We start from the raw sequence: 57,671 nt of genomic DNA on the forward strand, positions 1-57,671 counted from the left end.
ATCAACAAGCGCGTTATATTTCGATCGGAGTCCATCGACCAGTGTTGCATCCGGCATTTAACCATTATGCAAATCCGTATGCCGCAGGTCGATGCCAATCAGGTAAGTTATTTCCGAACGACGCCTAAGCACTTCCCACTGGTGTTAGTCTATCGATAATCGTCCGTGCTGTCGCAGGCACATCCGTCCGAGATGTGTCCTCGCAAATGTCGTGACCTTACGCGGGGTCAGGCGAGTTCGACTCCATGAATTCTCCAATTGGCCGTATTGGCAGCGGGTGCGTTTGAGGTTAATCGGTATTGCATGTCTTTAGGTGGATGTCACTTCCGCATTCTGAATCGATTGAATGGTGCAAATTCGCGAGCGACCGCTCCAGTCGACTTTGATCTCCTCGTAAATGTTCGCGTTTGCCAGTTGCTGTCCAAGTGTGCTGGTGAACGAAACCAATCCGTCGACCAGTTCTGACTCGCCCTCAATCATCGTCAGTTGGTACACGCGGTTTGGTTCATCGTCAAACAAGATGGTGACGGCATCACCAACTCCGACCGGATCTGACTCCATCGTCGCGGACTCGTCCTGGTTTTCACCGTCCTGATCTGACTCACGCTGTTTGGGTTCTGAACTGCCCAATAGATCCGTCGCGTCTAAAACTCGATGTTCAGTGAACGGACTTAGTCCCGTCGATTGTCCGATGGGTTGAATCCCTCGTTCCTGTAGCGTGTCGACGAGGTCTGCCATGCAACCTTCGGGATCGAGCGCGAAGCTTGAACCCCAACATCGCCAGAACTGCCAGTTCATTCGCTCAAGCGTCTTTTGACGAGCGTAGTCTTCAAACCATCGATCAGGACCATGGTACCGGTCACCATCCAGTTCGATCGCCAAGCGACGATCATCGCCGCCATCGACAACAAGGTCGATCCGATATTCGCCAACAGCAACTTGCGGTGTCACTCGGTAGTTGAGTTCCGCCAGCCGACGAAAAACATCCTTCTCGAAGTCCGAATCGCAAAGATCAATGAGTTCTTTCATGTGTTCCAACGCAGCAGGCATCGGTTCTTTGAAGTGGCTGATAACTTTTCCTTTTAGGTCACGCTCATTCGGCAAATCTGTTTCGGCAACCGACCGGTACAAATACATTCGATCTCGGGCGCGTGACAGCGCGACGTTGTAGCGCTGCTCGAACTGCCGTGCTGTTTGCGCGGTTGCATTTCCAGGAACGGCGACCATGGACAGGAAGATGATATCACGTTCTTTCCCCTGGAACGTTGGCGGATCTCCGCATTGAATATTGTGCTTGAGAAATTTCTCTTCGCCGATCCGCTGAAGCAATCGCTTTTGAATCACGCTGGCTTGCTTGTTTCCAACCAAGCAGACCACGCCAATTGATCGCGTGTCATAGTCAGGATTTTCAACGAGTCGCTCGATTTCATCCACAATCGCGGATACCTCGGCTTCATTGACCATTCCGTTACGAGTAGCGTTCTTGATGTAAACATCAATCAACGGCGGATCGAGACGCTCGGACGGTTTTGGAATCCGAAGCGGTGTGAACTTCTCCGGGTAGAACTGCAAACTGAATCGAATGATCGGCTCGACACAGCGGAAGTGTTCATTCAACAGCGTCCGTCCCGACGGGAAGATAGCCTGCGCCAGTTCGTAGAACGACGTCCCCGGCATCAATAAGTCTTGGAATGGCTGCCCCTTCAAGTAACCATGACGCAACTGAAGCAGTTTGCGTTCTTCAAGTCCAACTGTTGACGGACTCACTTGACGATCGTCCCCTACCACCAATACCTTCCTACCTCGCAGTAGTGCGGGCAGGGCCATGATATCTGACTGAGATGCCTCATCAATGATGACCAAATCGAATGACCCCAGCGTCGCCGGTAGAGATTCCGACACCCGCCAGGTCGGCATGATCCAGCAGGGGACCGCCTCCATGGACTTTTGCATCGCTTTTTGGGCATCACCACGATGCCGATTTGCACTTACTCCGGTGCCCTGTCCAATTTTGCGAATCGCGGACACAAATTGCTGTAGCGACGACATCCGCCCGCCAACACTCATCCGCTGATGTAGCCCCAAGTAGGTTCGGGTTTTCACCAATTCTCGAGTCGCTCGCTCAAGAGCCTGTTGCGTGTTGATCCGTTTCGACGACATCGCCTTCAGCTCATCACGCGCATCTATCTTCTTGAGGAACGCTTCCAGTCGTCGGGACCGCCAAGCATTAGCCCAGTCCTTTGGCGAGAGCGGGTCGGAATCTGCTTCAGCGGGCACGGATAGCAAGCGAGACGCCCAACGCGGCGCCCCCGAACTGGCGATCTTCTCTGCAACTCGGTTGACCGCCGAGAATTGATTCCTCAATGCACCCAAGCGATCGAACTCGGTGAGTAACACTGCCCACCGTTCTTCGATCCATTGCGGATCGCGATTGCCATTGCCAACTTCGATTTTCAAAATTGCTCGGCAAGCGTCAAAGACTTCGCCTGTTCGTCCGTGCAAGTCACGTTGTGCCTTCTCCAGCAAGAATCGGCTCTCACTCAGCTCCTGGCGGTGCAAGAACGCATCGACCGCTTCAATCATTTCCGCAATCTTTTCAGAATCAAACGGGAGTGACTTGCGATCAACTCCCGAAACAAACAGATTCTGGACATCCGCAGCTACCGTTTCGTGGTAGCTGATCGCAGCTGTTAGTACGATTGAAAGTGGCTTCTGCTGACGTCCAATCCAAAGTTCCAATTCGATCGCATCAACGGGGATCTCGGGAACATCAAAATCGTCCGCAAGTGCATTCCAACGATACGCAAACTGTACCATCTTTTCTCGGAACTGAACGTAGTCGAATACGTACGACCAATCTGCGGCTCCATCAGGAAGTTGCCCCGCAATGGTCAACTCTTGAAGGTAGTGCTTGATGTCCTTCGCACCCAGCGACACGAATCCGAATGCCTTTCCAGTTTCTGATCCACGCTGAAGAGCTAGTTTCAGCTTCTTGGTCGAAACGTTTTGAAGCGGTAATGCAATCGGTCTCTTGCGAAAGGTTTTGCGTGTTTCGCCAAGCTTTTCCAATTCGGTGATCGCTGCCTCAACGCTCGATTCGTCATCGATCGAAACACCATCGGCGATCCAGCGGCAATAGAGTTTTTCGACCCATGCTTCTTCGGCTGTGTGTAGGAGAGATTGCTGCATCCTCTTCAGTTCCCCGACCAATCGTTTTCCACTCGCACGGGTCGGCTCGTCTTGTCCCAAGATTGGCGGCAACGATCCCGACGTTGATGCTGTTCGCAGGGAGGCGGCTTGAACAAGACTCGCGTGAGCGCTGGCGACGTCGCGCGACGACGGCAAGTCCTGTCGATTCGGAATCGTCGTTCCGGCATAAGTCAGGTCTTTGCCAAGCATCCGCCGTGCTTCGCTCAGGGATGCAATGTCGGACTGATCGAATTGAGGCTCGGATCTGTCCGAAAATCCAATTGCGTCATCTAGCCACGCGTGTTTAACACGATCCGTTGCCAGCGACTGCGCTGCGTCGAACGGCCAATTCTTATCGTCGCCCCGCAGGGAAGCAGGAATCTGGGTCAGTTGGGCTTCTGCTAATTCACGCATCCGCTTGTCGATAGAACGCAGATCTCGCTTGAGTTGTTCGGCACGCTCTTTGTTGTCCCGGATCTCTCTATTGAGGAAGTCAGGCGATTTGCTAAGAACGTCGTTCATCATAAACATGACGGAACCCTCGAGCTGCTTCAAACCCTCTCGCTCGCTAGTCAATAGACTGATGGTTAGGTCGCGTATGCCCTCGGGAATCTGATCGCGCAGAACAGCGAGCGCCGGTTCTCCCTTGGACACCACCAGAACGCTGCGTCCAGTGGCTAGGTAATGACAAATGATGTTGGCGATCGTGTGTGTCTTGCCCGTTCCCGGCGGACCTTGCACTACGATTCCATCTTCACGTTGCAATCCCTTAACGATTTTAAGCTGTGCATCGTTGGAGGGCTTTGGAAATAGAATTTCCGCATCATCGTCCAGCGGGTTTGCATTACTTCGGCTATTGTTGGGAGCACCATCAGTTCCGCCGCTTTTCCGAACGCGTTTTTCATCGTGTGGGTCTTGGACAATCGCGTTCCCGACAGGCGGAAGCTCGACTTCTTCTTTTTGTTCGACCTCTTTGCGTAAGCGGTTGATGTCTTCAACCAAGATGTTGCTGCCACGCCGTCGTGCATAGATCGCCCAGGTATCCGTGACGGTCAGCGTTTCCGTGACCTTCGGGTGCTGACGGTTTTCCGGTTCGCGATTGACATTGGGCCAGTAGCGTCCGTCGCCGGTCAGCGAACCAGCCGCAGTTTCCAGAACGGATTCAAAGCTGGCGCGATTAAATGGCGAAAATTCATCCACTTTCGCTATTCCAGTCTTCTCATCCACGGCAAGAATCGCGTCAAGGCGGACTCGCATTTGTTCCTGGGTAACACGAACCGTTTCGATTCCCAGTTCGGTGAACGGACTGAGATAGAACTGAGGCTCGCGATCGCGCGGCGTGATCAGGATCGCCTGACTCTGCCGATCTATGCGTACTTCGACCAACGCCTCAATCAATGGATGCTGAAGCGTCTTCCTCCCTTTCTTCCATAACGCAAAACCAAGCCCCCAAACAGCCTCTAGCGGATTCTCTGCGCCGCTGTTCTCCATGGTCTGGCACAGATTGAAAAACTTTTCGTAAACGTGGATCGTCTGAATTTTTGGAAGTTCCTCCGTCTTCCACTCCGCCCATGGTCCGGCAAGGTAAATTTCGATATTCTCTCCAACATCTGGCTGGTTTTTCAGCAACACGCGAACGTCGACAGTCTCTGGATCGCCATTGGAAGAGTCCATTAGGTCCACTTGAGCAATTTCGCCCGAGTCGACCAACTGCTCTGCATCTGCCCGAGGCATTGTTCGGAGAATGGACTCATTGACGTTCGGCTTCTTCGTCGGATCACGATGTAGCTCAATCCAATCAGCGATCTCGCTTGCGGGCGTCGGAGGGTCCCGACGTTGCAGGCGTTCGATTTTTAGCCAAGCAAGACCATCGTCGTCGGTGACATCGTGATGGATTCCGACGCGATTGCGTAACTGTTGCTCGGTATACAGCAGCAGTGAGTACGCCTTTGTCGTGAAGTTCGCTTTTTGCGTCAGCTTCGCTAGCTGGTCCGTGTACGCCAGCAAACCGACGAGTCTATCTTTAATGCTCATGTTAGCGATGTGCTTCTAATTGAAATGGTTGTCGAGTCATTCAGGCGCTTCGTGATGTTTTCCATGGTTTCTATCGCATTGCATTGCCGACTTGGTCAGTGACTTGCTCACTGCTCGGTTCCCCAAGCGGAAACTCAAGCCCAACATCCCTGATTGCTTTCCAGTCACTCGCCAGCATCTTCTTTCTTTGCAAGCCATCGCGTCCCTAAATCGGTTACGCGGTATTTTTGAGATCGGCTTCTCGGCTTGTCAGGAAGCGTCATTGCGAGCAGTTTCGCAGCGAGCAATTTGTCCATGGATCGCTTGAAATTGCCTGTTCGTGTTGCATATCCTGCCGCGTCCAGCAGATCAGCTCGCGTCGCAGGTTGCACCGAACTGGCCCGGATCATCGCGATTTCACGGTTGGTCAGTTCGACATGGGCCTCGACATGGGCCTCGACATGGGCCTCGACATGGTGCCGACCCGATCCCTGCTTAGCCCCCTTTCGCTCCCTGAAACCAAATGTCAGCATCATTCCGATGGTTTCAGGGGCGAATTGGGGAGCAGGGCTGCCGTGCTTCTGACACGCCAACATCATTCGCTCGATGCCGCTGCCCCAGGCCTCAATGTCATCCGCGATCACGCCGAGCAAGTCGCGCATCTTGTTGGGCAAGTCTTCCAGCAGCTTCTTGGCATCAGCGACACCGACCGCCACGCCATCGTCGCGTCGACCGACCTCGAGCACTCCGCCCTGGGCATTGGCGAAGGCGCACACCCACTTCAGGTATTCGTCGCGCCAGGATTCTTTCCACTCGACCGTTTGGCTTTCAACCATGCTGCCTGCCTCCGATGTTCAATTGTGTTCTGGCGCGAATGGGCATGGCGATTCTCGGGGGGCGGGCGCGACGCAGAGTAGGCATCCATCATCCTCCACCGCATCGGCGTTGCTTCTTGAGTCCAGCAACGGTTTCGCTCAATGCTACCTGTTTTGCTCCCCCGTGTGCTTGTCACACGCCGAAGCAACGTTTTGAAATTAGAAAACCGCGTCATCGACACGCGTTCCCCTGTCAGCTTGTCTGGCAGGAAACCAAGCCGACAAACTTTGCTCTCATGCGGGGCAAGCCCGCATGGGAGCGGGGTGAACGCTCCCTCTTTATCTAAGCAGAGAACGGGGCTTCCTGTCAGTCAAGCTGACAGGGGATCTGGCGTTGTGGGAAAGCAGCAGCCAGCTCGAAGCTCGTGCAGATCGTGAGCCTCGGAAAGCACGGCCGCCTTAGCTACCGTGACGACACGAAAAAACCCGCGAAAACCTAGTTTTCCGCGGGGTAGATGATGGGCTGCGTGGGCGCATGAAAATACACCCCAGAGGATTCGAACCTCTAACCTTCGGTTCCGTAGACCGATGCTCTATCCAATTGAGCTAGGGGTGCATGGGCTGGGTGGGCGGTGCGATTTCTCGCTTGGGCCGACCGTGTGCCACGGGACGGGGAGAGTAGAGATTTCCTGTTCTCCTTGCAAGGGGGATGGAGGCTTTTGCGGAGGATATTTTTTGTTGCCGATGGCAAAAAATTTCCCTGCCAGGGGGACCGCTTGACGACTTTACCGCAGTTTCGATAATCTACGCCCTTCGCAATCGCCAGCGTAGCTTCAATTGGCAGAGCATCGCATTCGTAATGCGAGGGTTGCCGGTTCAAATCCGGCCGCTGGCTTTTATGCAAGCGAATCCGATTCCCAGGTGGAAGACAACGGATTCGCCCGCAAAATCGTGTCGGAATTGCGAACACCTCCTTTCCTTTCGGGAATCTCACTTATGAGTGAAGTCGATCTTGATGTGCTCGACTTGAAGCAAATGGTCCTCACGAGCAACGCATTCGGCCCGAATGAGGTTGGTGAGATTCGCAAGGCAATCACGGAGAATTACGGCCATTTCGGCGAACTCCGCGAAGCTGTCCAAGAATTGGAGCAGGATGAGGCGTTGACCCCGGCCTCTCGTACCAAGATGGGCGTTTGCCAGTTTTTGCTGGGTCGGTTCCAGGATGCACTGGATACTCTGACGTCGGCAGACGGCAGTGCGATGGCGCTGTTCTACACCGCTCGCTGCCGTTTCGAGCTGGGCCAGTACGACGAGGCCATCCAGGCTTACGAGAACGCCAAGGTTTCGGGTTACAACGAAGACCAGTGCAAAATTGGTGTCGCTGAAGCGAAACGCTATTCGGGCGAGATCGAAGAAGCGATGGGCATCCTCGATGACATCTTCGGCCCCGCCGAGCAGACGGCTGACTACATGTATCAGCGGGCGGCTACTGCGGCTCTGATCGGTGGTCGGATGGACGAGGCGGTCAATCTCTATCAGCGAGCCGTCGCCACGGACGAAAACCACGCTGGCGCACTCTTCGGTTTGGCGCTGGAAAACGATCGCTTAGGCAATGACGAGGAAGCCCTGCAGCTCTACGAGCGTGCGGCCAAGGCATTCCCCACCGGTCTCGGTGCCCTGACGAACTTGGGCGTGATGTACGAGGATCGCAACGACTACGAAAAAGCACAGCAGTGCTACAAGCGGATCCTGGATTGCTTCCCCGGTCACCCCCGCACCGCACTCTACATGAAAGACGCGTCGGCCACGGGCAATATGCTCTACGACGAAGAGGCGCAGCGTCGCAACGATCGCTTGACCCAAATCCTCAGCATGCCGGTCACGAACTTCGAACTGAGTGTTCGCAGTCGCAATTGCCTGCAGAAGATGGGCATTGAAACGATCGGTGAGCTGACCCGGCACAGCGAGCAGGAACTGCTCGGTAGCAAGAATTTCGGTGAAACCAGCCTCGTCGAAATTCGCGAGATGCTGCAGCAGAAGGGCTTGTCGCTCGGCCAGTTCGCGGGCGAGAAGAAAGCCAACGATCCGCCGATCGATACTTCGCACATGTCGGCTGACGAACAGGCTCTGCTCGAGCGGCCCATCGCCGACTTGAACCTCTCGGTGCGTGCCCGCAAGTGCATGACTCGGTTGCAGATCAACTCGATTGGTGAACTGATCCGCAAAACGGGTGACGACATGCTCGAGTGCAAGAACTTCGGCGTGACGAGCCTCAACGAGGTCCGCGAGAAGCTTGCTGATCTCGGCTTGAAAATGCGTGGCGATTGATCGGAGTGTTTCACTTCGACTTGCTGCAACAGAGCGACGGTGCCCGCCGGGGCGTTTTTCACACGCCCCGCGGCGACGTGCAGACACCGACGTTCATGCCCGTTGGAACCGTCGGCACCGTCAAGGGGCTGACGATTGACCAAGTCGCTGCGACGGGTGCCGAGATCATCCTCGGCAATACCTATCACCTGCGATTGCGGCCTGGTCATGAGACTGTTGCCAAGCTCGGTGGTTTGCACGCCATGTGCGGCTGGGAAGGCCCGATCCTGACCGATTCAGGAGGCTTTCAAGTCTTCTCGCTCGGCGCACTGAACAAGGTGACCGAGCAAGCAGCGACGTTCCGGTCGCACCTCGATGGTGCCAAAATCGTGCTCACGCCGGAGCATTCGATCGAGATCCAGCAGGCACTCGGTAGCGACATAGCGATGGTGCTCGATCATGTGATCGCGCTACCAGCATCCGCTGCTGAGGTCGAAGACGCTTTGGCCCGTTCAATCCGCTGGGCAAAACGTTGCCGCGAAGCTGCGGATCGGCCGGAGCAGGCCCTGTTCGCGATCGTTCAGGGCGGGCTCGACCCAGTGCTTCGGCAGCAGTGTGCCACCGAGCTCGCATCGATGCCCTTTGAAGGCTATGCCGTGGGTGGGCTGAGTGTGGGTGAGACGCCGGAGGAGATGTACGCCACCGCCGGTGTGACGACGCGGCATCTGCCGGCGGAGAAGCCGCGATACCTGATGGGAGTCGGGACGCCCCGTGACCTGATCGAGAATATTGCTCGCGGGATCGACATGTTCGATTGTGTGATGCCGACGCGTAACGGGCGCAACGCCCTGGCGTTTACCGACGAGGGGCCGCTGAAGCTGCGTAATGCCGTCCATCGCGAAGACCTGCGGCCGATCATGGATGATTGTCCCTGTTTGGCATGCCGGCATAGCCGCGGATACTTGCGGCATCTCTTCAACGCTGGCGAGATGTTGGGGCCGATTTTGTTGTCACATCACAATTTGATGTATTACTCTCGGCTGATGCAGCAGGCTCGTGCAGCGATCGAGCAGGATCGGTTTGCCGAGTTCGCCAATAGCAAGCTGCGGGGCTGGGGTTACGAGCCGGTGCCGTGCGGCTGAGCGGGCTGAGGTTCTATTGAGCCGAGGCGCGTAAGCGGCCGGGTTGGCGGCGCTACCTGGTGCCTTACGGCCAATGCCATCTAGTTTCGACCGCGAAGCGGTTTTGGTAACCCGACGCGTCAGCGAGGATCACTTGTTCGCCACGCAAAACACTGCATTTTCCTCGCTGACGCGTCGGGTTACCATCGTGATGACGCCCCGAACGGGGGCAAAGTAGATGGCATTGGCCTTACGGCATTCGGCTCATTATTGTGGCGTCAGCCTGGATCAAGTCGACCGCCCGCTGGTGGTCAGGGGCTTGTCCGCTCCTGCTGATTACCCACAAAACCAGATCCCCTGTCAGCTTGACTGACAGGAATCCCCGTTTTGTGATTAGAAAAATTGAGCATTCACCCCGCTCCCATGTGGGCTTGCCCCACATGAAAGCAAAGTTTGTCGGCTTGGTTTCCTGTCAGACAAGCTGACAGGGGAACGCGCATCAATGTTGCGGTTTTCTAATTTGAAAACGTCGCTTCCCGTGTGACAAGCACACGGGGGAGCAAACTGGTGGGTAATGACCAGCTCGTCGCCTCACCCGCAGCATCCGTTACTGATCGCCTGATGCTTCGGGGGTTGGTTCAGGTGCCGGTTCGGCTGGGGGGGCGTCCTCGGATTTTTCTTCTGCAGGGACGCGGACGACAGCGATGAGTTCGTCGTCTTTGTCGACGCTCATGATTCGCACGCCTTGGGTGTTTCGTCCGATCACGTTGATGTCCGACGCAGCGATGCGTTGCAGCTTGCCTTTGGCGGTCATCATGAACAGTTCGTCATCGTCGGTCACCCGAGCGATACCGATCACTTTCCCGTTACGCTCGCTAGTCTTGATGTCGCGGAGGCCCTTGCCGCCCCGTTTCTGGGTCCGGTATCGAGCCGATCCGCTGGTGGCCGAGTTCTCGTCATCGGCGCCGGCGTCGGAGCCATTGGTATCGCCGTTCTCGTCGTCGCCATCGGCTGTGTCAGCGATATCGAGGGCGTTGGGTCCGAACGGGGTGCGTTTGCCGTAGCCGTTCTTGCAAACGGTGAGCAGGGTGGCATCGGGTTTGGTCACGACCATGCCCACGAGCCGGTCATCGCCGATCAGGGAGATGCCTTTGACGCCGGAGGTGTTGCGGCCCATCGGGCGAGAATCGGATTCGCGGAAGCGGATCGCCATGCCGCCGGCGGTGACCAGGATGATCTCGTCACCGGGGCCGACGACGACGGCATCGACGAGTTCATCGTCTTCGCGCAGTTTGATGGCGATGATCCCACCACGTTTCGGCCGGCTGTATTGTTCGAGCGGCGTTTTCTTTACCAATCCACTGCGTGTCACCATGGCGACGTAGTGACCGGGCTGGTTGAAATCGCGGACAGCGAGGCATTGGGCAATCTGTTCGTCGGGTTCCATCTGCAACAGATTAACGATCGCGCGGCCTTTCGCATCCCGGGCCAATTGTGGGATGTCGTAGACCTTTTGCCAGCGGACTTTGCCGGTCGTGGTCAGGAACAGCAGGTAGGCGTGGGTGCTGGCGACGAACAGGTGTTCGATCGGATCCTCATCATCGCTCTTGGCGCCTTTGAGTCCTTTGCCGCCACGACGTTGGGTGTTGTAGACGCTCGTCGGTGTGCGCTTGATGTAGCCACGGTGGCTGATCGACACGACCATCGGTTCCTCGGTGATGAGGTCTTCGAGGTCAATGTTGCCGAGTTCCTCGTGGCTGATCTCAGTCCGCCGCTTGTCGCCGAAGCGGCGTTTCATCTCCTCGAGGTCTTCCTTGATAATGTCGCTGACACGTTGCGGTGTGGCGAGGATATCGAGGTAGTCGATGATTTCTTTGAGCAGCTCGGCGTGTTCGCCGGACAGTTTTTCTTGCTCGAGATTGACCAATTGACCGAGCCGCATCCGCAGGATCTCGTCCGTTTGGACGCTCGTCAGCGTGTAGCTGTCGGACTTGCCTCGTTCGGTCGTGAATTGTTGGAAGCCATCATCGCCGAGCGCCCGCTGCAGCATCGATGCAGGGCACTGGATCCCCATCAATCGCTCTTTCGCTTCGGGCTGGGTGCGGGAGGTGCGGATCGTTTGGATGATCTCGTCGATATTGGCCAGGGCCAGCAGCAGGCCTTCGACGGTGTGTTTGCGGCGGCGGGCGCGGGCGAGCAGGAACTGCGTCCGGCGGCGGATCACGTTGCCGCGGTGCCGCAGGAACTCGGTCAGCATCTCTTTGAGTGTCAGCTCGCGTGGTTTCCCGTCGACCAGGGCCAGGAAGATGAGCGAGAACGTGTCCTGCAGAGGCGAGAACTGGTAGAGCTGGTTCAGGATGACGTCGGGGTCTTCGCCGCGTTTGAGCTCGACGACCAACCGGACCGGTTCCTTCAAATCGCTCTCGTCGCGAATCCCGGAGATACCTTTGATGCGGTCGCCGTTGACCAGCGCCGCGATCTTTTCGATGATGCGGTCGCGGTATTGTTGGTAAGGGATCTCGGTGATGACGATGCGGCTGCGGTTGCCCCGCATCTCTTCGATTGCGCATTTCGCGCGCACGACCATGGTGCTGCGCCCCGTCTTGTAGGCGCGGCGGATGCCGGCGCGGCCGCAGATGATGCCGCCGGTGGGGAAGTCCGGACCGGGGATGATCTCGCACAATTCATCGATGGTCGTATCGGGATCATCGACGAGTTTGATCAGCGCGTCGCAGACTTCGGTGGGGTTGTGAGGGGGGATGCTGGTCGCCATCCCGACAGCGATCCCGCCCGAGCCATTGACGAGCAGGTTGGGGAACCGGCTCGGCAGCACGGTGGGCTCGTTGCGAGCCTCATCGTAGGTGGGCACGAAGTCGACGGTATCGAGTTTAAGATCGTCGAGCAGCTGTGCGGCGACCGCTGACATCCGGGCTTCGGTATACCGCATAGCGGCCGGTGGCAGGCCGGCAACGCTACCGAAGTTTCCTTGTTTGTCGATCAGCAACGCCCGCATGTTCCATTCCTGGGCCATCCGGACGAGCGTCGGGTAGATCACACTTTCACCGTGGGGGTGATAGTTCCCCGAGGTGTCACCGGAGATTTTCGCGCATTTGACGCGTTTGCTACCGGGGCCGAGGTTGAGATCGTTCATCGCCACTAGGATCCGGCGCTGCGACGGTTTGAGTCCATCGCGAACATCGGGCAGTGCGCGGCTGACGATGACGCTCATCGCGTAGGTCAGATAGCTGTCACGCAGTTCGTCCTCGATCGGCAGGTCGACCATCCGCATGGCCCCGAAGCCTCCCGACTCGTCACGTCCACCGTCGGGGGTACCGTCACCGGGGAAGCCAGTCCGTGGCGGGTCATCGCCCCCGCCATTGCCGCCACCGGATGCTGCTCCACCCGATGCCGAGGGTTCGTTGCCGTCGCCGCTCACGCCTGAGTCGTCGTTTGGGGTGTCGCTATTGTCGAGGTCGTCTGTGTTTTCGCCGTCGTCAGCCAAGTGTCTGCTCGGTAAAAATGCGTGAGAAACGTAGAGCCAATCCGAAAAGGGGTCTGACCCTCTCCGGTGAGGCCGCTAAGAACGATGTCAAGTGACTCGCCTCCAAAAGGGTCAGACCCCTTTTCGGATAGGCTCTTAGTGTCAAATCGCCGCGAAAACGGGTCGCGGAGTAGCCACACAGTGTACTCGACCGGCGCTTTCCTCACAACGGGCCAGACGCTCTGTGTGATTGACGCAAGGCCTTGATTTTCAAATACTTAGGCCTCCTTTTTTGCGAACCACTCCCGCTCGATTTCGGAAGTCCATGTTCATGTCTGGTCCTGACGACGAAACCATCCTGCGTTCGATCCGCTTGTTCCGCGAAGCCTTGGAGCAGACGCAGCAGCTCTACGTTGAGGCGGGCAAGCTCGCCGAGGGCAGTTACGGATGGTTGGCGGGTGACGACGCGGTCGAAGGGGCCGACATGTCGGCGCAGATGGACGCGTTGCATCAAGGATTCGTGATGAAGGTGTTCGCCGAGACGCTGCCCGACCCGAGTGCCCGGACGATGGAACAGCGGCAGCTCGGCCGTGTGCTCTTGGAGCATCTTTGGGGGCAACCCGTCATGGGCGCGCACCTGCATGATTCAATTGACTGGCTGCTCGATACGGCCCAGGACCTCAGTTGGTACGACGTCGTGCGGCCGTTTCTTGAAGTCCCGTCGCTACGCGATTCGTGGAGCGAGGTCGAGACGATGGCTGCCCGCTTGGCGACGATGATCGCGGTGGTCGACGGCAGCGAAGACGGTTCGGATCGTGATCGCTTGCGAAAGATTCAAGCGGAACTGTTGGCGGCGGAGCAGCAGGCCAAGTCGGCGCCAGCGTCTGCGCCGAGTGCGGGCTCACCCCGCCGGATCGACGCAGCTCCGACGCCGACTCACGGTGACCATCAAACTGACATCGACCACGCTCGCGACGCGATCGCGTGGCTGCGTGGGGAAGCCAAACGCCTGCGAGCGGGTACGGCGGATCCAACCGCTTCCGCAGACCTCGCCGATCCCGGTACCGAACGGGCCGATCCCAGTACCGAGCGGGCCCCCGAGCCCACGCCGACGGTTACCGGCGGGAGGGCGGCGGCAGCACCGACGGCCGCCGCGACGCCAGCCAAATCGGCGGAGGAAGAGGTCGACAACCGCACGCCCGAAGAGCGGCTGGCCGCGGCCCGCGAGAAACTCGACCGGCTCGTGGGGCTCGATGCGATCAAGAATCAGATTCAGACGCTGGCGAACTTTCTCAGAATGGAACGCAAGCGGGAGGAGCTGGGGTTGCCGACGATGCGGCCGAGCTTACACATGTCCTTTGTCGGCAATCCAGGGACGGGCAAGACCACGGTCGCGAGGATTATTGCCGAAATCTATGGTGCTCTCGGTGTGCTTGAGAAAGGACACCTCGTCGAGACCGATCGCAGCGGACTCGTCGCGGAGTACGCTGGCCAGACCGGGCCGAAGACCAACGCGAAAGTCGACGAGGCACTCGACGGCGTGTTATTCATCGACGAGGCCTACACGTTGGTCGATGAAGATGGGCAGGATCAATACGGCCGGGAAGCGGTCCAGACGCTGTTGAAACGCATGGAGGACCAGCGAGACCGGCTCGTCGTGATCTTGGCGGGATATCCCCGTGAGATGACCCGGATGATCCGCAGCAATCCAGGGCTCAGTTCGCGGGTAGGCACGACCATGCATTTCGATGACTACGATCCCGAGGCGTTGTGCCGGATCTTTGAGTTGATGGCCGCCAAGGCCAAGTATGAGCTGCCGAGTGAAACACGGCGATACGTTCTGCGTGGCTTCACTCATCTGTATATCAATCGCGACCGGCATTTCGGCAACGGCCGCATGTCTCGCAATTCGTTTGAACGCAGCGTCCGCCGGCTCGCCAATCGCATCGCGTCTGCACCGGAGATCACCCGGGAGTTGCTGATGACGATGCAGGCCGCCGATATCGAGGTGCCAGGGATCACCGATGAACAGCTTGCCGCGCTCGTTGAGCCCGATGGGTTGATTCGCGTGCTCTGCAAGCATTGTGAAGCGCCGCAGGTCGTTGATGACAAGGCTCTCGGCACCGAGGTTGCCTGCACCGCTTGCAAGGAAACATTTCAGTGCGATTGGGGCAGCCCCGTCATCGATCGACACCTCCCCGAGATCGGAGTCGCGAAGTCCGAAACCGCGAAGTCCGAAGAAGCCGATGAGTCGCTCGAGGCGGCGACATCAGATGAAACGGCGCCGTGAGGTCACGGATCGACCGGCGTTTCACCGCGGCATGATGCCAACTGGGTTGTTAGAAAGCTGAAGTTGACACCGAAGTTTGGCGAGGAGCGGACCGAGCGAAGCAAGGTTCGGAGAGGGGGGGCACGCTGGTTTGGGACTTTCCGTTGCGCTGTCTGCCCTCCCCGGAAGACTCGCGAAAGCCTCGTCTTCCGACCCTCCCTGCTTCGCCGGGCGGGTGAAGTAAATCGTTGACTCACCCTCACTTAAAACTGCACGCCCTCTGCGGTGCCATGGGCGTGCCGAGTTGTGGCATAATGCGCACCTTTCTCCAACGCACCCTCGCTCCAGGCCGTTGTCACTGCGACATGGCCGGACAAAAAACTCTTCTAGGAAACGACAGGTTATGGCACTTCACTCTCGCAGTAATGTTCGCGGCAGTTTGCTCGATGACACCTACGGATCGGCTGACATCTCGCAGACGCTACCGAAATACAGAATGCCTAAGGCTGAGCACGACGCTGATCTCGCGTTCTCGGTCGTGCGAGATGAGTTGATGCTGGACGGGAATGCCCGCCAGAACCTGGCGACGTTCTGTCAGACGTGGCTCGATGAAGAGATCCACAAGATCATGGACTTGTGCATCGACAAAAACATGATCGACAAGGATGAGTACCCCCAGACGGCTGAGATCGAAGCCCGCTGCGTCCATATGTTGGCCGATCTTTGGAACGCACCCGATGAAACCGATATCATCGGCACGTCGACCACGGGGTCGTCTGACGCGGCGATGCTCGGCGGGATGGCGGCCAAGTGGCGTTGGCGTGAGAAGCGGAAGGCTGCGGGCAAGCCAATTGACAAGCCGAATATGATCTGTGGGCCAGTCCAGGTTTGCTGGCACAAGTTCGCCAAGTATTGGGACATCGAACTGCGCGAAGTTCCTTTGGAAGGCGACCGTTTGATCATGGACCCCGAAGAGGTGCTCAAGCGAGTCGATGAGAACACAATTTTCGTGGTTCCGACGTTTGGTGTGACCTTCACGTGCAACTATGAACCAGTCAAAGAGATCGCCGACGCGTTGGACAAATTGCAGGAGGAGACGGGGTTGGATGTCCCCATGCATGTCGATGCGGCATCGGGTGGTTTTTTGGCACCGTTTTGTGCACCGGAGATCGAGTGGGATTTCCGGATCCCGCGGGTCAAGTCGATCAATGCTTCAGGGCACAAGTTTGGGTTGGCGCCACTGGGAACGGGCTGGTGTATTTTCCGTGACAGCGCCGACCTGCCCGAGGACCTGGTTTTTTGGGTCAATTATCTCGGCGGGAATATGCCAACGTTCGCATTGAGCTTCTCACGGCCCGGCGGTCAGATCGTTGCGCAGTACTACAACTTCCTGCGGCTTGGCATGGAAGGTTATCGCAAAATTCACATGAATTGCTACGAGATTGCCCAGTACCTCGCTGACGAGATCGGGAAAATCGGCCCCTTCGAAGTGCTCTACAATGGCGACCCTCAACAGGGGATCCCGGCGCTCTCCTGGACGCTGAAAGAAGGTTTCGATACCAAGGGATATACCCTGTTCGACCTCAGTGACCGGTTGCGAATGCGGGGTTGGCAGGTGGCTGCCTATACGATGCCGCCCAAACGTGAGGACTTGGTCGTTCAGAGGATCTTGGTGCGCCACGGATTCAGCATGGACCTCGGGGCGCTGTTCATTGAAGATCTCAAGCGTTGCTTGAAACACTTTGCTGCGCATCCCGTAAGCACACCCATGGACGAAACGGAAGCCGGCGGGTTCCACCACTGAGAGCGTTTGGAAAACGGGGCCGCTTCGAGCGAGAACGATAGAGCTCGTTTTCGGATAGTCCTGAGGCAAGACGGGGCAACACTTCCGCCGCGGTCGTCTGTTAGACTGACTCGCTCGACGCGTTCTGCAGCGCTGGATGGTCAGCGCGGAACCGTTCCCGCCTAGTGAGTTTTTCGATGCTGAAGTTTCCGGTTTTTCTTGTGGTTCTCGTCGGCTTCTGCGCCGCCAGTGTTCTCGGTGCCGAGCCGATCCATCCGGCAGTGCCTTTGAACCAACAACTCGAGGCCGCGGCGCCCGCGTACCTCGCCGAACAAGCGAAGCTGCGTGGCGATGCACATCGCGGTGCACTTGTGTTTTACCGCTCGCCTGCGAATTGTGTGGGTTGTCACACCAGCGGAGATGAGCCGTCGCCGCTCGGGCCGAACCTGGCCAGCCTTGGCAAGCAGACCACCTACGTGGAGCTCATCGACGGGTTGCTGCGCCCGTCCAAGCACATTCAGCCGGGATTCGAGACCTACACCGTGGTCACCACGAGCGGGCAGGTCCATGTCGGGTTGCTGTCTCAGCAAAGCGAAGAATCGGTGACGATGCGGTTGGCGCAATCGCTCGACCAAGATTTCGTGCTGGAGACAGACGAAATCGAAGTGATGCAGAAGAATTCCCAGTCGATGATGCCCGCAGGATTGATGGCGGCCCTGAAGTCGCAGGCGGACTTTCTCGATTTGGTGGCCTACCTGAACGCCGTCGCCCAAGGCGGCGGTGAAGCGGCCAGGCGTTTGCAACCGTCGGCCGAGCAGCTCGCCGTCGAAGATGACACTGCCAACCTCGACCATGCTGGTATTCTCGCAAGTCTGAGAACACGTGATTTCGAGGCAGGTGAAAAGCTATTCCAAGGCGACTGCGCTAGCTGTCATGGCGCCGACGGGGATACTCCGTCACTGGCGACTGCCCGCGCGTTTGGAACGCAAAAACTGAAGTTCGGTTCGGATCCCTACCGGATGTTCATGACATTGACCGAGGGCAACGGCCTGATGGCGCCGATGACCTATCTCACGCCGTTTGAACGCTACCAGGTCGTGCACTACATCCGGGAAGCGTTTATGAAGGACCGCAATCCCGACTACGTCGAAATCGACGCGGAGTACCTTGCCTCGTTGCCTCAGGGTACCGAGGACGGCCAGCAAATCGAGGTGGTCCAGCGAGACTTTGGCTTGGCATTGGGATCGCAGTTGCGAACTGACTTCCCCAGCGTGCTGAATATTCCTCAGGGCGAACTGACCGTCGCGTTTGACTTGCACACGATGGATTTGGCGGACGTTTGGACTGGCGGTTTCCTCGATCTGAGTGAGACGCAGCACATTCGGCCGCGGGGTGAGGGGACAGCCAACCCGGTCGGCGAGTCCCTGCCCTCGCTCGCTGCTTGGCGCTGGGGCCATGACGGGGCGCTGGACTATTCCCGTGAAGGGCTACTGCCGCGAGGTCCTCTGCCACCGAAATGGATGGATTACCACGGCTACTATCTGCACGACGAAGACGTTGTGCTCAGCTACCGCATCGATGGGCGTGAGATACTGCACCGGGTTGAAACGCGAGGTTCCCACACGCTGATTCACCATCTAGAGATTGGGGCGGGACAACGCTTGGTGCTCAGCCCATGCCAGGCCCCCGAGGGGGCGAGCGTTGACATTGCAAGTGCATCTGCCATCGCCAAGACGAATTCCTCGACGAATTTCTCGACGAATTCGCTCGCGAGTTCGTTCACGGCTGCGAACTTCGCTGGCGATGTCGACGGGGTGACGTGGCAGGCGTTGGTGGACACCGCCTTTACGATGACGATCCCTGCTGACGAGGAGTCGCGAACGATCCAGGTTTCGATCGGCATTGGAGCGGAGGAAGGCGATCTCGAAGTTTGGCGGCGCAGTTCCACCTCGCTAGCCAAACTCGATACGGCTTCTTCGCTGCCGGAACTTGTCCGCGGTGGCGAGCTGCGTTGGCCCGAACGGATGCGAACGACTGGATACCTGGGGCTGAACCGGAGCGGTTACGCACTCGACACGCTGACCCGTCCGGCATCGACGCCTTGGAATACATGGTTCCGCACCTCGGCACTGGACTTTTTCCCCGACGGGCGAATGGTCGTGTCGACGTACGGCGGCGACATTTGGATTGTTTCGGGAGTGGACGAAGAGTTGCTCGATTTGTCCTGGAAACGGTTCGCGAGCGGGCTCTACGAACCCTTTGGTTTGAAAGTCGTCGATGGCGACGTCTACGTGACGTGCAAGGACCGGCTCGTTCGGTTGCATGATTTTAATCAAGACGGCGAAGCCGATTTCTATGAGAGCTTCAGTGCCGACAGCGACGTGTCCACCAATTTCCATGCTTTCAATTTCGATTTGCAGACCGATGACGAAGGCAATTTCTACTACGCCAAGAGTGGCCATGGTGCCAACTTTTCGCTGCCGGGAGCGGTGTGGAAAATATCGCCCGATGGCAAAGAACGCGAGGTCGTCTGCACCGGTTTTCGCTCGCCCAATGGCATGGGCAGTATGCCGGGTGGCCGCATGACGGTGAGCGACAATCAGGGGCAATGGATTCCGGCTTCCAAGATTTGTTTGATCAAGCCTGGTGCGTTCTATGGTTGGGTGCCTACCTATGCGGCGCCGCCGAGATGGGCTCCCGACGGGGGCAAGATTGATATCACCAAGGTCGTGCCGCCGGAGACCTCGGACCAGCCGCTCGTGTGGATGCCCCAATCGTTGGATAATTCGTCAGGCGGGCAGCTATGGGCCGGAGATGCGAGGTTTGGTCCGCTTGCGAACCATTTACTGCACATGAGTTTCGGCAAGGGATGGATGGCGTACTTGGCGATTCAGGATGTGGGGGAGACTTCGCAAGCCGCGATCATCAAACTGCCGTTTGATTTTTCCACAGGGGTGATGCGCGGTCGCGTCAATCCGGCCGATGGCCAGGTCTACGCGACCGGTCTGCACGGTTGGAACGGAGGCGGGCGCGTGGGGCTGGCCGATGGCGGCGTGCAGCGTTTGCGCTACACAGGGACCCCGCCGCGGATGATCACCGATGCACGGGTTGTTGCAGGCGGCTTGGAACTCGATGTCAATTTCACTGTCGATCCGGAGTCAGCCACTCACGCGTCGTCTTTCGTCACCGAACAGTGGGATTATCTCTGGTCACGTAATTACGGATCGGACCAGTACCTTCCGGGAACGAGCGAGAAGGGGACCGAGGTGCTCGAGGTCGCGGCGGTTCGACTGCAGCCACTTGGCTCGGGCGGCGAGGAGGGCACCCGAATCCATTTAAGCACCCCCGCGATTCAGCCGGTCGACCAACTTCGGATCGAGGTGCGTCTGCGCGACCGGGGCGGCAGTGCCTTCGAGGAAGAAGTCTACTGGACCATCCACGCGATCCCGCCGCAGGAGTAGAGAGGTACCCGGTACGCGGCGCTGAGCTACGCCCCACGGATGGTAAAACGGGCGGTCGATTGACTGAGCCGAGGCGCGTCAGGAACGGGGGAGTAATCAATGTCGTATTGGACGAAGCAACGAGCTGTTTAATCCCCAGAGGTATCCCGTTAGGGATGATAGAGAATAGCCGGTGGTTTGAGGGCAAGCGAACATCACTGGATACGTCTTCGGGGTCGACGTTCCACGGCCAACGAACCACCGTCGGTGGCGCTGTGCTGACCTACGGCTATTCTCTTCAACTCCGTCGGCGTAGGAAGACTTGCGGGGTGCAACAGCACGTCGCCTCGTCCACCACAAAAAGGCTCTCGCGGAATTCGCCACTTACCACCGGACCAAGCGAAACTTCATGTTGTCGCAGGTTTTATGCCAGGTCGTAGACCATCGCATAGCGCCGCCGCAGGCTGGCGATGAGCGGTTGGGCCGAGAGAGGTTTGCCGGTTGTGTTTTGAACCAGTTCGTCGGCGGTGAACTTGCGACCGTGGGTGTGGACATTTTCTCGCAGCCAGCCGAGCAGGGGAGCGAAATCGCCTTGCTCGATTTGGGCATCGAGCCCACCGAGGGCCTCGTCGGCAGATTCGTAGAGCTGCGCGGCGATGAGGTTTCCGAGCGTGTAGGTGGGGAAGTACCCGAACAAACCTGCGCTCCAGTGGACGTCTTGTAGCACCCCGTTTGCGGCGGAGGGTGGGCTGACGCCGATCACGCTGGTGTAACGTTCGTTCCAGGCGAATGGTAGGTCGTTGGTGGAGAGTTCGCCCGAGATCAACGCTTGCTCGAGTTCGAATCGCACGATGATATGCAGGTTGTAGGTGGCTTCATCGGCTTCGACGCGGATCAGCGAGGGCTGTACGCGATTGAAACAGGCGTGCCACTGTTCGGGTGTCGCGGTTTGCGAGAACGTTTCGTTGATCTGTGGCGTGAAGTGCTTCCAGAAGGCGAGTGACCGGCCGACGAGGTTTTCCCACAATCGTGATTGGGACTCATGTATCCCCAAAGAGACGAACGTTCCTGGGGGCAATCCGTACCAATCCGGTCTCAGGCCTTGCTCGTACATCCCGTGGCCGGCTTCGTGGAGCGTTCCAAACAGGCTGCCGGGCAGCCAATCCTCGTCGTAGCGAGTCAGGATGCGGCAGTCCGAAGGTCCCAGGCTCGTGCAGAATGGATGCGAGGTTTCATCGAGTCTGCCCCGTTGGAAATCGAAGCCGACGGCCTTGGCGAGCTCAGTAGATAGCTGGCGTTGGCCATCGACGCTGTACTTTTGTTTCAGGAGGCGATCGTCGACTTGGCGAGCCGAGACCGTGATCTCGCTGAGCAGTTGGACGAGTTCGTCGCGAAGTCCAGCGAACACGCTGGCGAGATCCTGCACTCGGGCGCCGGGTTCGTATTGGTCGAGCAAACCTTCGTAGGCGGATTGACCTGGGTCGGCGAGCAGCTCGCCCGCTCTCCGCTGGAGCGAAATCATCTCATCGAGTGCGGGTTGGAACTGTGCGTAGTCGTCATTGCGGCGGGCGGTATCCCAACATCCCTGACCGCGGACGGTCGCCGCAGCAATGGATTCGACGAGCTCGCCTGGCAGGCGACGTTGTTTCTCATAGTCTTTCCGCGCCAGTGCGACGGTGGCACCGATATCACTGTGCGGATCTGCGGCCGCCTCCCAGCCTTCGAGTTCGTCGAGCCAACGTGCCAGTTGGCTGTCGGTTCGCATGGCGTGCGCCCGGCCGCTGAGGTAGGCAACTTGTTCGGCGCGAAACTCGCTGGCCTGCGTCGGCATCATCGTCCGTTCGTCCCATTGCAGCAGTTCTGCCGCTGAGGCAATCAGGGCACACTGATGAAGATGGTCACGCAGAGACGCGAACGTCTGGGTGGGAGCAGTCATGAAGAGCACGCGTTGGGTTGGAAAGAAAGCGAAGACAAGGGGGGCGAAGACCAAGTGTCCCGCCCGCGAAGTGACTTCCTCTCGGCGCACGAGCGGGGACGGGAGACGGCCGAATTACTGGTCTGGCGCGAGGGTCTCAGGCCGGAGCGTTTGTTCCGCGGCGACGCCAGCCGACGAGTACTGCCAGCACCAAGGAGACGGCGGCGAGGGCGGCAAAGGTGAGCGTCTTTTGTTGCCACGCTTGTTTCTCGAGTTCCATGGTTCGGTAGTTGAGCGGAGCTTCCACTGCGACCCCGTACTCGGTGATGTCCTCGAACTCGCGGATCATTTGGGCGGAATCTGCCGCCGCATAATCTTCTTTGAGCAGTTCGAGGTGTCCCTCGGTGGTGATGGGAACCTCGCTAGTGGCCCAGTTTACCCCGCAAAACCCGGCCCCGAGGAGGGCGAGCAGACCTACCAAACCGAGCGTGGCGAAGGCCAGCGACCGACCCCCGGAGAGGCCCACTGCGGCATTGGCGGCGACCCGGGCGTCGGCTGTTTCGCCGGCGGCCGGCAGTTGCCGGAGTTCTCCGAGTTTGGGCACATCGATGGTGTGCTGACAGGCATCGCAGACGATTTCGTCCCCCGCCTTCGCGGTCGATACCACATGGATTGCCTCGCAGTGCGGACAGGTAAGTTTGTACATCGTCGAACCTAAGCCAATTGAAAGTGCTACGTCTTGAGGAAAAATCCCCTCCAACGTCCATAAATTACATGCCGCCTGGGTAGACCCGCCGCACAGACAGACTACCATTGCTGTGTGCTGAGGTTAACACACGACCAGTCGCTCCCGCCGGGTGAACGCATCCGACCGGACATTTTCACATGATTCGCGACATCCAACACAACGAACTGTCGTTCGTCTTCGCAACCCAAAGGGATTGGGTTCGCGCCCCCCACCGGTTCGTGGTACCTCTGATTCGCCAGGATGGCCCGCCGGAATAATCTGCACCGACATTGCAGGTTACGATGTGAGTATGTTTTTCGAGGATTGTTTCCTGTGAAAAGTGGACTTGCACCGAAAAGTTTTCCGAGACAGCAAGTTCCCCTTAAACGGGAAGTCCAGCCAATCGGAATGTTTTTCCATTTCGCGAGGTACTTGGGATGGGTAGGCGAGTGGGTGGTAGATTGAAATTACAAGAAGATGCTGTCCTCGGCAATTGGATCGGAAACTTTCATGTGCACCAACTCGTAGAATTGACCGACGGGACAAGGCCGACACAGGGGTGAGCGTAAGGGGCGATTATTTGACGTTGAAGGGATTCGCTCCTGACTCACGAAGATTCTCCCGCATCTTGACTCGTTTTACCTTTCCGGCCAACTACACTCGCCACAACATCGCGAAAAAAATAGACGCTAATACTTTGAAGGAGTTAATACTTTGTTCGATCCGATGATGGATGATTTTGACGATGTTTCGGCGCAAAACACCGATGTCGTCTCCACTGGCTTTCGCAAGCTCCCCGTTGACGACAACGAGGACGATAATGGCGTGAACGTTGCCGATCTCAGCGACGGACAGGTTCAGTTGGAAAGCCCGGATGAATTGATCACGATCGACGAGTCGGAGACTTGGTCGGACGATCCTGTCCGCATGTATCTGACCCAGATGGGCGAGATCCCCTTGCTGACCCGTCGTGAAGAGATCGAATTGGCCAAGCGGATTGAAGAGACGCGTCGTCGTTTTCGCACCAAATTGCTTGAGAACCACTACGTTCTCGTCGAGGCTTACAAGACGCTCAAGAAGGTTTATCGGGGACAATTGCCCTTCGACCGGACGGTCCAGGTCAGTGTCACCGATCGTTTGGAGAAGGAGCAGATCGTCGGCCGTTTGCCGCACAACCTCCGGACCCTGCAGACCTTGCTCAGCCGCAACCGGCACGACTGGAAAGTGGCGATGAGCAAGAGCGCACCGGCTCGTCGTCGCGCTGAAGCGTGGCGGGCACTCGCTCGTCGCCGTCGCCGCGCCGTCCGCTTGATCGAAGAACTGGGGCTGCGGACCCAACGCATCGAGACTCGTATCGGGATGCTAGAGAAATTCTCGCGCCGACTCGCTGAAATCGATGCCCAGATCAAAGATCAAAAGCGTACCAAGCACGGCCGCGAAGTCCGCGAGCAACTGCTCCACGAACGCCGTCAGATCTTGACCGCTTGCCAGGAAACACCGACCTCGCTCCGCAATCGTTGCTCGATGCTCGGCCGGGTCTACAGTGAATACCAGCAGGCCAAGCGGGAGCTCAGCGAAGGGAACCTGCGGCTGGTCGTTTCGATTGCCAAGAAGTATCGCAATCGCGGCTTGTCCTTCCTCGACCTGATCCAAGAAGGTAACGCTGGGTTGATGCGAGCGGTCGACAAGTTCGAGTACCGCCGTGGATTCAAGTTCTGTACCTACGCGACCTGGTGGATTCGCCAAGCGATCACCCGTGCGGTGGCCGACCAGAGTCGTACGATTCGTATCCCCGTGCACATGGTCGAGACGATGAGCCGCGTGCGAAACGTGGCCCGCGCCTTGCTCCAAGAGCTCGGCCGCGAGCCGTCGATTGAGGAAACGGCCCGTCGGGCTGATGTGACGATCGAGGAAGCTCGCCGGGTACTCACCATGAGCCGGTTTCCAATCTCGCTCGACCGACCCGTCGGCAATAGCGAAGATAGCCAATTCGGTGACCTGCTTCCTGATGGGACAGCAGAGAGCCCGCAAATCGGTGCGACCCAAGAAATGCTGCGGCAACGGATCACCGGTGTGCTCAAATCGCTGTCCTACCGGGAACGCGAAATCATCAAACTTCGCTACGGCCTCGGTGACGGGTACAGTTACACCCTCGAAGAAGTCGGCCATATCTTCAAGGTGACCCGCGAGCGGATTCGCCAGATCGAAGCCAAGGCGGTGCGGAAACTGCAGCAACCCAGCCGCAGCCAGGACCTGGTTGGGTTCTTGGACTGATGCCGTCCGTCGGCGAAGTTCTGCAGCAGGGCTGGCAGGTTCACCAAAGTGGAAACGTTGACGCCGCGATGCAATTGTATCGCGGCGTTTTGCGTCAGGTTCCCGACTCGGCCGAAGCCTGGGTGTACCTCGGTATCGCTCAGTTCGATCTGCGAGATTTCGCGGGGTCGGTCGGTTCGTATCGCAAGGCCTTGGCGATCAAAAAGCATTTCCCGATCGCGTGGAACAATCTCGGCAACTCGCTACGGATGCTCGGCGAAGTCGACGAAGCCGAACGCTGTTTCAAGAAATCGCTGGTGCAGCAACCCGGGTATCTTTCGGCGCTGAAGAATCGTGGCACTCTGTGGGTTTGGAACGGTGATATCGAGCGTGGTTTGAAGTCCTATGCACGGGGTTTGGAAGTCGACCCGAACAACGCGGAGTTGCACCGCAACCTCGGGGTCATCTCGCTGCTGATGGGCGATTACAAAAAAGGATTCGAGGAGTTTCGCTGGCGTTGGCGAATGCCTGGTCTCGGGCGTCCCGCCGTTGCTGCAGCCTGGCAGGCTGCGGGCATCGCGGTGCCCGTGTGGACGGGCCAACCGCTCGACGGACGGACCATCGTGATCTATCCCGAACAGGGCCTCGGTGATGCCATTCATTTCATCCGCGTCGCGGCTGCGTTGAAGTCCAGCGGCGCGACCGTGATCGTCGTCTGCAACCCTAAGCTGGTGCCGCTGTTTCGAAGCGCGCCAGGGATCGATGAAATCGTGGCGGAAGTCCTGCCCAGCTCAACGGGCGGCGACGCGGTCGCGGCAGGCATGTCGATGCTGCACGGGGGGCTGACGCAAGCGAACTATCAAGGCTCCTTCTTGGAAGTACTCGACGGTCTGTACACACGCGACGGCGAGATCTATTCCGGGAAAGAGCTCTTCGGCGATCTTTCGCAGTGTCCCGGTCAGGGCTATCTGAGGGTGCCCGGTGACGTGGTCGGGAAGTGGAAAACTTGGCTGGCAGAGAATCGAGATCCATCGCGATCGACCAAGCCGCTCATTGGAATCAATTGGCAGGGTAATCGAGAGCACCATGCCGACGTGTACCGCAGCGTCTCACTCGACGTGTTCGGGCCGCTGATCGAGATGGACGAGCTGGAGATCGTCAATATGCAATTTGGTCATGGTGTCGAACAGCTCGACCAAGTTGATTTCGCCGATCGCATCCTGCGGCTACCCGATTCGCTCGACCAGGCGGCGGGAAAGTTCATCGATACCGCGGCGGTGCTGTGTAACCTCGATGCCTTGGTGACCACCGACACGGCGATCGCCCACCTCGCCGGTGCTCTCGGCGTTCGCACTCATTTGTTGCTCGGCCGCGTCCCGGACTGGCGGTGGTTAACCGCAGGTGACACCACGGACTGGTACCCCAGTATGATCATCAGCCGCCAAAGCGAATTCGGCCATTGGCAAGAGCCGGTTGAGCGGATTGGCGAGCGGCTGTTGTCGCGCACCAACTCGCGTTGAAAGGATCGGTCGATTGCGGGAACCGATTTTCAACGCGAGTGGAGATCAGGTCACAGCGGACTTCAGATAGTCAGCTCGATATGGTTGGGGCCGGTTGCGAGCACTTCCGCAGTCAGGCCTTCAACCGTTTTGGGGCCACCTGAGCTGTTGCGACGCCCTTTCTTGGGGCCACCGATTGGTTGCAGAGTACCTTCGGCTGCGTCGGCTCCCGCCATCGACGTGACTTCGACGCTTGGTGCATTGCGTTCACCCTCGACACGGCCACCGATCACACTGACGGTGTGCTCGTCGACGGCCGCCCCGGGCTTCCCGGTGGAGTAGCGGAGCACGAAGTTGCCCTCCTCATCGGTCTTGCCGTAGGAGGCAGCTCCCGCCGAGATGGGGTAGAACTCAACCTGGGCACCGGCCACCGGTTTGCCCGATTTCGTTAGCGTTCCAGTGACTTCGCTGAGGTCGGGGGTGTCGTCGAACGAGCAGCCGATGCTCATGCAGCTCAGTAGCATCAGTGTCATACCGGTGACTAGGCGGAGCGAGCTTTTCGGTAGGAAATGGAATGGGAGGTTCACGTCGTTATTCCTCGGTGAGTCTGATTGGTTGAAAAAACGGGTTTTTGAAATCGTCGTAGGCAGTGCACGCATGCTTAGAACTCCTCGGTGATGACTTCACGGTCGGCACGGTTGGTAAGCAGGCTGAGGATATCGAACCGGACGTTCTCAGTGACGAATCGGACGGAGCCATCTCCCATCACGAACTGGGCACCGCCGATGTGGGCGGAGTTAAGGATGGAGTGCCGACCAGGACGACCGTACCAGTAGGGGCCAATTCCGTGAGGGACGAAGCGGCTGTCCAGAGGTGAGAAGTTGATGCCAACTCGTGTGGAGGTGACATTCATCCAGTAGCCCTCGGACGTATTGCTTTCGTCACCGCCGCCACCGGACCAGGCACCGCCCCACCAGTTGCTAGCTCGTTGGTCAAAGTACTCGAGCGTTCCGTCTGCGTTCTGCAAGCGAATTTCCATGCCCTGTTCCCCGACGGCGAATGTGTTGGTCGTCCCGTCAAGAATCGAAGCGAATTTCACAACACCGTTGTTTCGGTTGTCGACGGCCACGATCACACCGTTGTAATCGCTCATCCCGTGATACCCATTCCACTGCGAATTGGCTTCGTTGTAGTCACCAGTGATGCCCACATAGTTCGCCATCTGAACTTCGATTTGGTCGGGAGCTCCAAGGGCCCGAGTATCAGCACTGGTATCGTCTAGACGAGTGGTCGGTAGCGGGCTCGACGGGCAGTTGTATCCCGGGACGCGTAAGCCGTCGTAGACCTGCCAGTTTCGGTTCAGGCCGGGGTCACGATTGGAGAAATCGGTTCCTGAAAAGGTCGTTTGGCCGTAGGCCGCGTTCTGTTCCAGGAACGGCAAGATACGCACCATCCAAGAGGCGGGCCGGTCATTGGGGCTCGTTTTGAGCATCGTCGCTGGTGGCATCGCATTGTAGCTATCGTGGTACATATGGATCGCCAATCCAATCTGTTTCATATTATTAGAACATTGCATGCGGCGGGCCGCTTCTCGTGCTGACTGGACTGCAGGCAATAGCAGGCCGACCAGCACACCGATGATCGCGATCACGACCAATAACTCAACGAGCGTGAATGCTCGACGATTCAAACTCATTCCACGGACAAACATTAAGGTTTCCTTCAAATTTTCAAAAAACATTGTTCTCGTGACGGGTGTCCAGCTGATGCTCGACACGATGCCGTCCTGCGGAAATGTGGAATCGCAAAACGGGTGCCAGAGCGATTGCGGGGGATTCTGCCGATCGTCGCGGTGGCGTCGATTCCTTGGCCAAGTGGATTGGAGGCCGACAGACTGAATGCGTGAAGGTGCGTTTTGACGCCTCTAAGGTTTTTGAAGATTTCTTCTCATTTGTGGTAATGAGGTATCGGGTCGGTGGCGGAGTGCCGCCGATAGCGTGTGTGTGCATTGATCTGAGGCAGGTGCTGCCCAAGTTGGTGGCAGGTGCATCACCTGCCTTGCCTGCGTCCGCTTAAGGGTGGAGAAGTCGACAAAGTCATTCTGCTAGGCTGGCCTGGGAGATGTTCGGTGCCAACCATTTGGGCGATCGCCGACAACGGGCTGGCTACGCCGGTACCGGCGGCGTCTGGTGACGTGCGCAGTGGACTGCATCACGTGTTGGGGGGTATCGTTTCCTTAGCGGCGGGCCCGTCACGGAGTCCTCAGCCTGCTCCCGTGCAATCGGATCTGATCGCAGATCCTCTCATCTGACTCTGGATCACCAATACAATGCACTCACCGGATAGCGAATCGCCCCCACGAGCGAGGCGACACTGGTACGCCATCGCCACCTTGATTGTGGCGGGCGAAGCGATTTTTTTCTTGCCGTTCGTGATCGCGCGAGTATTCCGGCCGACCCTGTTGGAAGTCTTCGGGCTGAGTAATTGGCAGTTGGGCATGGCGTTTTCCGCCTACGGGATCACGGCGATGCTCTCGTATTTTCCCGGTGGTCCTTTGGCGGACCGCTTTGCCGCTCGCACGTTGATGTCGATTGCGCTGGCGAGCACAGCGGCGGGGGGATTGGTGATGGCGGCGATCCCTGACTTGAACACGTTCATTCTGCTGTACGCGTTTTGGGGCCTGACGACGGTGTTGGTGTTTTGGGCAGCACTGATTCGCGCAACGCGAAGTTGGGGCGGTCAGGACATGCAGGGCCGCGCGTTCGGTTTTCTCGATGGCGGCCGTGGGTTGGTTGCCGCGATCATCGGCTCGCTCGCCGTTGCGATTTTCGCGGCACTCCTGCCTGCCGACCTGGAGACGTCGACGTTAGCGCAGCGTGGCGAAGCGTTCCGGCATGTTATCCTTTTGTTCACCGCGGTCACGTTCCTCACGGCGCTATTGGTCTGGTGTGTGCTGCCAGATGAAGAGACCACGACGGTGGTCACGAATGATCAGTCCGCTTGGGAAGGCATTCGATATGTCGCTCGGCTGCCGACGGTGTGGCTGCAAGCGGCCATCATCGTGTGCGCGTATGTCGGTTACAAAGGCCTCGATGACGTGTCGTTGTACGCCAAGGAAGCGTTGGGATTCGATGAGGTATCGGCAGCCTATGCCAGTACGATATCGATGTGGGTTCGACCGCCTGCGGCGATCATCACCGGATGGATTGCCGATCGCTATCGGGTGACAAGTGTGACCTGTTGGGCGTTCATCGCGATGCTGCTAGGCAGTCTCGTGGCTGCCTCGGGGGTGATCCAGATGGGCATGACCGCGTTGTTTTTCGCTACGATTCTCACGACCAGCGCGGCGATCTTTGCTCTGCGTGGACTATATTTTTCGATCATGCGTGAGGGCAACATCCCGTTCGTGTATACCGGCAGTGCGGTGGGACTCGTCTCGGCGATCGGCTACACTCCTGAGGTATTCATGGGGCCGTTGATGGGATTTTTGCTGGACCGTAGTCCGGGGGCTATTGGCCATCAACAGGTTTTCGCAGTGATCGCAGTGTTCTCGTTGATCGGGTTGGCTGCCACGCTGTGGTACCAACGTTTGTCGGCACCAACGCTCACTCCTAAAACAGAAGGCTCTTGATCATCACGATGAATCAACGCTATCGCATCCAGTTTCCGCGACACGATTCCCAGCATCTCGGCCAAGATGAAGCTAAGTTTCAGCTCACCGAGGGTGACCAACGAACGGAGCTGCGATTTCACGATTACGATCAGATATACGCGCGTCCGGGTCTGTACGAACAGTTATTCTACGATCGTTTGAAGTGCGCTTCGCCGACCAAGGTCGGGCAGATATTGAAGCAGACGATCGACGCTGCTGATCAAACGTTCTCGGAGTTGCGTGTGCTCGATTTTGGAGCGGGAAATGGGATGATGGGCGAAGTGCTCAAGTCCTACGGCGTCTCCCGACTGATCGGAGCCGACCTGATTCCCGAGGCCCGTGACGCTGCTCTGCGGGACCGACCCCAAGTCTACGATGAGTACTATGTCGCGGACTTTACCAAGTTGAGTGACGAACTGAACACGGAGATCGATGAGTGGTCGATCGACTGTTTAACGTCAGTTGCGGCACTCGGCTTCGGCGACATTCCCCTGGACGCGTTCCTACCCGCCTTGCGGTTTGTGAAAACGGACGGTTGGGTCGCCTTCAACATTAAGGAAACCTTCCTCGACGATTCCGATCGGACGGGTTTCTCTCGGTTCATCCGCGAGCTGATCTTCTCCGAATATTTGAACGTCTGGCAGATCGAGAAATACCGGCATCGGCTCTCGATGGAAGGTGCCCCTTTGTTCTACTTTGCGGTCGTCGCTCAGAAGACCGCAGACATCCCGGCAGAGTTCCTTCGGGATCATCAATTGCTGTCGTCGTGATGAAACGAGTCCGGCCCTTCAGTCGACCAAGGAGTACAAACCGCCGCCGTTGCGGCGCAGTTTGCCTTGGTCGGCTAGCGCTCTCCAGAGTGCAGCGGGGTATTGGTCGGGTGGCCGAATGGCCGCGACTCCGGATTGATTGCCCGACGACATCGGACCGTAGCCGAGTCGCGACTCATCGTCCAAACGGGTGAGTTTGAGGCGTTTGCGAAAGGCCTTCATTGCCAGGCGCAGTTCCTCTTTGGAGAATTCCGGTTCGGCTGGTTCGGCGGGCGTTTCGTTGGATTCAGGCATGATCGACATGGGGGATGGAGCACACGGAAGGAAGCTATGTCGCGTTGGACAGCATGTTTCGCTCGAGTATAGACGTTCGTCGCCCAATTGGTTTGGCGCAGGAATTGCGTTAGAGGGTTTTGTAAAGAATAACTGCTTCATGACGCGTGCGCGAACAAACTGAATCGATGGGATTTTTAAAACAGACTTTCTCGGAGTTTTCAAAAAACAATTGCAGTACGCTGGCGGCGGCTTTGGCCTACTACACCGCGTTTGCGCTGCCGCCGCTGCTCTATCTGCTGCTCACCATTCTGACGCTGGGCATGTCGCTGATGTACGACAGTGATGCGGCCAAGTCCAAGGCGAAAGCAGTTTTAACGAATGAGGCGGCCGAGATGCTGGGCAATCAGGCGGCCACCGAGCAGATCTCGACCATCATGGAGAACGATGAGAAGTCGGGCGGTAAATGGTGGAAGACGCTGTTGAGCTTCGCAGGGATCGTCGTTGGGGCCACTGGGGTGGTGGCGGCTTTGCAGGCGGCGCTGAATCAGGTTTGGGAGGTTCAGCCCGATCCGGAGCGTGCGAGTTGGAAGAATTTGTTGGGCAAGCGAGTGCTCTCGTTCGGGATGATTCTGGGGCTCGGCTTTCTGCTGCTGGTCTCGCTCATCGTCTCCTCGGTGCTATCCGCATTGGGAGATCGCGTGGGTAGCATGATCGGGCTTTCAGAGACATTTGCGTGGGCCATCAACCTCTTCGTGCAAGCTGCCGTCATTTTCATTGTGTTCGCCTCGCTCTTCAAATTCATGCCCGATGCCGTTGTGAAGTGGCGGGATGTGATGGTGGGTGCATCGATCACGACTGTGCTGTTTTTGTTGGGGCGGTACGCGCTGCACCTATACTTTTCCTACAGTTCCCCCGGTGCCCAGTTGGGCGCGGCTGCCGCGTCGCTCGCCGTGTTGCTGGTTTGGGTGTATTACACGGCGATGATCGTGTTGCTCGGCGCTGAAGCGACCCAGGTTTACGCAGTTCGCTACGGCGATGGTATCCAGCCTGAACGGCACGCCGTCCGTGTCGTCAAAGAAATCAAACGGAACGGCGTATCATGAAGTGACACCCAGACACCTACCCACAAAATCTGGTTCGTCGGATGAGCCTCCAAGATGCGAAATTTTCAAGCCATGAGCTCCGACGTCCAGTGAACCAAAAGGCCTCCACGGCAAGTACAAGCTCACCAAGGGATGCCCCCACCACTGGCGACCAGCTGATGCTGGAAATGACAGGCGACCGAATGAAACCTTCCCACGCGAGCGTCCCCCTCAGAGCCTATTCAGTCCGCTAATTCCGGCAGCTGAGTTTTACGCGATTTCGGGATGAATGGCAAAAATACTCGGCACAGGAGTACGCGCCTGGAAAATCCACCACATTTAGGAACGCGGAAAGAATAAGTGACGCATTTTAATTCACTCTCCCAAAGGGAGGGTGAAGTTCTCGACACTTATTCCTACCGCGTTTCGTAGCCGCGGTTGAGAAGCTGAGAACCGGCAAGCTCGACGCGGTTCGAAAGCAGACTGGATTCGCCCGACGATCGCCGCCATCGATCAGGCTCGCCTAGATGTCGGTGCCGTCCTGTTTGCTGCCGTAGGGGCGAGTGCTGATCACACCGTCACGGGGGCTGCTCGCGGTGCCGTAGAGTCGCCGGGGGATTCGTCCGGCGAGGGCCGCGTGCCGGCCAGCGATGACACCATGTTTCATCGCCGCCGCCATGCGGATCGGATCGCGGGCATGAGCGATTGCCGTGTTCAAGAGGACTCCATCGGCGCCGAGCTCCATTGCCACGGCGACGTCGCTGGCGGTACCGACCCCGGCATCGATAATCACCGGGTAGTCGGGGTCGTCTTGTTTGAGGTATTCCAAGATGATTTGCAGGTTGCCGGGATTGAGGATTCCTTGGCCGCTACCGATCGGGCTGCCCGCCGGCATGACGCTGGCCGCTCCCACGTTCTTAAGCCGCTGGGCCGTGACGGGGCAATCGCTGGTGTAGCAGAGTACGGAGAAGCCATCGGCAACGAGTTTCTCGCAGGCGAGAACCGTTTCGGTGGGATCGGGAAGCAACGTTTTGGAATCGCCGAGCACTTCGAGCTTGACCCAGTCCTGTCCCGGATTCTCGAGTGTTTTTAGGATCTCGCGGCCCAGTCGAGCGGCGCGAACGGCGTCGGTGGCGGTGTAGCATCCCGCCGTATTGGGCAGCAGGGTATACCGGGCGGGGTCGAGGAAATCGAGGATATTCTGGCCGGTTTTGTCGTAGAGCCGCTCGCGGCGGACTGCCACGGTCACGCACTGCGTCCCCGACGCGACCAGCGAATCACGCATCTGGTCCATCGTATCGTAGCGGCCGGTGCCGACGATCAAACGGCTTTGAAGAACATGTTTGCCAACCCGCAGCGGCGCATCGTTGGCGAACGGGTCGACGTGATTGGGAGTGGGGTCGGAGGCAGCGGGCATCAGGCAGCTTGGAATACGAGTTTTTCTGGCTCATCCGACGGCAGCGTGCGTCGGATGAGCCGTTTTTCTTGTATTCTATCGCTCGATGAAGGAAATGGGGAGGCGTGCCCGGCCCACTGCGGACCGGCTGTCGATTCATTAAGCCGAGACGCATAAGCGGCCGGGTGGGCCGCGTTACCCGAGTCCTTACGGACCTCGGTTCACCATTGCGGAGTCAAGTCGATTTAATCGACAGCCCGTTTAGGGAGCGAGGATATCGTTCCCTTGCTGCATCCCTTCACCGTTGTCGCGGAAGATCGACGGCAAGTTATTGGGGATCGATCCTGCGGCATCGGATGGTTCCGGAGCGAAGTCCTTTCCGCGGACGGCCGAGCCCAGTGGAGTGGTCAGCGAGTCGTCGATCGTTCGCAGGTACGCTTGCAGTTTCCAAGCGGGGATGACGGTAACACCGAGTTCCTTAGCCTGCGTCTTTGCCTTCGACAAGGCAACGACTTCTCCGGTGTCGGCTTCACCGGTCGCTTCGGGTGGTTCGCCGAGGACGAGGAACCGCACGCTGCTATCGAACTCACCTTCGCTGCTGCCATCGGGCTGCAGGATCGAGGCGACTTCCGCACCCGCAGCGCGGACCATTGATGCCACAGAGTCCGTGTCAGGTCGTTCGTCGCCATCGAGGTCGATATTCCAACCCAGTGCGATCTTGACGCGGCGTCCTGGTGCCCAGAACGGCGAGTAGATTTGATCGCCCGCGATGATCGGGTAGCGGATTTCGGGGCGAGCAACGACACGTGCTTCGGCGCGATGTTGACCGAGAATCTTAGTGACCTGAATCGTGGCTTTTACCTTGGCATCCTGCAATCGCGTCTCATCGACATCGATGACCCCGAAGGTCACGCCCGGACGGAGAGCATCGGCTGAGCCCAAATTGATGTTCACCACGTTGCCGTCTCGGACGACGTAGGCGATCTGTCCTTGAGTGCTCTCGAAGTTATCGCTACGCAGTTTCTGCAACTCGATCAGCTGGGTATTGATCGTCGAGAGCAGTGTGTCTTCGCGTTTCTGGAAGGTGGCCATTTCCGTTTGCAACTTCTTACGCACGCCATTGAGCTCTTGCGACGTTCGCAGCAGGCTATCACGGTTCTCGGCACTAGCGATCTGCATCTGCTCACGATCTTCCGAGAATTTGGATTGCTCTTCCTCGAGTTTCTTGTTGGCTTTGTCCTTGTCGGTTTCGGCTTGAGCTTGGGCCTTGCGAGCGATTTCTACTTCCGCATCCGCTTGATTGCGAATTGACGTCGCTTCCTCGCGGGCCTGGCTGTACTGCACGTTGCGTGAGCGGATGGCGTTGACGAGGTATTCAGGGAGAGCCGGATAGTTCTGGCTTTGCGGATCCACTTCATCGCCGAAATACGACATGTTGCGAACGAACTCTTGCGAGATGGTGTCCATGTCCGCGTCCCCGGTGACGCTTGTGGCCAGCATCTCTCGCTGGGCATCGGTTAGATTGCCTACGCCCAGCATCGATTTCATCATCGTCGCTTGACTCTGCATGTTTTGCAGTTCCCCTTGAGCGCTACTGAGCTGGCTCTTGGCGGCTTCCTCGGTCTGCGATGAGGTGCTGCCCCATTGGTAGAGGAAAAAGTTCAGGGCCAGGGAAAGGACCAGGAAGATCAGGCAAGCGATCAAGCTGCCACGGATGACGGAATCGTCGCGTGCGGCCATGATGAGGGTCGTGGATTAGGGGAAAGGAGCGGCAGTACAGGGCAATTGTATTCGCACAAAGCAGCAATCGCACGCGCCGAAGGTGATTTTCGTTACGAATTAGGCGAGATAGGGGTTCGGATCGTGGCGATTGCGGCGGGGAATCCGGTAAGGCGGGCGGAGGCCGTCCGGTTCAGTCAAGCAATTCGCGTCGGATATTACGGACCCTGTCCTGAATCAGCAGCGGAAGTTTACTGCGGAGCAGATTGCGGCCATGGAACCAATCGACTGGCTCGTGGAGGACGAATCGCAGTTGCACGAGCGAGACGGCAGGATCACCGGGCAGGGGGGTGATCGTCACGTATCCGCCCATGCCCGCGTACGGAGAGGGTGGTCCGAGGACGCGCTTGCCGACCTCGGTCCGCTCGATGGCCCGCCACTGATTGGCCACCGAGTCCGGTTGGGGCGAGGGGTGGGCGAAGCGGGAGTCGAGCAGCCAGGTCAGAATAACGGGTGCGGATTCATCGTCGCTCGACCATACCGAGCGGCGGGCCCGCGCGACGCCACGCAAGACCACTTTTCCCAGTAGAGGTAGCTGCAGGTAGCCCAGTGTTTCCTGATCGCGGTCCAGTCTGACATCGAACTGCGACCGTTCCGCTGCGGTCAGCGAGCGGGTGCTTGTTATCTCAAAAGCATCCGCATTCTCTCGGTCGGCAAACTCAAAGGCTGCTTCCTCCGCTGAGGATTGTGTCTCGGAATCGGATTTGAAATCACTGAGCACTTCGGACTGCCGGATTTCGGCGATTGATTGGTGGACGACGAATTCGACATCGATGTAGTGGCCGATCCGTTTGCCCGCCTCGTTTTCGATGGAGTCGATTTGGACCGAGAGGGGAGCGACAACCGAGTTGCGGGTGAATCGAGTGGTCCCTTGAGGTCCAGCAATCTCGTCGAGTGCTTGACGAGCCGCCTCGGGGGCCGCCAGTTCCCCGGCAATCGAAACGAAGGTCGGTTCGGGCAGCGGGAAGGAGACGTCGTCGGTGAGCTGGATCCCGGTCGTGGTCATCTGTCTCAGTAGATCGTCGGTGGTGGACGGTTCGTCCGCCGCGGCGACTGGAGTGGCCTCATCCGCTGTCGCTACCGAGGGCGGGCTATCTGTCTCCGGTGCAGGTGATTGTGCATGAAGTTGGGGGCCGAGACGCTCCACGCTCATGCAGAGGAACGTTAGTAGAACGCTAACGCAAAGCGTCCGGCAGCTCGCTCGGGATAGAATCGCCCAGCTACGCTTTGATCGAATCGCAGCAAAGGGAATCGCAGCAAAGGTATGGTTCATCGAGGTCTTGGGGATGGGAGGCATCGGATTCAAAGGGTCTCCAGTGACGCACGGCGCGGCCGCCCCGTCAAGCGAATCCTGCTTGGAAGTTCGATCGCTGTCAGAGATTGGGCCGCAGATTCGTCACGACCACGCTAGTCCTCAGGAACGCTACAGAGAACCACGGCGCAGGTCATAACCGAGTGAATTGACAAACTTTCTACTGACAGGACAGCTTTCGTGACCGATATCTACTTGTGCATCGGTAAGCTTTCCGAGGTTTACCGAATCGGCAAATTGTACGACGTTGAGATTTGGATCTCCCCAGTGTCCAGACGCCAACGCACCGTGCAGTTGATAACTTCCTCTCAAATGAATCCATGGAGACCTTACGATGCGTCGTATCCTAGTACCTGCTGTTTTGGCTATCGCGTTGCTCGCTGGAAATGCATCCAACGCGAGTGCCTTCGGCCACATGAAATCGCTCTTCGGCGGTTGTGACTCGGGTTGTGACACTGCTTGCGAGCCAGTTTGTGGCTGTGAGCCCGTGTGCGAGCCTGTTTGTGGTTGCGAAACCATCATCGAGCCAGCTTGCGGTTGTGAGCCAACTTGCTGCACCCCAAAGAAGGCTGGCTTGCTTCACAAGCTGTTCCACCACCACAAGAGCTCTTGCGACACTGGCTGTTGCGAAGTCGTTGAGCCTGTTTGCTGCGAACCCACCTGCGGCATTGAGCCTGCTTGTGGTTGCGAAGCCCCCTGCTGCGATTCGAAGCCTTGCCGTCCTTTCGGTGGCTTCTTCGCTCGCATGTTCGAAAAGAAGAGCTGCTGCGACAGCGCTTGTGAGTCCGTTTGCGAACCCACCTGCGGTTGCGAACCCACTTGCGGTATCGAAGCACCTTGCGGATGCCACTAAGTTCGCAGTTGCGACCGAATTTTTCCGTCCATTGACCGATCTTGTCAGCTAACACATCGAGCCGGTGTTGTTGCGACAACGAGCGATGGATCGATTGATCAGGGACACCCCTGAAACGTTATCGAAACCCCGCGATCGGAACCAAAATTTCCGTTCGCGGGGTTTTTTCGTGTCAAGCTGTGACGATGCGTAGCCGAACTTCCCGTTAGGCAAACAATTGTGGCGGTGATGCGTACCTGTTAAGTTGGGTTGTCCCGGCGGGGTGTCGGGAGACGGGTGTATTCCCAGAATCTAGCGAAGAAAGTTCTTCGGTTTGAGAATCCCCGCCTGCCCGCCTCACCAGACTGTTCGATGGTTGAAGATCAATCATGCGAGCGGCCCTCCCTTTCATTTCTTTCCTTGATGGTAAACCTTCCTATGAGCAATCGAACAAATCGTCGTCGTTTTTTGAGCCAGTCTGCGGCAGTGACCGCAGGGGTTGGCTACTTTGCTGGCACTTCATTGGCAGCAGATGAGAAGCCAGCATCGGCGCTCAACGCGCTGTCGGCAGGTTGTATTGGCGTCGGCGGTAAGGGCGGCAGCGACACCAGCCACATCGGCGATCAAGGTGTCCGCATCGCAGCGTTGTGTGACGTCGATCGCGATACGCTAGCGAAAAAGGGACGCGAGTTTCCCGATGCTGAGCACTTCGACGACTATCGCGAAATGCTGGACAAACTCGGCGACAAAGTGGATATCGTGACGTGCAGCACGCCCGATCACACGCACGCGGCTGCTTGTGTCAAAGCCATGAACATGGGCAAGCATATCTATTGCCAGAAACCGTTGACCTGGTCGATCGAGGAAGCTCGCGTGATGCGAGAAACCGCTGAGAAGTCGGGCGTGGTCACTCAGATGGGTAACCAAGGGACCAGCGAAGATGGATTGCGGGAAGCCGTTGAGGTTATCCGTAGCGGTGCAATCGGTGATGTGTCCGAGCTGCATGTCTTCTCCAACCGTCCTGTGTGGCCACAGGGTGGTGGGCGGCCTGATAAAGAGGATCCGATTCCAGACTCCCTGAACTGGGACGCTTGGATCGGACCTGCTCCGATGCGTCCGTTCGTGTCCGGCATCTACCACTCGTTCAACTGGCGTGGTTGGGTGGACTTCGGCACCGGCGCCCTCGGCGACATGGCCTGCCATACCACCAACATGCCCGTCATGGCTCTGAACTTGTGGGATCCCGTTGCCGTCACGGCCATCAAGAATCCGGGCATCGTCGAAGGCGAACAGTACCCGGCCAGCAGCGAACTGAAGTTCGAGTTCCCGGAACGTGACGGACTCGCCCCCTGTAACTTCCACTGGTACGACGGCGGCAATCTGCCACCGGAGCGGATCATCTCGCAATTGCCAGAGTCGTTTCAGAAACGCGTCGCACGCCAACGCGAAGGTGGACCCAAAATGTCGGGTGCGGTGATCGTCGGTAGCAAGGGAATTATGTTCTCGCCAGATGATTATGGCGCCAAGTACTACCTGTTGCCTGAAGACAAGTTCACCGACTACAAGCTCCCCGAGCAAACTCTACCGCGGATCCCTTACAAGTCGGGCGGCGATGAGCGGCAGAAGTGGGAGTTCGTGCAGTCCGTGAAAGGCGAGTACGAGCCCGGCACGATGTCAAACTTCGGTTACGCCGGACGGCTGACCGAGACGATCTTGGTAGGCAACCTGGCAATGCGTGCTGGCCAAGGCCAACGCATCGAGTGGAACGCCAAGGATATGACCAGCCCGAATGTGAAATCGGTCAACGAGTTCGTCGGACGTGAGTACCGCGAAGGTTGGTCGCTCGGCTAAACCGACGCTGGAATTTCAATGCGCCGCGTGCCATCGAGCACCGGCGCCGAAGGTAATTTGACGCCGGCGTGAGCGCCGCGACAGCGGTTCGCACGCGGAGCTAAGCAACACACGATGAATAAGTGTCGGCTTTCGTAGTGGACGAGGCGACGAGCAGTCAGTTACCCACAAGTTTGCCCACGCCGAAGGCGTTTTAGAAAATAGCCGGTGGTTTGAGCGCAAGCGAACACCACCGGATACGACGCGAAACGCAAGAGCCAACCCCGAATGGGGTTGAAGATCATTCATGAAGAGGTCTGCGACCCACTTCGGGGTCGACGTTCGGTGACCAACGAATCACCGCAGGTGGCGCTACGCTGACCTACGGCTATTCTCTCTAATCCCTAACGGGATACTTGTGGATAATCAACAGGAGGCGACGAGTCCTGCGGCTTTGGACCCGTCGCCTCGTCCACTACGAAAGAAATTACTCCCGCGTTGCTAACAGACTGCGGACCGCTCCTGTTAGCTGCCCTTTTGTAGCAGTATTCTCCTGTGCAGTGTTCAGTTGCCCAGCTAGGCATCGGGATGATACAGCTTGAGCATGGGGGCCGACCCCCGTGGCTCGCTGTCGTCGAACGGTTTTTGCTGTGACTCCAACATCATCTCCTGCAGATGCTGCAGGCTTTGGCTTTGAGCGGGAGGCGAGGATCGATCCACTCCACCGAGCACCACGACGGTATCTTGGGCATTGGCGGCGTTCGCAGCCCACATGATCGCTCTTTCTTGGTCAGCGACCAAGCGGATGGCAGCGCAGTTTTCCACACCATCCAAGACGCTGTGGCTCAGCGATAGGAATCGGTCTTTGCAGCTGGCCACGCAGGTCAGAACACAATGGTCTGTCATGGTTTCGAGCAGTCGGCCGTAGTGGGCGAGGCAATCGTCATCTTCGTTTCCTGAAATCGCCAGCACGCACCACAGTTCGGCTCGTCCTGCTCTCGGCGAGCGAGTGCGGGCGTTCATGGATATCACGTTTGCTGACCGTGCCCGTGTTTGAGTATCCAGTGCTCGCAGCACAAACTCAGCCCGCTGTGGGGAGCCCGCCACATCGAGCAGCATTTTCGGGTTCGCCTGCGCTGTCTCCCAATTGTCCCCGCCAATCATTTGGCAGCGACCGGGAAGCTCTCGGAGGCCACTGAGCGATTCAGCGATTTGGACCAAGGGGTTGTCCGTTGCAATGCCTACAGCGGTTGCAGCGACGAGGGATGGAGCCATCACGCCATGGCCGAGGTGGGATTCCATGAGCGCGGAATTTCTGCCATGGCGAATCATTGCCGTTAGCACGCCGTCTTCGACATCGACGACATGCAAGGACACGTCCGCGTTCGTATTGACGCCATAGGTGAGATGCGGCAGGCCGGCCTCCCGGATCGACGCCAGGCTACGCCGGTCCCCACTATCGACGACAACCACCCCGTCGTGGCGAAGTCTTTCCAGTGCACATTCCACGGGTGATGGGCCGAAATCGGACCTCGCTGCGACACAGGCAGTGATCACCAGGATGTCCAACCCGATTTCATCGTACCCACCGCGGCGGAGGACGTTCGCATCGAGTTCAAAGACGGAAACCGCTGCTCCTGCATCGGCGGCCTCGCAGAGCTGTTGCATTAGGTTCGCGCCGGTTGCCGGCGCGTGGCCGGGAGCGTCCTCGGTCACACCGTCACTCTGGCCGAGATCACTTTGGTAGGCCACTCGACAGGGGATGTCTCGTAGAATCGCGGCGAGGCTTAACGCTGTCGTGCCCTTGCCGCTGTCACCGACGATACCGACCGTCAGCAGTCGTTGATCGGGCCGCGAGCCTGTTTCGGCAATCGAATCGAGAGCGGCGATTTCTGCCATCGCCCGATCGGTGTCCGCAACGATGCACTGGGGCAGGGGGACGGGGAGGATCTGTTCGGTCAAAATCCCAGCAGCGCCACGGGCCAATGCTTGGCAGATCAGTTCTTCTGGGCAATCCAGGCCGATCCGATAGACGACCAGTTGTCCTGCCTCGCACTCCTGGGCCGATGCCGCGATCGAGTGAAAGTGGACATCGCTTCCCGAGAAAAAGCGGGATTTCGGTAGCAGCGATGCCAGGGAGCGGAGTTCCGTATCCCCATCCTGTGGCGGGACCTGTGCTGTTTCGCTCTGGCGAGACGATGCGACCGTCACACGATCAGACGGGTCGACGCGTCTTGGGAACGTTTGCGTGGCGACCGCGGTGGCGGAACCGTCCTCGCCGCTGCGGAAGTTTGCCGAGCCGATTCGGTCTCGGTTGCTGGAAAAATCGATCGAGCGATTGATAGAATGATGCATCTCGTCGCCTCCTTGCTGACGCAGAATGTTCGGAACTGCCTCTCGCCCGCGGGTCTGGGTGCATGCTCAGCCAGCGAAATTCATTCGCTGCTCAAGCGTCCCACGCGGAGAGACATCCACAGGAAATCCGTTCCCGTGCTCGCCGGGTGCGTGTGCCGTGGAAAAACCACGGTGCTCACTCGGCGTGTAATCGCAATTGTTCCCATCTGACCCAACGGGTCAAGGTCGAAATTTCATTTAATTTTCTCTGCCATCCGCTCGCCGGTGTCCTTCTCGGCGCGTCGTGGCGACCTTTGAGGGCTCAAATGCCGTTGCTGGCCGCAGTTTTCAATGCCGAGTGGTGGGGGGCATCAGGCGGAACAGAGAGGCGGGGGCGGAGGAAAAATCTCGGTAGAGAGACGCTTCACTCGGGGCCTGGGTGGGGATGGTCGCCAAGGTCGCGACGCGGCCGGGAAGTAGTGAGCCAAAGAGAGCCCCTCGCTGCATGGCGATCGCGCCTCCTTGGGTCGCCATCTGCAGCACACAATCAGGCGGGAGGTCTTGACGCTCGTTGAGCAGGAACTGCACTTCTCGCCAGAGCTGTAGGTCGGGGTTGCTCGCTCGCGAGTCCGTGCCGAGGCCGACGTTGATCCCGGCAGCGAGCAGCTTGGCAACCGGGTGGGGGGCGTGCCCGAAATAGGCATGCGTCCGAGGGCAATACACGACACTGAGCGACGGGTGGATCGCCATGCGGTGGATTTCATCGTCGCGGAGGTCGTTGCCGTGGACAATCGATGCAGCCGGGGCGTGGGCAAGCGAATCGATCAGCCAGTTCATGGGCGATTCCCTCCGCCAGGGGAAATGGGCCGCGACATCGAGTCCGAGCGACTGCAGGTTCTCCGCGAAAGGACCGCTGCCGTGCTGTAGCAATTCACGTTCGGCGGGTGATTCGGCTACGTGCATCGCCAGGGGGCTGCTCGAGCGAAGGGCGAAATCGATGCATTGTTTGATCAGCTCAGGAGGCGCCGAGTAAGGGGCGTGAGGGCTGATTCCGGCGGCGTGTGGATAGGACTGTGCATGCTGCGTCGCGGCTTGGAATCGTTCGGCGGCGCGACTCGCTGAGAGACCGAGGACTTCTGCGTAGGAGACGACCGTGACTTCGGTAGCGGGTGCCTGCCAAGGCGTCGTGGCAATCTCACCGATCAACGCCGTCCCGGATTGAGCGGCCTCGATGGCTCCCGTTGTGATTACGTCTCGATCGGGCTGAGGGGCGTCACGATCGCGCTCGCTGCGAGCGTTGCGGGACTTGATGACGGCGACGATCCAGTCGGCCAGTTCCATCCCCGCGTGACCGACAGGTTCGACCAGGTCGCTAAACTCAAGGTGCGTGTGAGCATTGACGAGCCCGGGCAGGATGGCGGTGTCACCGAGATCGTGGCAAATGGAGGTCTCAGCGGTCGCTTTGCCGGTACAAAGAACGCGGCCATCGCCAATCTCGAGGAACCCATTCTCGATTGGCGGGCCAGCGATGGGGACCACCCAGCGGGCGCGGAGCGTCGTTGAGCGGTTCACGTGCAATCAGCGCCCCTCAAGAACGCGGGAACAATCAGGTCATCGCGACGCCCCGGCGGGGCAGTCTTGTGATAGCCCCAGGCGTTCTGGCAAATAGCGAGCCACGGCTTCCGATCCTGTTCCAGAACCCGGGAGCTAATCAAAACGGCGTTTTCCGGCTACGCACCCGCTGGGTGACTGGCTCCGACGGCGGGGCTGATGCGGCCTGGATCGAAGATCTTGTCAGGATCCATTTGCGAGGCGTCGTCCATCGCATTGGGGTCGTCGTCGAGATGCTCGTCGTGATCGTGGACGGCCATTGCCGCGATGAACAGCACTGTCAAGAACGTGAAAATGAAGGCCTGCAGGCAGCACACGAACAGTTCCAGCAGCGTCAGGGCGGTGCCGACCAGGACGACCGGGATACTGACGGCGAACGCGGTACCATCGCCAGCAGCACGGGCGGCGAAGATCAGCCCCACGAACGCGGCGAGGACGAGGTGCCCCGCCATCATGGTACCGAAAAGCCTCATCGCCAGGACGAAGCACTTGATCAAGAGGCTCAGCACTTCGAGTACGTAAAGCATCAGCGCGATCGGCAGCATCATGATCCCACCATCCCAGCCGATCGGATTGAAGTGGTTGAGGAACTCTTTGAGGCTGGTTTCACGGATCCCGATGAACACGATCGCGAACAGCGATGTCACTGCCAATACACCGGTCAAGGAAAGGTTCCCCGTTGCACTACCGCCCCAGTGGGAAAAGTGCGAGTCGCCGGTGATCATCTGCAGCATGTACCCAAACGGAATGATCCCGAGAATATTGGCAAAGAGGATGAAGAAAAACACGGTCCATATGTAGTAGATGTACTTGTCCGTGAGCCCACGCAGGTTGGGATAGGCCACCTCATCGCGAATGAACGCGCAAATGGTTTCAAACAGCTGCGAGACTCGGCCCCGGGTTTGGTATCGTCCCAGCCCCTGGCCATCGTAGATGCTGATCCGACGCGAGCAGTAGATGCCCACGATGATCAAGCATAACCCAGCGAACGCCGACATCATCAAGTGATTGGTGATGAAGAACTCGTAGTATCCGTTGTGGATCCCCAAGGCCGGGATGTTCGTGTCGCTATCACCCGCAGGAATCCGCAACAAAGGCGAGTTGACCAGCGAGTGCGGGATAGCGTGGTCGGTCGGGTCGTGGCCGGCGGCAAGGAGATGAAACATGGGTGATGCGAGACGGCGAGGAGGACGGGGAATGGGCCGGGACCGGCAAGCAGGCGACGCAACCCTCTACGGGAAAGTCTCCTCTGCTGAGCGGTCGAGCATCAAGACACGCGGACTTGGCGAGAGAGCGTGATGACCTCCGTCATCAGGAGGGCGAGGTGCCATCCCAACACCCAAATTCCAATTTGTGTCGCTGACGCCTCCATGTAATAACTGCTGGCTAAAAACAAAGCAACGGTGCCGGTGATCCGAATCAGCATTCCGCTGAGAAAAGCCGGCCACAATCGCGCCACCGCGATCGCTTGGTCAGATGGTTCCGCCCCGTCCGTCGCCAGCTCCTCGGCGGTGAGGCCGGATTCGCCCGAGATACGCGAGGATGACGGTACTTCGCCGCCTGAAGTCCCGTATTCTGGGAGCACAATCGTCATTCCTGGGATCGTTGCCGCGATCGCGATCAAGCCGCTAACACCGGCGATCACGAGCAAGTCGCCTGATGGGAGACTCCCCACCCCCCCTGAATCGGCCGCCGCTGCCGCTGCGGTTCCCATCATCCAGTTCACTGCGAGCGAGGCAAGTGCGACAATCAACCACACCGCGGCAATGGCCTGGAGCACGGTTTGGTATGGGCGAATGGCGTGCGAGGGCATGGGCGAGCAAGACGGGCTGGTTATGCGGGGGCGGGCGTCACGCCAACCCTAGCGTGAAAGGGGACGGAAGAAAACGCCAGGGAGAGACACGCCGCTGCTCCTGTTCAAGCGGCTCGCCGTCGATCAGTGACCTTCGATGTACCGTTTACAGATGTGGTAATACGTCACCATCGACTCGATATCGATCCATTCATCGATGGCGTGCAAATTGCCGACGAGTGGACGCGACAGATTGACGGGAATGTCGTGGGTCCGGAAAAAACGCCCGTCACTGCCGCCGGACGCACGGCTCATGACGACGCTCAGGCCGGTTTCCGCCGCCGTCGCCTCACAGAACCGTGGATCGGGCGCGAGATCCGTGGGCGCAGCGGTCATCAAGGGTTCGACCTCGCAATCCTCTCCCATCACTTCGGCGACGTCGGCAAGTATCGACTCAACGCTGTGCGGCGGCGGGAAACGAACATCGATCACCGCCGAGGCGCTCGACGGAATGCGGTTGACGGTCGTGTTCTCGCTCTCGCACATGGTGATACTGCAGGTCGGAAACCAATGGTCGACGCGCGGGTCGATCGGGGCGTCTGGCCAGTACTGACGGAAGTGCTCCATCAGCCGATTCAAAGGTGGCAACAGACGTTCGATCGCATTCTCTCCGAGCCACGGACGAGCCGCGTGTGCCTCGTGGCCGTCGTGGCTTAGCCGCGCATGCAGAACACCTTTCTCAGCGGTAGTGATCTCATTGAGAGACCCGCCGTCGGGGATGATCGCGATCCCGCACCGCAAGCCGATTTCGTCGAGTAGAAACCGGACTCCATCGGCACCGCCGCGTTCTTCATCGGACGTGATCGCCAGCCCGACGCTCGCGCCGGTACTGCGGCGATGGATCGATCTCATCAATTCGATCATGATCGCGATCTGCCCCTTCATATCCCCGCTACCCGGGCCGATGATCCTGCCGTTTTCGACTCGAGAGTGGTAGCAATCCGGCTCGGAATGCTCGATCACATCGATGTGTCCGCACAGTAGAATTTCGGGCGCGACACAGCCCTCGGGACGCACCACGAGCGATTGATGCCCATTCCTATCGAACATGTCCAATCGCACGCCGGGAGTGGAGTCGAGGTGATGGCGAAGAAACTCAAAGGATCTCTGACGCTCGCTCGGACGATCCTCCGTACTCGGAATCAAAATCAGGTCTCGCGTCAATGATGTCAAACGCCCTCGCAGATGTTCGTGTTCGCTCGTCGCAGCCAAATCAAATTCGCCTTGTTGAAAGGTTGGAGGTGTCGTTGTTGGAATGGCGGCGGACTTTCAAACGAGTGACTCAGTCGCTTCGCAGCACCGGGTCATCAAGTTAGCAACGCACGATCAATTTCTGTCGTAGTGGACGAGGCGACGAGTCCAAAGCCGTAGGACTCGTCGCCTCGTCCACTACGAAAACCAACACTCATTCATCGTGTGTTGCTTAGTCGCGATCGGCTTTCCAGCCGCCAGGGAGGTCCTGTTCCGCCAAGGTTAGGAAGTGATGGCACTGCGCAGTGTCCTCGCCGACGCAGATGAACTGGCCTTTGTGAACCAATCCGTCTTTGCCGAAATTAAAGTTCAAGGGTAGCACACCAGCCCGGCGCCCTTGCTGAAACAGATGGTTTCGCGACGCGAAAATATTCAATAGCGTCTTGGCAGTGACGGGGCGCGACAGACGTAGGTTGCGAAGCAACCAAGCGCCCGACGGATGGAAATGCTTGGCGAGCAAGGATGGGTAGGTTGCCCCCGTGACGCGGGCGTTGATCTCGCAAACATACACATCGCTCTCTGCATGGGATTCGCGTTGCACCACTAACCAATCGATGCTGGCGGTTCCCCGGTATCCCGTCTCATGGAGCCAGCCGCCGACGAGTGCTGCTTGACGCATCGTTTCGGCGCGGAGTTCCGGTTGCTCCTTCAAGTAGGGTGGCGGTGACTCGTTGCCTTCGTGAACGTGATGACCACTGAGGATTTGCTCGGTCGTGTCAAACGCGTGCACTTGGTCTTCGTCGAGAAACAACTGTGTGCTCGGACTCCGGATCTGCGAAATGCCAAGCACTTCGGGGCTGAGCCAGCCCTGGACCAAACAGGGGCCCTCGTGGAAGAAATATTCGGGAACGGCCGGGAACTGGTCCGGCTGGCTGAGGTCATGCAGTTTGAGCATCCCGACGCCCGAAGCGCCGACTTGGGATCGGACAACCGCAGCAAGATAGCCTTGTTGTTGCAGGCGTGCGGCGCAGCGAGCGAGGTCATCCGGACCTTCGGCGAGCTCCGTGGCGACGGTCGGCAAACCTTGTTCGGTCAGAAATTGATGCAGCTGAAGTTTGTTGTTGCCCGCTTGGCTGGCCTGCATGGACGAAATGGTCGGGCACTCCATCCGCTCGGCAATTCGCGGCAGAATATCGTCGGTGACGTAGCCGTCGAGCCAGCCCGGGTCGTCGCGATCGGCCGCGGCCGCGAGGGCGTGTCCACCTGGTAGGAGCTCCTGCAATGAGGCCTCCGGATTCTGCTCGAGCTGGCGGCCGAGTTGGAGATAGTCCTGGTGCGCTAGCACGCAGATCTCGGGCAATGCGAGGCCGAGGTCTTCACGCAGGTAGCGACAGAGGTCCGGATCGGGCTCTCGCTCCACCACCAGCAGGTTCCCCGGTCCAGCAAACAGGAGATTCAAAATGGGTATCAAGCGGTTGCTGTAAGAATCCAGTTCGCCGATCTCGTCGGCTAGCACGCGGGTTTGATCGGCATTGCCGAAAAAGAGCGACAGGAGGTTGGCAAAGAAAATGGTGCGCCGCGGCCACATCGGCGGCAGTTGCCCGTGAGTATCGACGAATCTCTGGGGGGAACCCGCTTGCGAAGAATTCATTGGCTGACAAACCGGGGAGGAGTCAATTGGTCGCGTCGTGGAACCTGTTCGAACACATCGATGCTCCCGCAATCAACCAGATCATTCTCGTAGCCAGCAGCGATCAGGTTCTGACCGCCAGCCGTCATCGCGAGGCGACGTGCCAAGGAGTCCGCGTCAACGACCTTGTCGTGCGTGATGCAGTGTTGCCATGCCGCCAGGGCGATCGACCCCGAATCGTTGGCTAGTTGGACCGGCCCATCGTAAAAACGAGAGGTGTCACTGAGTTTGCGATGACAGACTGCGATCAACGCACCGGCCAACAGTACGTCTTCGCTCGTGATGGCACCATTGGTCCCCGCGCACACAATGCGCACGACTCCCGAGGTCTGCGGCGGTTCGCTGCCCGCCAATTCTGGGTTGGATGCCTGCGACGCGTCGTCGCTCGATACCTCCGCGATGATGGCGTCGGCGACCGCAGAGAGGTTGGCAAAACATGCCAGGAACATGACGTCGCAATCTGCAGCGGCATCGATCGCACGCGTACCATTGGTCGTCGTCATCACCAGCTCTCGTTCACCCACGCCCGCGGGCGAGTACTCCGACGGCGAATTCCCGAAATCGAATCCGTCGATGCGGCGACATTCACGCTCGCCGCAGAGCAGCGGTTTCGATGCCTCCGCAGCTTGTTGCTGCATGGCGAACGCGTCGCTGACGTCGAGGCACGTCGTCACGGATCTTGCGCCAGCAGCGAGGGCGGTCGTGACCACCGTCGTGGCACGCAACACATCGATCACCACCGCGACCCGGGCACGCTCGCGCTCGTGAGGCCCGACCGCTGTCGGCGATAGCCAGGTTTCAATCTGCATCAGGTTTATGTCAGTCCTATTCGGGTTCGGCTCGCACGTCGACGCGCTCGTTGTCAACGTGTACATGGATCACGTTGGGGCTGCAACAGACCGGGCAATCTTCCACGTAGGTTTGCATTTCGCCGCCCGCCAAGTCAACTGGGATGACAATCTCCTCGCCACAATGATCGCACACATAACCAGCGGTGTCGTCCATGTGAGACAACTGAGCTTCATGGTCCCAAATGTCGTCGCTGCTGTCGTCCTCGCGGAGTTGCTCCGCCATCGAATCGTGTTGCGGTGTCATCGTACCGGTACCCTCGGGAACATGTCATGCGAGCGGAGAGGTTTCATTGTACCGTGGTCGATCGCGTCGCCACAGTAGCGAGCGAACGATGTCGCGTCCGCTCACACTGGACGCGTCCGCTCACGGCGGGCCAGGGCAGGTGCCGGGGAACCAGGTGCCGGGGAACAAGGTGATCGCCGAAAGGCTATAATTTGCCCATAAGCTCATTGGGCGGTACGTACCGTTGGCATCGGAGACGCCCAGTGATCACAATGAACGCCGAGAACTACCGAACCCACCGACCCGGAGACTTTTAGAATGAAGCGTTTCGTATATCCGACCTTGATGGTGGGGCTGCTCGGAGCATTCGGGGCAATGAGCTGTTGCCCAGCACACGTGATCGCCGGCGAGACCCTCCATCGGCAGGCGGCACTCTCGGCGCACGACGAGGAATCCGCGGAAGACAAATCGACTCACGACGATCCGGATCGAGAAAAAGATGCGGGCGAGGCGTCTCCGGAAGCAGAACCTGCAGCGAAGGATAAAGCGAAAAAGCAGGCAGATGACGAGGCTAGCGCTCAGAAGGATGCCGAGAAAGACGCCAAGAAGGACTCTGAGAAGGACTCTGAGAAGGATGGTAACGAGCAAGCCGAGGTGGTGAAGGTCGACGGGGTCTTCGAAGCTGTTCGGTCTTGGGAGTTGGTTCACGACCGCGACCAAATCCAGACGCTCGAGGTGGAACGGATCTTGCCCCATGGCGATCGGGTGACCAAAGGGCAAACGGTTGTCTGGTTCGATTCCGAAGCCGTTGATCGGCAACTGGACAATGCCGAAACGGAGATGCAGTTGGCCGAGCTCGCCGCTGATGACGATCAGTTTGCTTACGAGCAGTTTCTCAAAACGCAGGAGTTTGATCGCGAGGCTGCGGAGAGAACACGCGATCAAGCCCGTCAGGACTACGATAACTATGTCAAAGTTGACCGCGAGCAAACCATCGAGAGCGCCGAGTTCAGCCTCAAAAACTCGCGGTACTATCTCGCCAATGCCCAGGAAGAGTTGACTCAACTGACGCAGATGTACGAGGAGGACGATCTCACCGAGGAGTCCGAAGAAATCGTGTTGAAGCGAGCCAAGCAAGCGGTTGAGTCGGCTGAATTCAATTTGGAGAAAGCCGAAGTTCGCACTGAACGCATGATCTCCCAAACCGTTCCGCTGCAGGATGCGACGCACGAGGACGCTTTGGCCAAAGCGGAGATGGCGTATGCCAAGACGACCCGGAACCTAACGAGCGCCAAGAAACAACGTGACCTGAAACGGAAACAAGCCGCGCGGGAACTCGCGAAGAAATCAGAAGATTTGCAAACGCTGCGAGAGCAGCGCAAGGCGATTGTGATGAAGGCTCCAGGCGATGGGATTGTGCTCTACGGTCAGCTCACTCGTGGGGCACTGGGGTCCAAGCCGAGTACGATCGAGGTGGGGTCGAAGATCAGTCAGAAGCAAGTCGTGGCGACGATCGTCAATCCGAATCGGCTTCGTGTGCGGGTGGAGTTGTCCGAGTCGCAGCTAGCGACGGTGGTGGCGGACGCGAAATGCGTGATCAAGCCTGTCTCACAACCGGATCTTTCCTTTGACGGTGTCGTCACTCGCGTTGCGGGAGTGCCATTTGCCGCCAAGAAGTTCGACGCCGAGATCAAGATCAAGGGGAAAGTCGACGATGCGATCGTCCCTGCGATGACCTGTTCGGTCGAGTTCACCAAGTAAGTTTCCCGCCTCCGTTTTTTTCGGATCCATCACATGTCTGCCCCTCCCTTGAGATCGCTGCCCTTGCTGAGATCGCTAGCCATGATGTGGTGCAGCGTGGGATTACTATGCGTCGTCGCTGTTGCGGATGCCCCGGTGGTAGACGGCGATGCGAAGCCGAGTCGGGAGGCGATCGAGGCTGCCGATCGCTTTGATTGGCAGCGTTCACCGACACCACCGGTCGTCGATGGGCCCTCGGATGAAGAAATCTTGGACTCGGTAATCCGGGGCGTCGAGTTTCTGTTGGCCGATCAAAACCCCAATGGTTCTTGGGGATCGGCGACCCGGACGAAGAGCCTGAATATCTACGCCCCCGTCCCCGGGGCCCATCATGCGTTCCGAACCGGCACGACGTCCCTGGCGATCGCGGGCTTGCTCGAAACATACCGCCACTTGCCCGAGGGAGACGCGCAGTCCGATTTGAAGTCGCGGGTGCGTGAAAGTTTGACGCGAGCGGAGGCGTGGTTGGTGGAGGATCTACCCCGGCTGCGACGGGCCGGCGGCGATGCACTCTACAACGTGTGGGGGCACGGCTATTCGATTGAAGCCATGACGCAGTTGTATCGATGGCACGAAGGGTCGCCTGAGAAACAGGCCCAGCTGACTGCGATGATTCAAACGCAGTTCGAGATGTTGCAGCGGTACGAATCGGTTGACGGGGGATGGGGCTACTATGACTTCCGCTATCAAGCCGATCAGCCGACGTCCTCCTCCACGAGTTTCGTCAACGGGGCTGTGCTGGTCGCCCTCGCTTCGGCCCGAGACATTGGCATCGAGCCACCCGCACGGATGGTGGAACGGGCAATCCGAGCACTCCGCCGGCAGCGCAAACCCGACTTTAGCTATCTCTATAGCGAAAATTTGAGGACGCAGCCCATGCGGAGCATCAATCGGCCGGGAGGAAGTCTAGGCCGCTCTCAGTGCTGCAACGCAGCTCTGCGTTTGTGGGGCGATGACGCGATTACAGACAACGTCATCCAGGTTTGGCTGTGTCGTCTCTATTTGCGTAATGGATGGTTGGACATCGGCCGTAAACGCCCGATTCCCCACGAAGCCTGGATGCAGGTAGCTGGCTATTTCTACTATTTCGGCCACTACTATGCCGCTGTGGGCATGGATTTGTTGCCCGCGGGAGAGATTGATCCCTACCAAGCGATGCTCGCTAAGTTGATGCTCGATCGTCAGGAGGCGGACGGTTCGTGGTGGGACTATCCGCTCTATGACTACCACCAGCCCTACGGGACGGGTTTCGCGCTGCTCACGTTGGCGTCATGCCTCGAGTGAGCACAGGTCGCCGGCGTTGCCGGCCGAGTGTCGACGAGAGCGGGAAAGGACTTTCCCGAGCGTCTCGTTAGAGCACGCCGCCGTGAGTTCGGATGGGCGTCAGGTGGCTCGGGGCGTCGAGCTGCCAGAAGCGTTCCCATTCGTCGACCATCGCTCGAAGGTTTTCCGAGGTGTAGAGCAACTGCTGGACGCGGCGTTCGGGCCGGGCAGAATAGATCGGTAGGAAGCAACCGACAGATGTCATTGCGGTCATCATCAACGCGGCGCTGAAGACCATCCGGGTGGCGAAGGCTCGCATCGATGCCGAGGGACTTCGCTTTGCCCGGCCAGTTGTTTCGGCCGCTGGGGTGGCGTCGATCGCCGATGTCGCAAGTTTCATGGGAAGTTCCTCCGTGAACAACATGGACCCGCGAGTTCGAATCACGCCCAATCGCCGGTGGGGCGGTTGGGGTGGTCAGCCTCGCGGGCTGATTTCAAATTTTGGCTGTGCGTGGATCGAGCGGGATGCTCGGTTGAGTCGGCGGTCGGTTGAGGTGGCGAGCCTTCGGGTTCGTAGTCCGGGTCGAGCCATGCGGGACGGCCGGGCTGCTCGCTCAAGTTTTGGACGCGTTGTTCCATCTCCTTACCGGGTTTGAAACTGACGACGTACTTTTCAGGAACGTGAACTTGTTGGCTTGTTTTGGGATTCCTCGCACTGCGAGCGGCTCGAAGTTTAACCTCGAAGACGCCGAAATTTCGCAGTTCGACTCGTCCCTCTCGGACCAACATCTCGACAATCGAGTCGAAGGTCCGCTGCACCACCTCTTTGGTCTGTTGTTGCGTCAATCCGAGTTCTTCAGAGATGACGCGTACGATTTCTTTTTTGGTCACTCCGCTGGCACTCCCATCCAGTTGACTCGTTCGGATGTGCAGCGAGATCGGCATCATTTTGACGCAAACCACGAAAGCTGCTCGACTTAGGAGTCGCCACTGTATGGACGCAAGCGGGCGAATGTCAAGCGGCGTGGCGACAGAAAGGCAGGCGAATGATGAATTCGCCAGACTGTCTGCGTGTCGTTGACCTCGTTAATCGAGGCCTCAGACGCCGCGCCGCAATGACCCGCACAATAGGTATCGACCGGCACAACCGTCAAAGTCCAATCAATCTTAGAAAAATTCGGTTTCGTTGCTCGAAAGCTCTCAGACCGATTTCTCACGGCGGCGGACTTCGATCTCGTCGAATGTGTAGAGTTGGCCCTTTCCCGCGCCCGGGCAGGCGTCACAGGTATCACGCCAGTCGGCGGGTGACTCCAGCGTACTGTCCCAGAACGGCCACGTCCGACACTGGATCGGACGGGATCGGTAGACCAAGCAGTGACGCGATTTAGGGTCGAGAAAGATGCAGTCGCCATCGGGATACTCCCGCAGACTGAACTGGCTGCCGACGCGGCGCAAGAACTTTTGGTGGAACTCCTCCACGCTGAGCCGCAGTTCCTCCGCCATCGCGGCGATTTCGGATTCGTCGACAAACACGTAGCCCGGCTCGCCGCTGCAGCAGGCACCGCACTGCGTGCATTCAAATCGTAGTCCGTCAGCGTACCAGGGGCGATCAGCAGAATCGCTGGCGGATTTCGCTCGGGGGGGCGTGGAATTCATCGAATCGCGGGCCCTAGGAGCTGTACCCACGCGGGTGGGATTGGTGCCACCGCCATGCCGTTTGGACGACTTCCTTCACGTCGGTGTATTGGGCTTTCCAGTCCAACAGTTCGTTGGCCAAAGTCGCATCGGCGACGAGTTCAGCAGGGTCGCCGGCGCGGCGGTCGCCCATCACCACGGGGATCTCGTGACCGGTCACGCTGCGGCAGGCTTCGACGATTTCACGCACACTGATGCCTTTTCCAGTACCCAAATTGACACAGATTCCTTGGCCGGGCTGGAGCCGATCCATGGCTCGCAAATGGGCCTCGGCGAGGTCTTCGACGTGGATGTAATCGCGGATGCAGGTGCCATCGGGCGTGGGGTAGTCGTCGCCAAAGATGGTGATGCTCTCACGCTGGCCCAGTGCCACCTGCAGGACAATCGGAATCAGGTGCGATTCGGGTTCGTGGTGTTCCCCGATATGACCATCGGGATGGGCCCCGGCTGCATTGAAGTACCGCAGGGCGGCGTAGGCGAACCCGTAGGCGTTGGCATAATCGGCGAGGGCTCGCTCGATGACAAGTTTGGTGAAACCGTAAGGGTTGATTGGATTTTGCGGGGTCGTTTCAGCGATCGGCACCTTGTCGGGCTGGCCGTAGGTGGCCGTCGTGCTGCTGAAAACAATCTTTTTGACGTCGGCCCGGCGCATCGCTTCGAGCAACGACAGGGCTGCAACGACGTTGTTTTGATAGTAGGACGCGGGGTCTTTAACCGATTCCCCGACCTCGGCGAAGGCAGCGAAATGCATGACCACGTCGATGTCGTTCTCTCGGAGCGTTTTTTCCACGAAATCTGTGTCGTTGAGATTACCGCGAACGAGCATGCCGTCAGGTACCGCAGCAGCATGGCCGCGGGAAAGGTTGTCCAATACAACGATTTGGTGACCTGCATCGATCAGTCGTGCGACCGCATGCGAGCCAATGTATCCGGCACCACCTACTACCAAAACGTTCATCTACTTCAATCCAAACGATACGAGGGTCGATAAGAAGAGTCAGAGAATAGCGAATTCCTAGGTGAGAGACTACTCATGGCGAAACGGATGACCAAGCTGCAACAGCTCCAAAGTGGCGGTGCTGCAGCGAAACCGGTTGAGGCAAGCGATTCGGTTTGCGCCGACTTCTTGATCTATCTCAAACGGGAGTGCCATCTCGCGAAAAATACGGTGGATGCCTACACCCGCGACATGAAACAGTTCCTCGCCTGGCTCGATGGTCGCCAAGCGGCGGACATGAATATCACGGAACTCTCCGGATTCGTAGGCTATCTTCACGACCGCAATCTGGCTCCCGCATCGATCTCACGCAACATCGTGGCGGTGCGGACGTTTTACAAATATTTGCAATTGGAGGGTCTCGCCAGCGAGAATCCTGCGGAATTGCTCGCGACCCAAAAGGCATGGCAGCGGATGCCGGGCGTGATGTCGCCCTCCGAGGTCGAGGCGTTTCTGTCCGCGGTTAAGAAGAGCGATTCGTTTTGGGAGCGGGACCGGGCGCTGCTCGAAGTGCTCTACGCCACGGGCTGCCGCGTCTCGGAGGTGTGTTCGCTGCGGGTCCGCGACCTATCCCTGCCCGAGAAACACCTGCGTTGCCACGGCAAGGGGGATAAACAGCGGATGGTACCGATCGGGGGACAGGCGATCGCCGCCATTGAATTCTATCTCGCGCAAGCCCGTGGGATTCTGGCCGGCCGCGCTCCCTCGCTCTGTGATGAACTGTTTTTATCTCGCAGCGGACGTCCGCTCGACCGCATCCAGCTCTGGCGGCTGGTCAAACGCTACGCCAAGCGGGCAGGGATCCTCGCTGAGATCAGTCCGCACTCGCTCCGGCACAGCTTCGCAACCCATCTGCTCGGCGGCGGCGCCGACCTGCGGCAGGTCCAAGAGATGCTTGGTCACGCCAGCATTCAAACGACGCAGATCTACACGCATGTCGAGCATAGCCGATTGCAACGCGTCCACCGCGAGTTTCATCCGCGGGCGTGAAATAGTCGACCGACGGCTCCGCCCGTCGGGAGTTCGGTGCGCTGGTTGAGCTCAGACGGTCGGAGCCGTCTGGCTACGATAGTCGACCGACGGCTCCGCCCGTTGGGAGTATGGTGTGTTGGATTAGCTCAGACGGACGGAGCCGTCTGGCTACGATGGTCAACCGACGGCTCGGCCCGTCGGGAGTATGGTGCGTTGGATTAGCTCAGACGGTCGGAGCCGTCTGGCTACGATAGTCGACCGACGGCTCCGCCCGTCGGGAGTATGGTGCGTTGGATTAGCTCAGACGGACGGAGCCGTCTGGCTACGATGGTCGACCGACGGCTCCGCCCGTCGGGAGTTCGGTGCGTTGGATTAGCTCAGACGGACGGAGCCGTCTGGCTACGATAGTCGACCGACGGCTCGGCCCGTCGGGAGTTTGGTGCGTTGGATTAGCTCAGACGGTCGGAGCCGTCTGGCTACGATAGTCGACCGACGGCTCCGCCCGTCGACCGACGGCTCCGCCCGTCGGGAGCCTCCTCCTATCGGCTTTCAGCACGACCTGCCGCGTCCGAGATGATCGCTGATCCAACGGCGAGCTCGCTGGTCTCTCTTTCCACCAAATCACCCGTCGCTAGCGCGGCTTCCCATGGGCGGCTGAGCAGAAATCGAACGATCTCGTTTGGCGCGCGGCGGTGTGATGTGGGTGAGATCGCGACTCGAACGAAGAGAATGACACTCTTTCGGCAAAAAAAATTTCAACAGGCATCTGGCAAGGGCAGCTCCTACAAGGTGAAAACGAAAGCCCCTGTCGATTGTTGGGGGGCAGGTTCTTAGCGACAGGAGTGTGCCGTCGGCTCCCACTCGCGGTTGCGCTGGAGAACTATTGCACAAAAAAATCCCCCAGATATACAAAGCCTATAGAGCCGAGCTAGACTTGTTCACTCGTTCTTTCTGAGGGGAGCATGTGAGCCCTTCGTTCCCACGAAACCGTGTTGTCCGAGAGATTGCAGTCGTTCATCTGCAGTTCTTGGCAGAGAGTAGATCCTAATGAAGAATATGGCCAACCTCATCGGCGGTGGACTCGCGTTGCTATTCTGCGCGTTTGCGTCCGTTGCGTCGTCTCACGCGGCTACCGTGCTGTATTTCGATGGATTCGAGTCGAACCCAAATACTTGGAGTGGGGTTACTCAGGTTCCAAATGGTACTGACGGGGTGCCCTCGGCATCGGGCTCTTTTCACGGATCGCCGAGTCTCAACGCCTTTACCCAACTCGGAGGGTATAACTTCGGTGCAGGAGGTGGTGTTCCAACGGCGTTTCAGGACTATTCAACTTCACTCGATATCTATCTCGACGTGGGCGGCAGCGGATGGACCAACGGGACTCGCTTCGACTATACCTCCGCCATCAATGATAGCGATGGAAATCATGTGCGAGATTTCGCGTTCAATGC

38 protein-coding genes and 2 tRNA genes (1 of these 40 running past the window's edge) are annotated in these 57,671 nt (G+C 58.4%); 16 read left to right on the plus strand and 24 right to left on the minus strand.

The features are described 5' to 3' along the window. Positions 1 to 309: 309 nt before the first annotated feature. The 3 genes from CA85_RS18055 to CA85_RS18065 all read right to left on the minus strand — a co-directional run bounded on the left by CA85_RS18055 (position 310) and on the right by CA85_RS18065 (position 6,633). Complete coding sequence (locus tag CA85_RS18055; RefSeq protein WP_146392769.1) at positions 310 to 5,223, minus strand: AAA domain-containing protein; 4,914 nt, start codon at positions 5,221 to 5,223, stop codon at positions 310 to 312. A 164-nt stretch (positions 5,224 to 5,387) separates the two neighbouring features. Continuing rightward, positions 5,388 to 6,038, minus strand: coding sequence for an RNA-binding domain-containing protein (locus CA85_RS18060; RefSeq protein ID WP_146392770.1), 651 nt, complete (start codon positions 6,036 to 6,038; stop codon positions 5,388 to 5,390). A gap of 521 nt (positions 6,039 to 6,559) precedes the next feature. After that, positions 6,560 to 6,633: transfer RNA gene (locus CA85_RS18065), tRNA-Arg, on the minus strand. Between the two features lie 205 nt (positions 6,634 to 6,838). Between CA85_RS18065 and CA85_RS18070 the strand changes: the two genes are divergently transcribed. From CA85_RS18070 to tgt, 3 genes are all read left to right on the plus strand, one after another. Beyond that, positions 6,839 to 6,912: transfer RNA gene (locus tag CA85_RS18070), tRNA-Thr, on the plus strand. 101 nt (positions 6,913 to 7,013) lie between these two features. Continuing rightward, the gene (locus CA85_RS18075; protein WP_146392771.1) at positions 7,014 to 8,345 is read left to right on the plus strand and encodes a tetratricopeptide repeat protein; all 1,332 of its coding nucleotides are present in this window, start codon (positions 7,014 to 7,016) and stop codon (positions 8,343 to 8,345) included. Positions 8,346 to 8,350: 5 nt separating this feature from the next. After that, on the plus strand, positions 8,351 to 9,466 hold the full coding sequence (gene tgt / locus CA85_RS18080) for a tRNA guanosine(34) transglycosylase Tgt (RefSeq protein WP_146392772.1): 1,116 nt from the start codon (positions 8,351 to 8,353) through the stop codon (positions 9,464 to 9,466). A gap of 586 nt (positions 9,467 to 10,052) precedes the next feature. Here the strand turns inward: tgt and gyrA are convergent. Next, positions 10,053 to 12,947, minus strand: coding sequence for a DNA gyrase subunit A (gyrA, locus tag CA85_RS18085; protein ID WP_146392773.1), 2,895 nt, complete (start codon positions 12,945 to 12,947; stop codon positions 10,053 to 10,055). 310 nt (positions 12,948 to 13,257) lie between these two features. Here gyrA and CA85_RS18090 point away from each other — a divergent pair, with 310 nt between their 5' ends. The 3 genes from CA85_RS18090 to CA85_RS18100 all read left to right on the plus strand — a co-directional run bounded on the left by CA85_RS18090 (position 13,258) and on the right by CA85_RS18100 (position 20,439). Further along, positions 13,258 to 15,216: an AAA family ATPase gene (locus tag CA85_RS18090; RefSeq protein ID WP_146392774.1), complete on the plus strand. Its 1,959-nt coding sequence runs from the start codon at positions 13,258 to 13,260 to the stop codon at positions 15,214 to 15,216. A 382-nt stretch (positions 15,217 to 15,598) separates the two neighbouring features. Continuing rightward, entirely contained in the window at positions 15,599 to 16,999 is a 1,401-nt protein-coding gene (locus CA85_RS18095) for a glutamate decarboxylase (RefSeq protein ID WP_146392775.1), read from the plus strand. A gap of 176 nt (positions 17,000 to 17,175) precedes the next feature. Then, the gene (locus CA85_RS18100; protein ID WP_146392776.1) at positions 17,176 to 20,439 is read left to right on the plus strand and encodes a DUF6797 domain-containing protein; all 3,264 of its coding nucleotides are present in this window, start codon (positions 17,176 to 17,178) and stop codon (positions 20,437 to 20,439) included. Positions 20,440 to 20,842: 403 nt separating this feature from the next. On the opposite strand, the gene CA85_RS18105 is transcribed toward CA85_RS18100, so the two are convergent. Next, entirely contained in the window at positions 20,843 to 22,354 is a 1,512-nt protein-coding gene (locus CA85_RS18105; protein WP_146392777.1) for a carboxypeptidase M32, read from the minus strand. Positions 22,355 to 22,490: 136 nt separating this feature from the next. After that, positions 22,491 to 23,039, minus strand: coding sequence for a hypothetical protein (locus CA85_RS18110; RefSeq protein WP_146392778.1), 549 nt, complete (start codon positions 23,037 to 23,039; stop codon positions 22,491 to 22,493). Positions 23,040 to 23,774: 735 nt separating this feature from the next. On the opposite strand from CA85_RS18110, the gene CA85_RS18115 reads away from it, so the two are divergent. Both CA85_RS18115 and CA85_RS18120 read left to right on the plus strand, forming a co-directional pair. Continuing rightward, positions 23,775 to 25,334: a sigma-70 family RNA polymerase sigma factor gene (locus CA85_RS18115; RefSeq protein WP_146392779.1), complete on the plus strand. Its 1,560-nt coding sequence runs from the start codon at positions 23,775 to 23,777 to the stop codon at positions 25,332 to 25,334. Then, positions 25,334 to 26,833, plus strand: coding sequence for a tetratricopeptide repeat protein (locus CA85_RS18120; RefSeq protein WP_146392780.1), 1,500 nt, complete (start codon positions 25,334 to 25,336; stop codon positions 26,831 to 26,833). Before CA85_RS18115 ends, CA85_RS18120 begins: the two co-directional genes overlap by 1 nt. A 62-nt stretch (positions 26,834 to 26,895) precedes the next feature. Here CA85_RS18120 and CA85_RS18125 read toward each other — a convergent pair whose 3' ends face one another. After that, positions 26,896 to 27,399 carry a carboxypeptidase-like regulatory domain-containing protein gene (locus CA85_RS18125; protein WP_146392781.1) on the minus strand — a complete coding sequence of 168 codons (504 nt, stop codon included), beginning with the start codon at positions 27,397 to 27,399 and terminating at the stop codon, positions 26,896 to 26,898. A 74-nt stretch (positions 27,400 to 27,473) separates the two neighbouring features. Continuing rightward, complete coding sequence (locus tag CA85_RS18130; protein ID WP_222435477.1) at positions 27,474 to 28,502, minus strand: DUF1559 domain-containing protein; 1,029 nt, start codon at positions 28,500 to 28,502, stop codon at positions 27,474 to 27,476. Positions 28,503 to 29,141: 639 nt separating this feature from the next. Between CA85_RS18130 and CA85_RS18135 the strand changes: the two genes are divergently transcribed. Both CA85_RS18135 and CA85_RS18140 read left to right on the plus strand, forming a co-directional pair. Further along, on the plus strand, positions 29,142 to 30,443 hold the full coding sequence (locus CA85_RS18135; RefSeq protein WP_146392783.1) for an MFS transporter: 1,302 nt from the start codon (positions 29,142 to 29,144) through the stop codon (positions 30,441 to 30,443). An 8-nt stretch (positions 30,444 to 30,451) separates the two neighbouring features. Beyond that, complete coding sequence (locus CA85_RS18140) at positions 30,452 to 31,234, plus strand: class I SAM-dependent DNA methyltransferase (RefSeq protein ID WP_146392784.1); 783 nt, start codon at positions 30,452 to 30,454, stop codon at positions 31,232 to 31,234. 18 nt (positions 31,235 to 31,252) lie between these two features. Here the strand turns inward: CA85_RS18140 and CA85_RS18145 are convergent, their stop codons facing one another. Then, positions 31,253 to 31,528: a hypothetical protein gene (locus CA85_RS18145; protein WP_246112944.1), complete on the minus strand. Its 276-nt coding sequence runs from the start codon at positions 31,526 to 31,528 to the stop codon at positions 31,253 to 31,255. A gap of 167 nt (positions 31,529 to 31,695) precedes the next feature. On the opposite strand from CA85_RS18145, the gene CA85_RS18150 reads away from it, so the two are divergent. Beyond that, positions 31,696 to 32,613: a YihY/virulence factor BrkB family protein gene (locus CA85_RS18150; RefSeq protein WP_146392786.1), complete on the plus strand. Its 918-nt coding sequence runs from the start codon at positions 31,696 to 31,698 to the stop codon at positions 32,611 to 32,613. Between the two features lie 502 nt (positions 32,614 to 33,115). Here CA85_RS18150 and CA85_RS18155 read toward each other — a convergent pair. From CA85_RS18155 to CA85_RS18165, 3 genes are all read right to left on the minus strand, one after another. Beyond that, entirely contained in the window at positions 33,116 to 34,009 is an 894-nt protein-coding gene (locus CA85_RS18155) for a thiazole synthase (RefSeq protein ID WP_146392787.1), read from the minus strand. A gap of 240 nt (positions 34,010 to 34,249) precedes the next feature. After that, on the minus strand, positions 34,250 to 35,728 hold the full coding sequence (locus CA85_RS18160; protein ID WP_146392788.1) for a hypothetical protein: 1,479 nt from the start codon (positions 35,726 to 35,728) through the stop codon (positions 34,250 to 34,252). A gap of 172 nt (positions 35,729 to 35,900) precedes the next feature. Then, entirely contained in the window at positions 35,901 to 37,064 is a 1,164-nt protein-coding gene (locus CA85_RS18165; protein WP_146392789.1) for a hypothetical protein, read from the minus strand. Between the two features lie 1,285 nt (positions 37,065 to 38,349). Between CA85_RS18165 and CA85_RS18175 the strand changes: the two genes are divergently transcribed. Continuing rightward, positions 38,350 to 39,762 carry a Gfo/Idh/MocA family protein gene (locus CA85_RS18175; RefSeq protein ID WP_146392791.1) on the plus strand — a complete coding sequence of 471 codons (1,413 nt, stop codon included), beginning with the start codon at positions 38,350 to 38,352 and terminating at the stop codon, positions 39,760 to 39,762. A gap of 555 nt (positions 39,763 to 40,317) precedes the next feature. Here CA85_RS18175 and CA85_RS18180 read toward each other — a convergent pair. The 8 genes from CA85_RS18180 to CA85_RS18215 all read right to left on the minus strand — a co-directional run bounded on the left by CA85_RS18180 (position 40,318) and on the right by CA85_RS18215 (position 49,514). Further along, entirely contained in the window at positions 40,318 to 42,096 is a 1,779-nt protein-coding gene (locus tag CA85_RS18180; protein ID WP_146392792.1) for a UDP-N-acetylmuramoyl-L-alanyl-D-glutamate--2,6-diaminopimelate ligase, read from the minus strand. A 327-nt stretch (positions 42,097 to 42,423) separates the two neighbouring features. Further along, positions 42,424 to 43,647, minus strand: a complete 1,224-nt coding sequence (locus CA85_RS18185; RefSeq protein ID WP_246112945.1) for an amidohydrolase family protein — start codon at positions 43,645 to 43,647, stop codon at positions 42,424 to 42,426. 158 nt (positions 43,648 to 43,805) lie between these two features. After that, positions 43,806 to 44,852 (minus strand): F0F1 ATP synthase subunit A, encoded by a 1,047-nt coding sequence (gene atpB, locus CA85_RS18190; protein WP_146392793.1) that lies wholly within the window; start codon positions 44,850 to 44,852, stop codon positions 43,806 to 43,808. 101 nt (positions 44,853 to 44,953) lie between these two features. Next, positions 44,954 to 45,499 (minus strand): hypothetical protein, encoded by a 546-nt coding sequence (locus CA85_RS18195; RefSeq protein WP_146392794.1) that lies wholly within the window; start codon positions 45,497 to 45,499, stop codon positions 44,954 to 44,956. A gap of 123 nt (positions 45,500 to 45,622) precedes the next feature. Further along, complete coding sequence (locus CA85_RS18200; protein WP_146392795.1) at positions 45,623 to 46,750, minus strand: M20 family metallopeptidase; 1,128 nt, start codon at positions 46,748 to 46,750, stop codon at positions 45,623 to 45,625. 211 nt (positions 46,751 to 46,961) lie between these two features. Beyond that, positions 46,962 to 48,380 carry a hypothetical protein gene (locus CA85_RS18205; protein WP_146392796.1) on the minus strand — a complete coding sequence of 473 codons (1,419 nt, stop codon included), beginning with the start codon at positions 48,378 to 48,380 and terminating at the stop codon, positions 46,962 to 46,964. Next, a complete protein-coding gene (locus CA85_RS18210; protein ID WP_146392797.1) occupies positions 48,377 to 49,228 on the minus strand; it encodes a 2-phosphosulfolactate phosphatase in 852 nt (283 codons plus the stop codon). Before CA85_RS18210 ends, CA85_RS18205 begins: the two co-directional genes overlap by 4 nt. A 16-nt stretch (positions 49,229 to 49,244) precedes the next feature. Next, positions 49,245 to 49,514 carry a CPXCG motif-containing cysteine-rich protein gene (locus tag CA85_RS18215; RefSeq protein ID WP_246112946.1) on the minus strand — a complete coding sequence of 90 codons (270 nt, stop codon included), beginning with the start codon at positions 49,512 to 49,514 and terminating at the stop codon, positions 49,245 to 49,247. 297 nt (positions 49,515 to 49,811) lie between these two features. Between CA85_RS18215 and CA85_RS18220 the strand changes: the two genes are divergently transcribed. Next, positions 49,812 to 51,254, plus strand: coding sequence for an HlyD family efflux transporter periplasmic adaptor subunit (locus CA85_RS18220; RefSeq protein ID WP_246112947.1), 1,443 nt, complete (start codon positions 49,812 to 49,814; stop codon positions 51,252 to 51,254). Between the two features lie 33 nt (positions 51,255 to 51,287). Then, a complete protein-coding gene (locus CA85_RS18225) occupies positions 51,288 to 52,577 on the plus strand; it encodes a hypothetical protein (RefSeq protein WP_246112948.1) in 1,290 nt (429 codons plus the stop codon). Between the two features lie 67 nt (positions 52,578 to 52,644). Here CA85_RS18225 and CA85_RS18230 read toward each other — a convergent pair whose 3' ends face one another. The 4 genes from CA85_RS18230 to galE form a co-directional block, all read right to left on the minus strand. After that, positions 52,645 to 52,875, minus strand: coding sequence for a hypothetical protein (locus CA85_RS18230; RefSeq protein ID WP_391564901.1), 231 nt, complete (start codon positions 52,873 to 52,875; stop codon positions 52,645 to 52,647). A 122-nt stretch (positions 52,876 to 52,997) separates the two neighbouring features. Beyond that, the gene (locus CA85_RS18235; RefSeq protein ID WP_146392799.1) at positions 52,998 to 53,447 is read right to left on the minus strand and encodes an HU family DNA-binding protein; all 450 of its coding nucleotides are present in this window, start codon (positions 53,445 to 53,447) and stop codon (positions 52,998 to 53,000) included. Positions 53,448 to 53,756: 309 nt separating this feature from the next. Next, positions 53,757 to 54,212, minus strand: a complete 456-nt coding sequence (locus CA85_RS18240) for a YkgJ family cysteine cluster protein (protein WP_146392800.1) — start codon at positions 54,210 to 54,212, stop codon at positions 53,757 to 53,759. 13 nt (positions 54,213 to 54,225) lie between these two features. Next, positions 54,226 to 55,209, minus strand: a complete 984-nt coding sequence (galE, locus tag CA85_RS18245) for a UDP-glucose 4-epimerase GalE (protein ID WP_146392801.1) — start codon at positions 55,207 to 55,209, stop codon at positions 54,226 to 54,228. A 75-nt stretch (positions 55,210 to 55,284) separates the two neighbouring features. Here galE and xerD point away from each other — a divergent pair, with 75 nt between their 5' ends. Further along, entirely contained in the window at positions 55,285 to 56,238 is a 954-nt protein-coding gene (xerD, locus tag CA85_RS18250) for a site-specific tyrosine recombinase XerD (RefSeq protein ID WP_146392802.1), read from the plus strand. Between the two features lie 1,038 nt (positions 56,239 to 57,276). Beyond that, positions 57,277 to 57,671, plus strand: the start of a protein-coding gene (locus tag CA85_RS18255) for a hypothetical protein (RefSeq protein ID WP_186775033.1). It continues 457 nt past the right edge of the window; 395 of the gene's 852 nt are visible here — the first part of the coding sequence; the start codon lies at positions 57,277 to 57,279; its stop codon lies off the right edge, out of view.

This window comes from Allorhodopirellula solitaria (genome assembly GCF_007859855.1).
In the GTDB taxonomy this organism is placed as follows: Bacteria; Planctomycetota; Planctomycetia; order Pirellulales; family Pirellulaceae; genus Rhodopirellula; species Rhodopirellula solitaria.

Coding starts and splice junctions, on each gene's coding strand:
- atpB (WP_146392793.1), bottom strand. CDS start 44,852: ATGTTTCATCTCCTTGCCGCCGGCCACGACCCGACCGACCACGCTATC.
- galE (WP_146392801.1), bottom strand. CDS start 55,209: ATGAACGTTTTGGTAGTAGGTGGTGCCGGATACATTGGCTCGCATGCG.
- CA85_RS18095 (WP_146392775.1), top strand. CDS start 15,599: ATGGCACTTCACTCTCGCAGTAATGTTCGCGGCAGTTTGCTCGATGAC.
- CA85_RS18135 (WP_146392783.1), top strand. CDS start 29,142: ATGCACTCACCGGATAGCGAATCGCCCCCACGAGCGAGGCGACACTGG.
- CA85_RS18060 (WP_146392770.1), bottom strand. CDS start 6,038: ATGGTTGAAAGCCAAACGGTCGAGTGGAAAGAATCCTGGCGCGACGAA.
- CA85_RS18215 (WP_246112946.1), bottom strand. CDS start 49,514: ATGACACCGCAACACGATTCGATGGCGGAGCAACTCCGCGAGGACGAC.
- CA85_RS18150 (WP_146392786.1), top strand. CDS start 31,696: ATGGGATTTTTAAAACAGACTTTCTCGGAGTTTTCAAAAAACAATTGC.
- CA85_RS18110 (WP_146392778.1), bottom strand. CDS start 23,039: ATGTACAAACTTACCTGTCCGCACTGCGAGGCAATCCATGTGGTATCG.
- CA85_RS18055 (WP_146392769.1), bottom strand. CDS start 5,223: ATGAGCATTAAAGATAGACTCGTCGGTTTGCTGGCGTACACGGACCAG.
- CA85_RS18145 (WP_246112944.1), bottom strand. CDS start 31,528: ATGCCTGAATCCAACGAAACGCCCGCCGAACCAGCCGAACCGGAATTC.
- CA85_RS18100 (WP_146392776.1), top strand. CDS start 17,176: ATGCTGAAGTTTCCGGTTTTTCTTGTGGTTCTCGTCGGCTTCTGCGCC.
- CA85_RS18105 (WP_146392777.1), bottom strand. CDS start 22,354: ATGACTGCTCCCACCCAGACGTTCGCGTCTCTGCGTGACCATCTTCAT.
- CA85_RS18220 (WP_246112947.1), top strand. CDS start 49,812: ATGAAGCGTTTCGTATATCCGACCTTGATGGTGGGGCTGCTCGGAGCA.
- CA85_RS18210 (WP_146392797.1), bottom strand. CDS start 49,228: ATGCAGATTGAAACCTGGCTATCGCCGACAGCGGTCGGGCCTCACGAG.
- CA85_RS18205 (WP_146392796.1), bottom strand. CDS start 48,380: ATGAATTCTTCGCAAGCGGGTTCCCCCCAGAGATTCGTCGATACTCAC.
- CA85_RS18155 (WP_146392787.1), bottom strand. CDS start 34,009: ATGCCCGCTGCCTCCGACCCCACTCCCAATCACGTCGACCCGTTCGCC.
- CA85_RS18230 (WP_391564901.1), bottom strand. CDS start 52,875: ATGCGAGCCTTCGCCACCCGGATGGTCTTCAGCGCCGCGTTGATGATG.
- CA85_RS18160 (WP_146392788.1), bottom strand. CDS start 35,728: ATGGCCGCACGCGACGATTCCGTCATCCGTGGCAGCTTGATCGCTTGC.
- CA85_RS18090 (WP_146392774.1), top strand. CDS start 13,258: ATGTCTGGTCCTGACGACGAAACCATCCTGCGTTCGATCCGCTTGTTC.
- CA85_RS18175 (WP_146392791.1), top strand. CDS start 38,350: ATGAGCAATCGAACAAATCGTCGTCGTTTTTTGAGCCAGTCTGCGGCA.
- CA85_RS18195 (WP_146392794.1), bottom strand. CDS start 45,499: ATGCCCTCGCACGCCATTCGCCCATACCAAACCGTGCTCCAGGCCATT.
- CA85_RS18120 (WP_146392780.1), top strand. CDS start 25,334: ATGCCGTCCGTCGGCGAAGTTCTGCAGCAGGGCTGGCAGGTTCACCAA.
- CA85_RS18240 (WP_146392800.1), bottom strand. CDS start 54,212: ATGAATTCCACGCCCCCCCGAGCGAAATCCGCCAGCGATTCTGCTGAT.
- xerD (WP_146392802.1), top strand. CDS start 55,285: ATGGCGAAACGGATGACCAAGCTGCAACAGCTCCAAAGTGGCGGTGCT.
- CA85_RS18225 (WP_246112948.1), top strand. CDS start 51,288: ATGTCTGCCCCTCCCTTGAGATCGCTGCCCTTGCTGAGATCGCTAGCC.
- CA85_RS18140 (WP_146392784.1), top strand. CDS start 30,452: ATGAATCAACGCTATCGCATCCAGTTTCCGCGACACGATTCCCAGCAT.
- CA85_RS18165 (WP_146392789.1), bottom strand. CDS start 37,064: ATGCCTCCCATCCCCAAGACCTCGATGAACCATACCTTTGCTGCGATT.
- CA85_RS18180 (WP_146392792.1), bottom strand. CDS start 42,096: ATGCATCATTCTATCAATCGCTCGATCGATTTTTCCAGCAACCGAGAC.
- CA85_RS18075 (WP_146392771.1), top strand. CDS start 7,014: ATGAGTGAAGTCGATCTTGATGTGCTCGACTTGAAGCAAATGGTCCTC.